This is a genomic window from Janthinobacterium amylolyticum, assembly GCF_051380655.1.
GTDB lineage: Bacteria > Pseudomonadota > Gammaproteobacteria > Burkholderiales > Burkholderiaceae_D > Janthinobacterium.
The window spans coordinates 110589-168259 of the sequence record NZ_JBNYXL010000006.1 but is presented as its reverse complement, the minus strand read 5'-3'; the positions used below and the strand labels follow the sequence as shown (position 1 = coordinate 168259).

At 65.0% G+C, this 57671-nt stretch carries 44 protein-coding genes (2 of these 44 cut by a window edge); 28 read left to right on the top strand and 16 right to left on the bottom strand.

Annotated features, from left to right (window positions below):
* The 3 genes from ACQ4WR_RS14370 to ACQ4WR_RS14360 form a co-directional block, all read left to right on the top strand.
* On the top strand, window positions 1-1898 hold the 3' portion of the coding sequence (locus tag ACQ4WR_RS14370; RefSeq protein ID WP_436488027.1) for a PKD domain-containing protein. 22 nt of this gene lie to the left of the window's left edge; only the last 1898 of its 1920 coding nucleotides appear in the window; its start codon lies off the left edge, out of view; it ends in the stop codon at window positions 1896-1898.
* A 114-nt stretch (window positions 1899-2012) separates the two neighbouring features.
* A complete protein-coding gene (locus tag ACQ4WR_RS14365) occupies window positions 2013-3188 on the top strand; it encodes a PQQ-dependent sugar dehydrogenase (RefSeq protein ID WP_436488025.1) in 1176 nt (391 codons plus the stop codon).
* 57 nt (window positions 3189-3245) lie between these two features.
* Window positions 3246-3548 (top strand): hypothetical protein, encoded by a 303-nt coding sequence (locus ACQ4WR_RS14360; RefSeq protein ID WP_436488023.1) that lies wholly within the window; start codon window positions 3246-3248, stop codon window positions 3546-3548.
* A gap of 7 nt (window positions 3549-3555) precedes the next feature.
* Here the strand turns inward: ACQ4WR_RS14360 and ACQ4WR_RS14355 are convergent, their stop codons facing one another.
* Window positions 3556-4803, bottom strand: coding sequence for an MFS transporter (locus ACQ4WR_RS14355; protein WP_436488022.1), 1248 nt, complete (start codon window positions 4801-4803; stop codon window positions 3556-3558).
* A gap of 90 nt (window positions 4804-4893) precedes the next feature.
* Here ACQ4WR_RS14355 and ACQ4WR_RS14350 point away from each other — a divergent pair, with 90 nt between their 5' ends.
* Window positions 4894-5514 carry a TetR/AcrR family transcriptional regulator gene (locus ACQ4WR_RS14350; RefSeq protein ID WP_102295163.1) on the top strand — a complete coding sequence of 207 codons (621 nt, stop codon included), beginning with the start codon at window positions 4894-4896 and terminating at the stop codon, window positions 5512-5514.
* A 9-nt stretch (window positions 5515-5523) separates the two neighbouring features.
* Here ACQ4WR_RS14350 and ACQ4WR_RS14345 read toward each other — a convergent pair whose 3' ends face one another.
* Window positions 5524-5913 (bottom strand): MmcQ/YjbR family DNA-binding protein, encoded by a 390-nt coding sequence (locus ACQ4WR_RS14345; RefSeq protein WP_258003009.1) that lies wholly within the window; start codon window positions 5911-5913, stop codon window positions 5524-5526.
* Between the two features lie 471 nt (window positions 5914-6384).
* Between ACQ4WR_RS14345 and ACQ4WR_RS14340 the strand changes: the two genes are divergently transcribed.
* Window positions 6385-7041, top strand: coding sequence for a CCXG family PEP-CTERM protein (locus ACQ4WR_RS14340; protein ID WP_436488020.1), 657 nt, complete (start codon window positions 6385-6387; stop codon window positions 7039-7041).
* Between the two features lie 99 nt (window positions 7042-7140).
* Here ACQ4WR_RS14340 and ACQ4WR_RS14335 read toward each other — a convergent pair whose 3' ends face one another.
* The 6 genes from ACQ4WR_RS14335 to ACQ4WR_RS14310 all read right to left on the bottom strand — a co-directional run bounded on the left by ACQ4WR_RS14335 (window position 7141) and on the right by ACQ4WR_RS14310 (window position 14080).
* A complete protein-coding gene (locus tag ACQ4WR_RS14335) occupies window positions 7141-8118 on the bottom strand; it encodes an FHA domain-containing protein (RefSeq protein WP_102295168.1) in 978 nt (325 codons plus the stop codon).
* Entirely contained in the window at window positions 8115-9530 is a 1416-nt protein-coding gene (locus tag ACQ4WR_RS14330) for a S1 family peptidase (RefSeq protein ID WP_436488017.1), read from the bottom strand. The genes ACQ4WR_RS14335 and ACQ4WR_RS14330 overlap by 4 nt, the downstream gene beginning before the upstream one ends.
* A 75-nt stretch (window positions 9531-9605) precedes the next feature.
* Window positions 9606-10259, bottom strand: coding sequence for a GTP cyclohydrolase II (gene ribA, locus ACQ4WR_RS14325; protein ID WP_102294456.1), 654 nt, complete (start codon window positions 10257-10259; stop codon window positions 9606-9608).
* 219 nt (window positions 10260-10478) lie between these two features.
* On the bottom strand, window positions 10479-12722 hold the full coding sequence (locus ACQ4WR_RS14320) for a PhoX family protein (protein ID WP_436488015.1): 2244 nt from the start codon (window positions 12720-12722) through the stop codon (window positions 10479-10481).
* Window positions 12723-12878: 156 nt separating this feature from the next.
* Window positions 12879-13265 (bottom strand): DoxX family protein, encoded by a 387-nt coding sequence (locus ACQ4WR_RS14315; protein WP_102294454.1) that lies wholly within the window; start codon window positions 13263-13265, stop codon window positions 12879-12881.
* Window positions 13266-13378: 113 nt separating this feature from the next.
* Window positions 13379-14080: a pirin family protein gene (locus tag ACQ4WR_RS14310; RefSeq protein WP_102294453.1), complete on the bottom strand. Its 702-nt coding sequence runs from the start codon at window positions 14078-14080 to the stop codon at window positions 13379-13381.
* A 167-nt stretch (window positions 14081-14247) separates the two neighbouring features.
* Here ACQ4WR_RS14310 and ACQ4WR_RS14305 point away from each other — a divergent pair, with 167 nt between their 5' ends.
* Both ACQ4WR_RS14305 and ACQ4WR_RS14300 read left to right on the top strand, forming a co-directional pair.
* Window positions 14248-15171 (top strand): LysR substrate-binding domain-containing protein, encoded by a 924-nt coding sequence (locus ACQ4WR_RS14305; RefSeq protein ID WP_436488013.1) that lies wholly within the window; start codon window positions 14248-14250, stop codon window positions 15169-15171.
* A 203-nt stretch (window positions 15172-15374) separates the two neighbouring features.
* Entirely contained in the window at window positions 15375-17531 is a 2157-nt protein-coding gene (locus ACQ4WR_RS14300; RefSeq protein ID WP_102294451.1) for a putative bifunctional diguanylate cyclase/phosphodiesterase, read from the top strand.
* A gap of 29 nt (window positions 17532-17560) precedes the next feature.
* Here ACQ4WR_RS14300 and ACQ4WR_RS14295 read toward each other — a convergent pair whose 3' ends face one another.
* Window positions 17561-18094, bottom strand: coding sequence for a DUF4256 domain-containing protein (locus ACQ4WR_RS14295; protein WP_436488010.1), 534 nt, complete (start codon window positions 18092-18094; stop codon window positions 17561-17563).
* Window positions 18095-18158: 64 nt separating this feature from the next.
* Entirely contained in the window at window positions 18159-19067 is a 909-nt protein-coding gene (locus ACQ4WR_RS14290; protein ID WP_436488008.1) for a LysR family transcriptional regulator, read from the bottom strand.
* A 99-nt stretch (window positions 19068-19166) separates the two neighbouring features.
* Between ACQ4WR_RS14290 and ACQ4WR_RS14285 the strand changes: the two genes are divergently transcribed.
* Complete coding sequence (locus ACQ4WR_RS14285) at window positions 19167-20387, top strand: MFS transporter (RefSeq protein ID WP_436488006.1); 1221 nt, start codon at window positions 19167-19169, stop codon at window positions 20385-20387.
* Here the strand turns inward: ACQ4WR_RS14285 and ACQ4WR_RS14280 are convergent.
* Window positions 20375-21268 carry a LysR family transcriptional regulator gene (locus ACQ4WR_RS14280; protein WP_436488004.1) on the bottom strand — a complete coding sequence of 298 codons (894 nt, stop codon included), beginning with the start codon at window positions 21266-21268 and terminating at the stop codon, window positions 20375-20377. The genes ACQ4WR_RS14285 and ACQ4WR_RS14280 overlap by 13 nt on opposite strands.
* 203 nt (window positions 21269-21471) lie before the next feature.
* Between ACQ4WR_RS14280 and ACQ4WR_RS14275 the strand changes: the two genes are divergently transcribed.
* Complete coding sequence (locus tag ACQ4WR_RS14275) at window positions 21472-22485, top strand: alpha/beta hydrolase (protein WP_436488328.1); 1014 nt, start codon at window positions 21472-21474, stop codon at window positions 22483-22485.
* A 98-nt stretch (window positions 22486-22583) separates the two neighbouring features.
* Window positions 22584-23714 carry an MFS transporter gene (locus tag ACQ4WR_RS14270; protein ID WP_436488326.1) on the top strand — a complete coding sequence of 377 codons (1131 nt, stop codon included), beginning with the start codon at window positions 22584-22586 and terminating at the stop codon, window positions 23712-23714.
* A 15-nt stretch (window positions 23715-23729) separates the two neighbouring features.
* Here ACQ4WR_RS14270 and ACQ4WR_RS14265 read toward each other — a convergent pair whose 3' ends face one another.
* Window positions 23730-24623, bottom strand: coding sequence for an EamA family transporter (locus ACQ4WR_RS14265; RefSeq protein WP_436488002.1), 894 nt, complete (start codon window positions 24621-24623; stop codon window positions 23730-23732).
* 81 nt (window positions 24624-24704) lie between these two features.
* Between ACQ4WR_RS14265 and ACQ4WR_RS14260 the strand changes: the two genes are divergently transcribed.
* Window positions 24705-25205, top strand: coding sequence for an Lrp/AsnC family transcriptional regulator (locus ACQ4WR_RS14260; protein ID WP_102294444.1), 501 nt, complete (start codon window positions 24705-24707; stop codon window positions 25203-25205).
* A 24-nt stretch (window positions 25206-25229) separates the two neighbouring features.
* Here ACQ4WR_RS14260 and ACQ4WR_RS14255 read toward each other — a convergent pair whose 3' ends face one another.
* Together ACQ4WR_RS14255 and ACQ4WR_RS14250 are read right to left on the bottom strand one after the other, a co-directional pair.
* Window positions 25230-26372 carry a YbfB/YjiJ family MFS transporter gene (locus ACQ4WR_RS14255; RefSeq protein ID WP_436488000.1) on the bottom strand — a complete coding sequence of 381 codons (1143 nt, stop codon included), beginning with the start codon at window positions 26370-26372 and terminating at the stop codon, window positions 25230-25232.
* The gene (locus tag ACQ4WR_RS14250) at window positions 26369-27244 is read right to left on the bottom strand and encodes a LysR substrate-binding domain-containing protein (RefSeq protein WP_436487998.1); all 876 of its coding nucleotides are present in this window, start codon (window positions 27242-27244) and stop codon (window positions 26369-26371) included. The genes ACQ4WR_RS14255 and ACQ4WR_RS14250 overlap by 4 nt, the downstream gene beginning before the upstream one ends.
* An 80-nt stretch (window positions 27245-27324) precedes the next feature.
* Between ACQ4WR_RS14250 and ACQ4WR_RS14245 the strand changes: the two genes are divergently transcribed.
* A complete protein-coding gene (locus ACQ4WR_RS14245) occupies window positions 27325-28401 on the top strand; it encodes an NAD(P)H-dependent flavin oxidoreductase (protein ID WP_436487996.1) in 1077 nt (358 codons plus the stop codon).
* Window positions 28402-28408: 7 nt separating this feature from the next.
* Window positions 28409-28789 (top strand): hypothetical protein, encoded by a 381-nt coding sequence (locus ACQ4WR_RS14240; RefSeq protein WP_436487994.1) that lies wholly within the window; start codon window positions 28409-28411, stop codon window positions 28787-28789.
* On the opposite strand, the gene ACQ4WR_RS14235 is transcribed toward ACQ4WR_RS14240, so the two are convergent.
* Complete coding sequence (locus tag ACQ4WR_RS14235) at window positions 28786-29301, bottom strand: hypothetical protein (protein ID WP_436487992.1); 516 nt, start codon at window positions 29299-29301, stop codon at window positions 28786-28788. The two genes, ACQ4WR_RS14240 and ACQ4WR_RS14235, sit on opposite strands and share 4 nt — an antisense overlap.
* 152 nt (window positions 29302-29453) lie before the next feature.
* On the opposite strand from ACQ4WR_RS14235, the gene ACQ4WR_RS14230 reads away from it, so the two are divergent.
* Window positions 29454-29837, top strand: a complete 384-nt coding sequence (locus ACQ4WR_RS14230) for a glutaredoxin domain-containing protein (RefSeq protein ID WP_436487990.1) — start codon at window positions 29454-29456, stop codon at window positions 29835-29837.
* A gap of 19 nt (window positions 29838-29856) precedes the next feature.
* Here the strand turns inward: ACQ4WR_RS14230 and ACQ4WR_RS14225 are convergent, their stop codons facing one another.
* On the bottom strand, window positions 29857-30093 hold the full coding sequence (locus ACQ4WR_RS14225) for a DUF3820 family protein (protein WP_102299184.1): 237 nt from the start codon (window positions 30091-30093) through the stop codon (window positions 29857-29859).
* A 144-nt stretch (window positions 30094-30237) separates the two neighbouring features.
* Between ACQ4WR_RS14225 and ACQ4WR_RS14220 the strand changes: the two genes are divergently transcribed.
* From ACQ4WR_RS14220 to ACQ4WR_RS14155, 14 genes are all read left to right on the top strand, one after another.
* Window positions 30238-31449, top strand: coding sequence for an MFS transporter (locus ACQ4WR_RS14220; RefSeq protein WP_436487988.1), 1212 nt, complete (start codon window positions 30238-30240; stop codon window positions 31447-31449).
* A gap of 122 nt (window positions 31450-31571) precedes the next feature.
* The gene (locus ACQ4WR_RS14215; RefSeq protein ID WP_436487986.1) at window positions 31572-32789 is read left to right on the top strand and encodes a YeeE/YedE family protein; all 1218 of its coding nucleotides are present in this window, start codon (window positions 31572-31574) and stop codon (window positions 32787-32789) included.
* A 69-nt stretch (window positions 32790-32858) separates the two neighbouring features.
* Window positions 32859-34340, top strand: coding sequence for a sodium:solute symporter (locus ACQ4WR_RS14210; protein WP_436487984.1), 1482 nt, complete (start codon window positions 32859-32861; stop codon window positions 34338-34340).
* 75 nt (window positions 34341-34415) lie between these two features.
* Window positions 34416-36290: a signal peptide peptidase SppA gene (sppA, locus tag ACQ4WR_RS14205; RefSeq protein WP_102299191.1), complete on the top strand. Its 1875-nt coding sequence runs from the start codon at window positions 34416-34418 to the stop codon at window positions 36288-36290.
* 71 nt (window positions 36291-36361) lie between these two features.
* The gene (locus ACQ4WR_RS14200; protein ID WP_436487982.1) at window positions 36362-36913 is read left to right on the top strand and encodes a GNAT family N-acetyltransferase; all 552 of its coding nucleotides are present in this window, start codon (window positions 36362-36364) and stop codon (window positions 36911-36913) included.
* Window positions 36914-37301: 388 nt separating this feature from the next.
* Window positions 37302-39362 (top strand): TonB-dependent siderophore receptor, encoded by a 2061-nt coding sequence (locus ACQ4WR_RS14195; RefSeq protein WP_436487980.1) that lies wholly within the window; start codon window positions 37302-37304, stop codon window positions 39360-39362.
* Between the two features lie 528 nt (window positions 39363-39890).
* On the top strand, window positions 39891-41246 hold the full coding sequence (locus ACQ4WR_RS14190) for an efflux RND transporter periplasmic adaptor subunit (RefSeq protein ID WP_436487978.1): 1356 nt from the start codon (window positions 39891-39893) through the stop codon (window positions 41244-41246).
* A complete protein-coding gene (locus ACQ4WR_RS14185) occupies window positions 41243-44362 on the top strand; it encodes an efflux RND transporter permease subunit (protein WP_436487976.1) in 3120 nt (1039 codons plus the stop codon). Before ACQ4WR_RS14190 ends, ACQ4WR_RS14185 begins: the two co-directional genes overlap by 4 nt.
* A complete protein-coding gene (locus ACQ4WR_RS14180) occupies window positions 44359-47595 on the top strand; it encodes an efflux RND transporter permease subunit (RefSeq protein WP_436487975.1) in 3237 nt (1078 codons plus the stop codon). Before ACQ4WR_RS14185 ends, ACQ4WR_RS14180 begins: the two co-directional genes overlap by 4 nt.
* Entirely contained in the window at window positions 47592-49013 is a 1422-nt protein-coding gene (locus ACQ4WR_RS14175; protein WP_436487973.1) for an efflux transporter outer membrane subunit, read from the top strand. The genes ACQ4WR_RS14180 and ACQ4WR_RS14175 overlap by 4 nt, the downstream gene beginning before the upstream one ends.
* 156 nt (window positions 49014-49169) lie before the next feature.
* A complete protein-coding gene (locus ACQ4WR_RS14170; protein ID WP_102298794.1) occupies window positions 49170-51764 on the top strand; it encodes a chemotaxis protein CheB in 2595 nt (864 codons plus the stop codon).
* Window positions 51761-53890, top strand: coding sequence for a PAS domain-containing sensor histidine kinase (locus tag ACQ4WR_RS14165; RefSeq protein ID WP_436487970.1), 2130 nt, complete (start codon window positions 51761-51763; stop codon window positions 53888-53890). Before ACQ4WR_RS14170 ends, ACQ4WR_RS14165 begins: the two co-directional genes overlap by 4 nt.
* An 88-nt stretch (window positions 53891-53978) precedes the next feature.
* Window positions 53979-56135, top strand: a complete 2157-nt coding sequence (locus tag ACQ4WR_RS14160) for a S46 family peptidase (RefSeq protein WP_436487968.1) — start codon at window positions 53979-53981, stop codon at window positions 56133-56135.
* A gap of 146 nt (window positions 56136-56281) precedes the next feature.
* Window positions 56282-57671, top strand: the 5' portion of a protein-coding gene (locus ACQ4WR_RS14155; RefSeq protein WP_436487966.1) for a type VI secretion system Vgr family protein. Its footprint extends 1382 nt past the window's final position; the window shows 1390 of its 2772 coding nt (coding positions 1-1390); the start codon lies at window positions 56282-56284; its stop codon lies off the right edge, out of view.

Sequence of the window (57671 nt, the reverse complement as noted above, 5' to 3'; positions counted from 1 at the left end):
CCGTGCTGTTTGCCGGAGCCGTTTCCGCCGCTGCCGAAGGCGCCGACGCCATTGGCAGCATGGGTGCGCCGATTGAACTCGATGCGAGCGGCAGCAAGGATGCTGACGGCAATGCGCTCAGCTTTACGTGGAGCATCGTCTCCAAGCCGGCAGGCAGTGCGCTGAGCCTGGAAGCGCCTGGCGTGGCCAAGGTGAGTTTCCAGGCCGATGTGCTGGGGACCTATGTCTTCAAGTTGCGGCTCACCAATAGCAAGGGTGGTGCGGCTGAAAAAAATGTAACCGTACTGGTCAATAATCGGGTGCCGAATGCGGTGGTGGTGGTCAATGCCACCTTCACGGCACAGCCGGTCGTCATGCCGGCCGTGTCGATCTCGCTTGGTGCCGGCATCGTCCTCGATGCCACGGGCAGTACCGACGCCGATGGCGACGCGGTTGCCACCACCTGGGAATTGATCGACAAGCCGTCCGCCAGCGCGTCCCGGCTGACCATCATCGGCCATGCGGCGCGTTTTTCGCCCGATGTGCTGGGCCGGTATTCGGTGCGTGCCCGCGGTGCGGACGGCAAGGGTGCGTATGCCGAAACGGTGTACCAGTTCGATGCCAACAACAGCATTCCTACTGGCGTGATCCAGGGTACTGTGGCGGTGGTCAGCCGCGACAATCAGAGCGTACCCGTGGGCCAGCCTGTGGTCACCAGCGGCATCCTCAGCTATGACGAAGGCGGCGCCAAATTGAGCTATGCCTGGGCGGTCGACAGCCGTCCCGCCGGTTCCGTGGCCACCGTCGGCGCAGGTGCTGCGGCGATTCCTTCCTTTACGCCGGATGTGGCCGGTGCCTACGTGCTGTCGCTGACGGTAGGCAATGGCCGCCAGACGGCGGTTGCCTACCTGAAGCTCAATGCGTACACGTCGACGTCCAGCGTGCTGCCGCTGCCGTTCAAGCCGGTCGACGTGCGTTATAGCCTGGCCGCTGACCGCCTGGTGGTCGTCACTGCCGAGCCAGATGCCGTGAAAGTCATCAATCCGGTGGACGGTACCTTCACCAGCGTCAATCTGCCGGCGGCGGTCAAGGCCTTCAATCTGAGTCCGGATGGCAAGCTGGCGGGGGTGCTGCATGATGGCGTGGTCAGCCTGGTTGACCTGGCGACAGGTACCCTGCTGAAGTCGACGGGCACTGGCGGCACCCAAACGGAAGTGTTTGTTAGCAATGACGGCGTGGTATTCCTCACGGGCCAGACGCTGGTGTCATCCGCGCGGCCGGCGATTGCGGTCATTAACGGCCGTACGGGGCAGGCTCTGCCTTCGCTGGATTTTTCCAGTGGCGGCGGTTTCTATGGCGCCTTGCGCGGCGTGTTTGCCACATCGAAGAACAAGGCGTTTCTTTCGCAGGGCAGTTACTCAAGTCTGGCCTATTTCACGATCGACCCGGCAACGAATGCCATCCTGACCAGCGGTAGCACCTACAGCGAATACAGCATGCCATCGCCGTTCGTCCTGTCGCCGAAGGAAGACCTGTTGTTTACCGCAAATGGCACCTACTTCAATACCGATACGCTGAAATATGTGGGGCGCTTTATTCTCGGTACCAGCAGCAGTGGTCTCAGCAATAGCCTGCAGTCGATGAGCTACTCGCCGACCAAGGCGGAAGTGCTGCTGATGGAAAGCTCGCTTGACTATGTTTATCCGGCCTACGATACGACGTATCAGACCAGCTACAAGAAATATAGCGGCGAGCTGTTGTTCGGTGCGGGCAGCGTCAGCCTGCCGGTGATTGGCGGCGAAGCCAGCTATGGTATCGGCGTCTTCCACACTGCCGCCGGCGATCCGGTGGCGCTGGTGCAGACGGGCGGCGCCGTAAAAAGCACGCCGCGCGCGAAATACTATCTGGTGTATCGCTGATCGCATGAAAACGGCGGCGCGTCCGCCGTGCAATGTATGCTATTTTTAAAGGCGGCGGGGTGGCGGAAACCATCCCGGCCGCCTTTTTTCATTGACGACACAGGAGAATTCCCGATGCCTATCATCAAGCGCACACACCTTGCCACCGCACTGCTGCTGGGAGCCTTCGCGGCTTGCGCGATGCCCGCCCACGCCGAACTGCAAGCCACGGGCGAGCCGCCCGCTGCCAAACAGGGCTGGAAGGCCGAGACTGTCGCGCAGGGCGTGCGCCAGCCGTGGGGCATTGCCTGGCTGGGCGAGGGCCGCGCGCTCGTTACCAGCAAGCTGGGCACCTTGCACCTGCTGAATGGCAAGACGTTCAGCGACGTGGCGCTGGAAGGCATGCCGGCCGTCTTTACGGGCGGGCAGGGCGGCCTGCTCGATATCGTCATCCACCCGCAGGATGCCGGCAAGCCCAATCCCCGCGTGTACATGACGCTATCGACGGGCAACAATGATGCCAACCGCACGACCCTGGTGCGCGGCGTCTTCGATGGCAAGAAGGTGACGGGCATCCAGACCCTGTTCAAGGTGGCCACGGACAAGAGCGGCGGCCAGCACTTCGGTTCGCGCCTGCTGTGGCTGCCGGACGGCAGCTTGCTGATGAGCGTGGCCGATGGCGGCAACCCGCCGCTGCGCATCGGCGACCGCCTGGCGCGCGAGCAGGCGCAGAACCTGGCCACGCACCAGGGTTCCATCCTGCGCCTGACGGACGAGGGCAAGCCCGCGCCCGGCAACCCGCTGGCGGCCAAGGGCGCCTTGCCGGAAATCTGGTCGTACGGCCACCGCAACGTGCAGGGCCTGGCGCTCGATCCCGTGTCTGGCCGCGTGTGGGCCACGGAACACGGCCCGTATGGCGGCGATGAACTGAACCTGGTGGTGGCGGGCGGCAACTATGGCTGGCCGTTGCAAAGCTATGGCGCCGACTACAAGACGCATGAAGCCGTTGGCAAGCACGAGGTGGCGGGCATGCTCAACCCGAGCGTGGCCTGGGTGCCGTCGCCGGCACCGTCCGGCCTGGCCTTCTACACGGGCGACAAGATTCCCGCCTGGCGCGGCAGCGTGTTCAGCGGCGGCCTGGCGGCCAAGGATATCCGCCGCATCGCCGTCGATGCCAGCGGCAAGGTGACGGGCCAGGATCGCCTGGCCATCGGCGCGCGCGTGCGCGACGTGCGCCAGGGGCCGGATGGCTATCTGTATGCGCTGACGGATGAAGACAACGGGCGCTTGCTGCGCATCGTGGCGCAGTAACACGGCAGGCGCCCACTTCGCTTAAGATGGCGCCTTTACTCAAGACAAGGTGGCAACGTGGCCCGAGATACTTATGCATACCGGCATGTCGCCGTCGAATCGCGGTCCGTCAATGGCAAGGTGGAAATCCGCCCCGTGGCGGGCCAGGCCTTTTCGCCGGAACTGGCCGTGCAGTGCGCGCGCCGCCTGAGCGACGTGCAGCGCTATCCGCTGGGCAGCCGTTTCTTGCTGTTTGCCAAGCTGACGGACCGCTTGGGCGGCATACCTTTCCTGTATGCGTATCACGGCGATGCGGATGTCGTGATGACGCCGGCCGAAGTCAAAAAATTCCTCGGTGAATTTCGCCGAGGACGCATCTGAGATTGCCTCAAGCTCCTGCCTTGCCAGCCACGCCAGCGACCACGGCTGCCGTGGCTGGCGGCTTGCCGAAGATGCCGATGGTCAAGGCGCAGCCGAGAGCAAACAGGCCGCCCACCACCATGGCGCTGGCCACGCCCAGGTGATCGACGGCCAGGCCGCCCAGCAAGGCACCCGACGCCAGCGATACTTGCACGATGGCCACGAACAGCGCGCTGCTGCCCTCCATCAAATGCGGCGCCGCCTTGAACATCCACGTTTGCACGGCGATCGGCATGGCGCCAAAGCCGAAGCCCCAGATCGCCACCAGCAGCATCGCCGTCACCTGATGGCTGCCCAGCGCGGCCAGCGCCAGGGTCGACACGCCCAGCACGGCGCCCGTCACCATCAGGGCTGAACGCTCGTGGCGCCCGGCCGCCCAGCCGCCGACGATATTGCCGATGAAGCCGGATGCGCCATACACCAGCAGCATGGCGCTGACGGTGCCGGCGGCCAGGTGCGACACCTGCGTGAGGAAGGGCGCGATATACGTATAGGCGGCGAACTGGCCTGTAAACAGCATGGCCGTGGCGATCAGCCCCAGGCGCGCCTTGCGGATGCCGAAAATCATCGGCAGCTGGCGCAGGCGGATGGCTTGCGTCGGCGGCAGCTTGGGCAGCAGGAACAGCTGGCCGATGAAGACCAGCACGGCGATGGCGCTGGCCGCGCCAAAGGCGACCCGCCAGCCCACCAGTTCGCCCACCAGCGCGCCGGCCGGCACGCCCGCCACCGTGCCCAGCGAGACGCCGGCAAAGATGATGGACATGGCGCGCGAGGCGTGCTGCGGCGACACGAGGCGCGGGCCGATGGCGCTGCCGATGGCCCAGAAACCGCCCACGCCCACGCCCAGCATGGCGCGGCCCAGCAATATCGCGCCATACGATGGCGCCAGCGCCACCAGCAGGTTCGAGGCGATCAGCAGGGCCGTGAGGGCCAGCAGCACGATGCGGCGGTCCAGCCGGCCCGAACCGACGGTGACAAAGATGGCGGCAAACGCGGCAACGATGCCGGGCGTGGTGATCATCAGCCCCGCCTGGCCCTTGCTGATGGCCAGTTCGGCGGCCATGGCGGGCAGCAGGCCGACGGGCAGGAATTCGGAGGTGACGAGGGCAAAGGCGCCGATGCCGACGGACAGGACGGCCAGCCAGGGCGCCGCGGCGGTATCGTCGCTGGCGGCGGGCGTATTGGCCTGCGCCGAAGAGTTGTTGGGTGCGTGCATGGTGGGTTCCTGAATAGCGGGAGGTTTTTAACCGGTCGGTATATAATATCCGGGAATTAAAATCCTTGTCACAATTTTTTACCGAACGGTATGAAACAAGAGAAAAAAGAGCCAGCGCTGAAGGCGAAAACGGGACGGCCACGCACGTTCGACGCGGATGAGGCGCTCGATTGCGCCATGAAAGTGTTCTGGGAAAAAGGCTATGAAGGCAGTTCGCTGCCCGAATTGACGAAAGCCATGGGCATGAACCGGCCCAGCCTGTATGCGGTTTTCGGCAACAAGGAACAATTGTTTCACAAGGCCCTGGAGCGCTACAGCGATACGCGCATGCGGTTTTTCGACGCGGCGCTGGAGCAGCCGACGGCGCGCCAGGTAGTGGAAGCCTTGCTGACGCAGTATGTCGACGCGCAAACCATGCCCGACGGCCCGCACGGCTGCATGGGCGTGAATGCGGCGCTGGCCTGCAGCGACGATGCCTTGCCGATCCGCGATGAATTGTTTGCGCGCCGCCTGCGCGGTGAAATCAAGCTGCGCGACCGTTTGCGGCGCGCGAAGCAGGAGGGCGATTTGCCGCCGGACTCCTGCCCCGAGCAGCAGGCGCGCTTTGTCGTGACCTTGTCGCAGGGCATGGCCATCCAGGCCGCCGCCGGGGTCTCGCGCGAACAGCTGCACCAGATGGTGGCGCTGCTGTTGCGCAACTGGCCGATGTAGCCGGGTCGTTTATCCGGCCTGATCGATGGTCTTGGCCAGGTCGCTGGGCGCCTTGCGTCGCCATGCGGCCGTCAGGGCGGCGGCCAGCATGTCGAGTTCGGCATCGGCCAGGCGCACCGTGATGCCCGCCAGGCGCTCGCCCCACCACAGCTTTTCGCAGCCGGCGGGGGTGATGACGGTGGCGATATGCGCCGCTTCCGCATCGAGCAGAACGTTGATGTGCTCATCGTCGGGCAGGGTGGCAAAGATCTTCCCGCCCACGCGGAAGGCCGGACGGTCGTGGTGTTCTTCCTCGGTGGTATCGGGAAACGACAGTGCCAGATAGCGTAGTTCTTCCAGGTCGACCATTTCCTCTTTCCCCCTTATCGGATAGACAGTAGCGTGAGTGCATTTTGCCATGCTGTCCCGCCGCGTGGTGCAGCGGCATGCGAAAAGAAATGCGCAAGATGCGACAGTGGCGGGGCCAGCTGTGGCGCTGGCGCGACACGCCATGGCCTGCCGGGAAGGCCGTGCAGCCCTTGGCGCAGGGCGGAACAGCCTGCTTTTGCCTGTTCAGCGTGGCATTGTTAGAAAAATATCTTCCGTAGTCAAAAGAAAAATACTTTTCTTGTAGGAATTTAATATAGAATAGATTCAACGTTTTACCTGACCCGTCAATTGACTGACTTTGTCCCGGGAACCCGAACCCTTTCCAGGACGCTTGCAGTGCCGCCTTGGCACGCCGCGAGTCCGCGCTGCGGAAGTCACGTTCCCGACCGCTCATCTTGCAATCTCTAGCGCTTCGCCGACACGCCTCAATGCAGCGTGTATTCAGCTCAAGCGCCACTCCGCCTGCTGCGCCCACTGAATACTTATTGACTGGATACCATCATGAAAAACTTGCCTAAAATCGCCTTGTCCCTGATCGTCGCTGGTGTGTTTGCCCACGCGAACGCCAGCACCATCACCCTGTCCACCGGCTATTCGGAGGCCGGCGCGCAAAGCTCCGCCGCCGCCTACCAGTCCGTCGTGAACGCCGCCGTGGCCACGCCGGGCGCCGGCTATGGCTCGACAAGCGTCGCCAGCTATGACAACCTGAACAACAGCAGCCTGTTCGGCAGCAATTCGAACATCGCCTTCAAATCCGTCATCAACTTTGGCGTCAGCGCCAGCGATGCGGGCGCCTGGAGCTTCCGCAGCGGCGTCGATTTCGGCAGGGGCGGCGCCCTGTTCCTTGACGGCGTGGCGCTGGACTTCAAAAGCAACGACATGTGGTGGGCAGGCAACTACAACAATGGCAGCCAGTTCCTCAGCGGTTCGAGCGCCTTGTCGGCCGGCAACCATACCCTGAGCATCTATGGCCTGGAAGGCTGCTGCGATGGCGGCCAGCAAGTGCAGTTCAAGGCCGGCAATAACAATTTCGCCAGCTTCGGCGCAAATGACGGCTTGATCTCGGCCGTGCCGGAACCGACCACCTACGCCATGCTGCTGGTCGGCCTGGGCTTGCTGGGCTTTACGGCACGCCGCAAGCAGCCAGCCAAGTTCTAAGTTTCAGCGATGCCCGCGCCTGACGGCGCGCATGAAAAAGCCCGCCGGTCTGCAAGGACACGGCGGGCTTTTTGACGTCAGGCGTAGGTGCGCTGGCGCTTACTCGTCGCCATCGTCCTCCGCATCGCCCTTGGCCGCCTTGCCCCGTTCGGCATCGACGCCGCGCTGCAGGGCGGCCGCATCGCGGAAGAAGGCGTCCGTCGTCTGGTTCGGGCTCAGGCGCAGCGCGGGCGGGTAGAGCACGGACATATAGGGCTCGTCGGCCAGGCGGCCATGGACTTGCAAATTGCTCAGCAAGATCAAGGCCGAGCCGATGATGGCCAGCACCACGGCCACCAGCGCGAAGCGGCGCGGGTGCTGCGGCTTGATCGTGCACAGGTGGTAGTAGATCATGGCGCAGACGATGGCGATGAACATGTGCCGGCCATAGCGCGTGAGCGCCTCCAGCGACAGCGCGTACGCGGCCACATTGCTGCCCAGTTCCCACACTTCCATGGCCAGCAGGCCGCAGCCGATGATGAACACGTGGCGGCCGAAGCGCGCCGTCTGGCCGAACAGGCGGTTGGCCACGGCCCAGATCGACGCCCAGATGAGGCCGCCACCGAGCGCATACGCGATGACCATCAGGTAGGCAATCGGCTCGAAGGCTTCCGCATCACTGAGCCAGTTGCTGAAGACGGCCGAGGCGCCGATCATGGCCAGGCCGGCCACGGCGGGACGCAAGCCTTCCCAGTTGTGCATGGTGGTGTCGCTCAGTTCCGGCGCCACCGGATGGTCGCTGGCGCGCACGCGCAAATGCGTATGCCCAAGGCGCACGATGCTGTTGCCCGTCAAGGCCACCTGCACCTGGCGCTGGCCACGGTGGATCACGCCGTTATGGCTGCCCAGGTCGCGCAGCAGCAGGCCGCCTGCGCCGTCGTCCTCGACGATGGCATGGGCGGCGGCCGTATGCGCGTCGTCGAGGATGAAGTCATTGTCGTAGCCGCGGCCGATGCGGATCGGCAGGGTCTCGATGCGCTGGCGCTGCCGCACCTCGCCATTGTCGGCCAGGATTTCGATGTAGTAGGGCGCTTTCATGGCTTGCGGCTGCTGTTGGTGGAGGGCGCGCGCGACAGCGCTTCGAGGAAGGTGCGCGTGGCGCGCATGCCGTTGGCGTAGGACACGCCGCGCGCATCGATGCGGCTTTGCAAGTTCATCAGTGGCTCATCGGTGCTGGCCGCCAGCAGGGCAAAATCGTACAGGCCGGCAAACTTGCGGTAGGCGCGCACGCACAGCACGGCGCGCAGGGGCAGGGTCTTGTTCTTGACGAACTGTTCGGTGCAATGGGGGCCCGTCAGGTTGGCGCTTTTATAGCTGCCGAAATTTTCGTTCTTGAATGACGCGCTGGCCAGCTCGGAAAAGCGCAGGGCGCCCAGTTCGCTGCTGCGCAGGAATTCATGGCGCATCGATACCTGCCCCGTCTGCAAGGCGCCGGAAATGAAGATGGCCGACTCCATGGCGCAGCTGGTGTTGTCGATTGTGTAGGGCTTGTCTGCCTTGACGTTGGAGCGGCCCCAGCAGCGCATCTGGTCCGATTCGCGCACGGGCACGCGGTAGGGACCCATGGCTTTCAGGTTCAGCGGCGTGTCGAGCAGGCGCGCCAGCATGACTTCCTGGTGCGCCAGCAGCTGGGCCGTGACCAGCGGCTTGAAATCCTTGGGCGGCTTGCCCTGTTTTGCCACCGTGTCGAGCAATTGCCGGGCGTAGCGGGCCGGCACGAGGAAGCTGACGAGTTCGCCATCGAGGCGTTTCGAGACATTGACGCCAGCCACGTCGCCGGCCGCCGTGACGCTGGGGCCGCCGCTCATGCCGGAATTGATGGGGCCCGTAAACATCAGCTGGTCGTAGAAGCTGCGCGTGACGACGCCGTTGTACGCGCCTTCCGAGATGGCGAAGCCCAGGTCCAGCGGATTGCCCATCGAATACAGGTACTGTCCCTGCGTCAGCGGCGCCAGCTGTTCCGGCATCTTGAAAAAGCCCGTGCCGTGACGGTTCACGCGCAGCACGGCCAGGTCGTGCAGCACGTCGACGGCCAGCAATTCCACATTGCCGCGCTGGCCGCTGGTATCGACCCATTCGCCCACATAGGTATCGGGGTCGAGCGCGAATTGCGACACCACATGATAGTTGCTGACCACCAGGTCGCCCGTGCCGATCAAAAAGCCCGAGCCGACGGACGACTGCGTGCGGCCGTTTTTCAGCAGCACGCGCACCTGCAGGATATCGGCGCGCGCCGCGGTGTACAGCTTTTGCGCGGCCGACGAAGGCGGCGGCAGCGCTTGCGCGGTGGCGGCCGGCGCGGCGGTGGCCGGTGGCGGCTTGACGGGGGGCGTGGCGGTGGAGGCGGCGGGGATGGCGGCGGCGGTGGCGGGTGCCGGTGCTGGTGTGGCGAGCGCAGCTGTGGCGGCACACAGGCCGGCCAGCAAGAAGGCGAAGTTAGAAAATTTCATGCATCCTTTGTGCGTGAGCAGGAGCGAAGCCGGCACGCCCGCGCCCTGGGACGCTGCCGCGCGCCAGCCCTGGAACTACAGGGCGCCGTCTTCCAGCGCCGGTGCCGTCACGGGCGTCATCATGTGACCGAGCTTGCTTTGCTTGGTATTCAGGTAGTGCTGGTTGAAGGCGTTGCGGTTGACCAGCAGCGGCACGCGTTCCGCCACGGCGATGCCCAGCGCTTCCATGGCCGCGATCTTGCGCGGGTTATTCGTCATCAGGCGCAGGCTGTGCACGCCGAATTGGGCGAACATGGGCTTGCACAAGGTGTAGTTGCGCGCGTCGGCCTTGAAGCCCAGCTGCTCATTGGCTTGCACCGTGTCGGCGCCCGCTTCCTGCAGGCGGTAGGCGCGGATCTTGTTGATCAGGCCGATGCCGCGTCCTTCCTGGCGCAGGTACAGCAGGATGCCGCGGCCTTCTTCGGCGATGCGCTTCAGGGCGCCTTCGAGCTGGGCGCCGCAATCGCAGCGCTGCGAGAACAGCACGTCGCCCGTCAGGCATTCGGAATGCACGCGCGCCAGCACCGGTTCGCCGTCGCCGATATCGCCCAGCACCATGGCCAGGTGTTCCTTGCCCGTGGCGTGCTCGACAAAGGCGTGCAGGGTGAACTGGGCCCACGGCGTCGGCAGTGCGCAGGAAGTCGTGTAATCCAATTCGCCTGTTGCCAGGATGTCTGCGCCGCTTTGCATGGTTGTGCTCATATAAGTAATTATCAAAAATAAAAGGCGCGCGACACCACTCCGGTGCCGGCGCGCCTTGCCATCATACCAAAAAGCAGGGAAACGTTTTCCCTGGCTGCCATTCGGTCGCTGCAATGTCTGGTGATAAGCCTTACGTAGGGGCACTTCCTCCTTTTGCAAGGTAATTGCCGGCCCTGCCTGGCGGCTGCCGCCGCCAGGCAAGGGACGTCAACTGCCGATGCGTCCGCCGTCGTTCTTGGTGATCACGATGGTGGCCGAGCGGGGACGCTTGCCGGCGCCGTAGCCGGCGTTGGCCGGCCACTGGCTCGTGTACTTGGACGGATCGCCGATGTTCGCCAGCGACGTGTTTTCGCCCGGATGCTGGATGTTGATGAACATGGTCTTGCCATCGGGCGTTTCGCTGATGCCCGTGATTTCCGAGCCGACCGGGCCCACCAGGAAGCGCTTGAGCGTGTCGGCCGTGGGCTTCTTGCCGATGAAGGTGTCGACGGCCAGATTGCCGCCGGCCGCCGTCGCGTAGTTCAGGGTGGACTTCGCGCCGTCGCCCACCTTGCCGGGGATGGCCGCCAGCATCATGCAGTTGGTGACATCCGTGTACGCGCCATCGTCCGTCTGGATCCAGCAGATGCCCGTGTAGGGGCTGAAGGCCAGGCCGTCGGGGCTGGAGAAATCCTGGTCCGCCGTCAGGTTCGACAGGTTGATCTTGCTGGCGTCGGCGCCGCTCTCGGCGCCAAACAGGTAGACGTCCCACGTAAAGCTGGTGGCCGCGGCTGCGCCCGTGCCTTCCTTGAAACGGATGATATGGCCGTTCGGATTGCCGTTCTGCGCGCTGCTGCCTTTCATGTCCGTGTAGGCGCGCGGGTTGGCGCTGTCCGGCGCCAGCTGCGACGAGCCGCTCGGGTTGACGGTGCGGTTCGAGTTGTTGGTCAGCGTGTAGTAGATCTCGCCATTGGCCGGGTTGACCGAGCACCATTCCGGGCGGTCCATCTTCGTTGCGCCCACGGCGTCGGCCGCCAGGCGGGCATTGACCAGCACGTCGGCCAGGTCGGCGAACTTGTAGGCGCTGTAGGCCTGGATCTGCGCGTTCGACATGGCCAGCTCGATCCACTGGCCCGTGCCATCGGCGGCCAGCTTGGCCACGTACAGCTTGCCCGAATCGAGGTATTTGTCGCCGGTGGCCATGCGGTCGGCCGGGTTGGCATCGGCGGCGGCCCAGACGGCCGTCGAGACGAATTTGTAGATGTATTCGTTGCGCGAATCGTCGCCCATGTAGACGGCCAGCTGCTGGCCCACGGCCGGCACGCTGAAGGCGGCGCTTTCATGCGCGTAGCGGCCCAGCGCCGTGCGCTTGCGGATGGCTTTGGTCTTGTCGTACGGGTCCATTTCGACGATGTAGCCCATGCCGTTAAGCTCATTGCGATAGTCGTCGCTGCCGTTGGTCGACGCGCCGATCTTGCTCAGATTCCAGCGTGCGTACTTGTCGTCGCTGCCGCCCGTTTCCCAGCCGTGGCGCGAGGCGCCGCCCTGGCTGCGGCCATAGCGGTTCAGCGACACGACGGACTTGTCGCCGCGCGCCGCATTGTCGGTGGCCGAGCGCGTGAAGTAGCCGGCCCAGTTTTCTTCGCCGGACAGGTAGCTGCCCCAAGGCGATTTGCCCGTGCCGCAGTTGTTGATGGTGCCGCGCGTCTTGGTGCCGGTCGGCGAATACTTGGTCACCACGAGGGCGTTGCCGCGCACGGGGCCGGCAATCTCGATGTCCGTCAGCGGCGTGACGCGGCGGTTGAAGGCGGAATCGTTGACGGTGGCCCAGGCGCTGCCCGTCTTCCTGACTTCCACCACGCTCAGGCCGTGGACGGCCACTTCCTTGTCCACTTCGGCCGCAGGGCGGGGCAGCGAGGTGGTGCCGCCATTCACGTGCAGGAAGTGCGACGAGAGTTTTTCGTCCGTGGTCGCTTCGTGGTTCATCGCCAGCAAGCCCCGTTCGGCGCCGGAGGCCAGCGGCGCGCCGGCGGCGGACAGGCCGTAGTATTCCATGCCGTCGTGGTGGTCGCCGGCGCGGTTGTCGAAATCCGTGTCGCTGCCGTCGTTCTTGTAGGCCGGCGTGGCCGCGCGCAGCGAGTCGCCCAGCGCGTACAGGGCGGTGGCCGTGTAGCCGGCCGGCACCGAGACGACATCGGCCAGGCTTTTCGGCACGGCCGTGAAGGCCAGCAGTTTTTCAGGCGTGGGCGTCGGCGTCGGCGTGACGGCCGCCGCATCGCTGCCGCCACCGCAAGCGGACAGGCCCATCGAACCCATGACGGCGGTCGCGGCCGTGACGGCGCTGCCGCGCAGCCAGTTGCGCCGGCTCAGGCGGGCGTTCAGGATGCTGTTGAAATGGTTGTCGTGGGACGCGTTGCTGTCAATGTCGTTCAGATCGGTGGCGCTGATGGCCAGATCGTTGGGCTTGTTCATGGGCTGCGATGTCCTGTGGTTGCGTGATTTAAGGGCAACCGCATGATAGTTGTCGAATGTGACAGCGCCATGTCAGCCTGATGACAAAACGGTGACAGGCTGCCGGCCGGGCGGACCGCGCCAATGACGGGCCCGTCCGCTCAGGCAGCCCCGGTCTTATTTGGCCTGGCGAAAACCGCGCTCCACCAGCAACAGCATGCCGCCAAAGATGGACAGGTTTTTCAGGAAATTGGTCAGCTGATCCTGGTAGTGCGCCGCATCGGCAGCCCAGAAGGCGTGGAAAACGACGGTAGTCGGGATCAGGAACAGCGCCAGGGCCAGTGCCGCCCAGCGCGCCTGCCAGCCCGTGATCAGCAGCAAGCCGCCACCCACTTCGAGGATGATCACGCCGACCAGCAAGATATTGGCGATCGGCAAGCCCTGGCTGGCCATGTAGCCGGCTACCCCCGCAAAGGCGCCGATTTTCAGCAGGCCCGAAACAAAGAACAGCACGCCAAGGGCGGCACGGCCGAGGGGCAGCAGGATATCTGTATTATTTTTCATGTTAATCCAATTGTTTTTATCAAGATTGCAGGTTGATTTCCGGTGCCTGGCAAAACCGTGGCGCGCGTCGCAGCATGCAGAGCGCGACGCGCAGTCGGTTTGGCCAGGTGCCATCATTTAGGCAGGTCGAAGAGGAGGAATTCCGCGTCTTCCGGCTGCGTGATGATTACGCTGGCCTCTTGCGTCAGCTTCAGCGCATCGCCCGTTTTCAAGGGCGTGCCGTTCACCACCAGGCTGCCGCGGATCAGGTGCACATAGGCGATGCGGCCTGCTGCCAGCGCATGTTCGGCCTGTTCGCCTTCCTGCAGGATGCTGGCGTAGATGGCCGCGTCCTGATGGATCAGCACGGAACCCTGGCGGCCATCGGACGAGGCGATCAGGCGCAGCTTGCCGCGTTTGCTTTCTGGCGTGAAATGCTTCTCTTCATAGCTGGGGGCAATGCCCGTCACGTTCGGCTGGATCCAGATCTGCAGGAAGTGCAAGCCTTGCGTGGCAGAGTGGTTGAACTCGCTGTGACGCACGCCGTTGCCGGCGCTCATGCGCTGCACATCGCCGTAGTGCAGGACGGAACCGGTGCCCATGCTGTCCTTGTGTTCCAGCGCGCCGTCGAGCACATACGAAATGATTTCCATGTCGCGGTGGCCGTGCGTGCCGAAACCCTGGCCTGGCGTCACCCGGTCTTCATTGATCACCAGCAGCGGGCCAAAACCCATGTGATTGGCATCGTGGTAGCTGCCAAAGGAAAAGCTGTGGTGGGAATTGAGCCAGCCGTGGTTGGCGGCGCCGCGTTCTTCGCTATGACGAATCTGTAACATGGTGGACTCCGTTTCTATAAGTTAATGTGCGATAATTTCGAAGGACCGTTGCCTGGCGCTATGCCGTGGCTTCTTTTGTGCCCTTCGCTCTACGATGAACAAAGTATAGGCCCCTCTGCAGCGAAAGAAAAACGGAAAATCTTGCGACCTATGATCGAAAAAATCGAATGTTAAGACTGAGCCTGGAAGCCCTGCAAATCGTCGACGCCATTGACCGCCGTGGTTCGTTCTCGTCGGCGGGCAAGGAGTTGCACAAAGTCCCGTCCACCATTTCCTATACGGTGGCCAAGCTGGAAGACGACCTGGGCGTGCAGGTATTCCAGCGCAACGGCCCCAAAGTCGTGCTGACGGCGGCTGGCCAGGAATTGCTGAAAGAGGGGCGCTACCTGCTGAAGGCGGCGCAGGACCTGGAGCACCGCGTGCGCCGCGTCGCCTCGGGCTGGGAGACGGAACTGGCCATCGGCCTCGATTCCATGTTTTCCGCCGTGGCCCTGGCCGGCGACGTGTGCGCCTTCTACGAGGTGGCGCAGCAGACGCGCCTGCGCCTGGCGCAAGATGCCTTGTCCGGCACCTGGGAAGCGCTGCTGGACCGGCGCGTCGACCTGCTGGTGGGCGCGCCCGGCGACGGGCCTGCCGGCGGCGGCTATATCTCGCAGCCGATCGGCATGCTGGATTTTGTCTTCACCGTGGCGCCTGCGCACCCGCTGGCGCAGCTGCCGGGGCCGTTGTCGCGCGGCGATTTGCAGCGGCACCGCGCCGTGGTGGTCACCGATTCGGCGCGCCAGATGGCGCCGCGCACGGTGGGCTTGCTGCTGGGACAGGACGCCTTGAGCGTGCCGAACATGCAGGTCAAGTTCGACTACCAGGTGCTGGGGCTGGGCTTCGGCTTCCTGCCGGGACCGTGTGCGCGGGCCGCCATCGCGCGCGGCCAGCTGGTGGAAAAGGCCGTGGAAGAACCGAAACCGTCGGAAACGTTTTACCTGGCCTGGCGCGTGGGCGAGGATGGCGCCGCGCTGCGCTGGTGGCTGGCGCGCATGCGCGACCCTGATGTGTTTGCCCGCCTGGCGCTGCATCTGCCGGGACGCGCCTGAGACCGGCGCCGGATGGCGTGCCGCGCCATTCTGCGTAGGTCTTAAAATGTTGACATACGCCAACATTTTTAAGTTACCATATTCACAGTATTGCAACCGTATTCCTGGCCCGACCTCCATGCCCCGTAGTGGGATTTTGATGATTACACAGACCGCAGCGCACCCGATCCCATCCCCTGACCTGTCTCCCGCGCGGGGCTGCCGTGCTTGAGGCGAAAGTCGCGCTGTGCCTGCGCCTGGCCCAGGATGCCCGCGAGCAGGCGGGGCCGCAGCAGGCGGCCACCCTGGCGCGATTGCAGGAGGAACTCGAACGCCTGCGCGGCGCCAGCCGGCCCGTGGTGCGCGTGGCGCCCGCCGACGCCCTGCTGGAAATCGATCCCGACGGCTTCCTGATCGGCTGGAACCATGGGGCCGAACAGATGTTCGGCTATTCCGAAATCGAAGCGCTGGGCCAGCACATCCTGTTTTTGTATCCGGAAGACGACGCCGAGGCGAGCGTGCTGGAATTGCATTTCACGCAGGGCGACGTGGCCACCGATGTGCGCCGGCGCAAGAAGTCGGGCATGGTGACGTGGCTGCGCATGCACCGCCACGTGATCCTCGACCAGGCGGGCAAGGGCTGTGGCATGGCCGTGCGCCTGTCGGCCATGAGCGAGCCGCTGTCCGACGTGGACAAGGTCAAATTGCATGCGCGCATCATCGAAGACAGCGAGCAGGGCGTGCTGATCACGGATGCGGAAGAGCGCATCGTCTCCATCAACAGTTCGTTTTCCCGCATCACCGGCTATTCGCCGGCCGAAGCCATCGGCCGCACGCCCGATTTGCTGCGCTCGGGCGTGCATGACCCCGACTTCCGCGCCAAGGTGCGCGCCGCCATGCGCGGCCACGGTTCCTGGCGCGGCGAAATCATCGGCAAGCGCAAGAATGGCGAACTGTTCCCGCAAGACGTCACCATCAGCGTGGTGCGCGACGAATTCGGCGAAATCAGCCACGTGTTTTCCCTGTTTTCCGATATCTCGGTGCACAAGGATGCCGAGGCGCGCATGCAGCGCATGGCCAACTATGACAGCCTGACGGGCTTGCCCAACCGCTGCCTGCTGAACCAGCTGGTCGACCAGGGCCTGGCCGAAGCGAAGCGCCAGGGCACGCATGGCGCCTTGATGGTCATCGACATCAGCCGCCTCGGCTCGATCAGCGACACGCTTGGCCATGAAGTGGGCGACCAGCTGGTGATCGCCATCGGCCAGCTGTTCCGTGGCGCCCTGCGCGACGCGGACATCCTGGCGCGGGTCGACAACAGCAAATTCGTCGTGGCGCTGCTGCATATCGAAAAGCGCGAGCATGCGGCCAACGTGGCGCAAAAGCTGCTGAACCTGTTAGAGGCGCCCATCAATATCGACGCGCACGCGCTGCACGTGGGCGCCAGCATCGGCATTACCGTGTATCCGGAAGACGGCCTGGAAGCGCCGGCCCTGTTCCGCTTTGCCGACGTGGCCGTGGCCAAGGCGGGGCAGACCATCGAATCGACCTTCCTGTTCTACCGCGAAGACATGAACCGGCGGGCCAAGGAGCATTTGCGCCTGGAAAGCGAAATGCGCCTGGCCCTGGGCGACAAGGAACTGGAGCTGCATTACCAGCCGAAAGTGAGCCTGGCCAGCGGGCGCATCGTGGGCGCGGAAGCCTTGCTGCGCTGGAAGCATCCGATGCGCGGCATGGTCTCGCCCGGCCTCTTCATCCCCGTCGCCGAGGAAACCAGCTTGATCCTGGAGCTGGGCACCTGGGTGCTGGACGAGGCCTGCCGCCAGATCCGCAGCTGGGAAGACCGGGGCCTGCACATGCCGGCCATCGCCGTCAACCTGTCGGCGCGCCAGTTCGATGAACAGCTGCCGGCGCGCATCGCAGCCGTGCTGGAGCGCTACGGCGTGCGGCCCGACCAGATCATGCTGGAAATCACGGAAAGCCTGCTGATGCGCGGCGCCGACAAGGTCATCGACATCATGAACCAGCTGGTGGCCATGGGCCTGGCGCTGGCGCTGGACGACTTCGGCACCGGCTATTCCAGCCTCGCGTATTTGAAGAAATTCCCCATCAGCACCTTGAAGATTGACCGCTCCTTCGTCATCGGCTTGCCCTTCGAGGAAAACGATTGCGCCATCGCCCGCGCCATCGTCACCATGGCGCAGCAGCTGCGCCAGGAAATCGTCGCCGAAGGCGTGGAAACGGCCGAGCAGATGCGTTTCTTGCGCGAACTGGGCTGCGACCAGCTGCAAGGCTATCTGTTCAGCCCCGCCGTGCCGGCGGCCGAGTTCGAACTGATGCTCGATGAAGGCCGGCAGCTGCGCCTGGAAGAGGCGGCTTGAAGCTGTAGCCTGGCTGGCCGCTCAGACGCTCAGACGCTCAGACAGCCACGGAAGCCGCGCGCCGCATAATACGATTCGGCGCCATTGTGGTAGACGAAGACCTGATCATAGCGGCGGTCGCAAAACAGCGCGCCGCCCAGGGCGCGGATGCTGGCGGGCGTGCTGATCCAGCTTGAAGTCTTGCGGTCGAACGGCTCCAGCTCCTGCAACTGGCGGTACTGCGTTTGCGTCAGCAGTGTGATTCCCATCGTTTGCGCCATGGCCATGACGCTGCCGGCCGGCTTGTTGGCCTTGCGCGCGGCCAGGGCATCTGCATCGAAGCACAGGCTGCGCCGGCCGAGCGGGCTTTCTGCTGAGCAATCGCAAAACGTGACGGCGCCCGTGTCGCCGGTGTGCCCGATGACATCCGGTTCGCCGCCCGTGTCCTCCATCTTTTGCAAGACAGCCAGGCTGGCGGGAGCGGCATCCAGCCGCGCCAGCACCTTGTCCCACGTCCAACCCGGATGGCGGTGCATGTGCTTGCTGAAGCGGGTTTGCAAGGTATGGATCAAGTCATCATGCATGGCGCGGCTCCCTGGAAGTTCAATGGTACGGCCGATTATAAGACGCGATGCGGACAGGCGGCGCTCATCCCAGCTGCACTTTTTCCAGCAGAAAATCGAGCATCACGCGCACCCGCGCCGGCACTTGCAGCCCCGGTCCCACGAAGACGGCGTGCACGAGTTCCCTGTCGCCCGGATTGTAATCCTGCAGCACCGGGATCAGTTCGCCTTGCTGGATATCGCGCAACACGTGCTGGCGCGAAAAGCGTCCCAGTCCCATGCCCGCCAGCACCAGCTGGCGCATGCTCTCGCCATCGCTGACGCAGGCATTGCCCTGCGGCGCCACCTGCAGCGTGCCGCCAGCGCCATCGAGGAAGGGCCAGGTTTCGTTCTGGCAGCGGAAATTGAAGGCCAGCAGATTGTGCCGTGACAAATCCTGCGGCGAGCGCGGCAGGCCGTGGCGCACCACGTAGGCGGGAGACGCCACCACGACCATCGCGTCCTCGCCCAGTTTGCGCGCCACCAGGTTCGATTCCTTCAGCTTGCCCGTGCGGATGGCGATGTCGGTGCGGTCTTCCAGCAAGTCGACGACGGCATCGCTGACGACGACGTCGAGCGTGATGTCGGGATAGCGCCGGGAAAATTCCGGCAGGATGGGCAGCAGGTGGCGCACGCCAAACGGCACGAAGCAGTTGATGCGTAAGCGTCCGCGCGGCGCCGCGCCCTGCGCCGCTTCGCGCTCGGCGCCATCGATATCGTCGAGGATGCGCTTGCACTGCACAAAAAAGGCGTCGCCCTCGGGCGTGGTGTGCAGCTGGCGCGTGCTGCGCTGTAGCAAACGCGCGCCCAGCCGCGCTTCCAGGCGATTGACGAGTTTGCTGATGGCCGACGGCGTCAGGGCCAGGCGGCGCGCGGCGGCGGAAAAGGCCCCCGTTTCCACCACGGCCACGAACACGCTCATCTCGAAGGCGCGGTTGATGTCTTGCCTGGCCATTATTGAATCCATTTCACAGGTGTTTCCATTATTGGAGTCTATATCAAAAGCACTTGTATCGATACACTGGCCAGCTTGAACCTTATGCCGGAGAATTCCATGCACACCGCAAACCCCGTTTCCTCATCAGCCAGCAAGATGCCGCCCGGCGTGCTGGCGCTGGCCGTCGGCGCCTTCGCCATCGGCGTGACCGAATTCATCGTTGTCGGCATCTTGCCCACCATCGCGAAAGACCTGCATATTTCCATCGAATCGGCCGGCTCGCTGGTCAGCCTGTATGCGCTGGCCTTGGCCATCGGCACGCCGCTGCTGGTGCTGCTGATGTCGCGCCTGCCGCGCAAGGCGGCCTTGCTGGGCCTGATGTCCGTGTTCCTGGCCGGCAATTTGCTGGCCGCTTTTTCGCATACCTTTGAATTGCTGCTGTTTGGCCGTGTCATCACGGCCGTGGCGCACGGCACCTTCTTTGCCATCGGCGCCACCGTGGCGGCCAGCCTGGTCAGCAAGGAACAGGCGGGCAGGGCGATCTCCGTGATGTTTGCCGGCTTGACCCTGGCCATGGTGATCGGCGTGCCGTTCGGCAGTTTCCTGGGCAACCTGATGGGCTGGCGCCTGCCCTTCTTTGCTGTCGTCGTGCTGGCGGCGCTGGGCCTGGCGGCCATGGCGCGCTGGCTGCCGGCCGGCTTGCAGCAGGGCAAGGGCGGCAAGGCCATGACGCAGCTGGCGGCCCTGGGCAGCGGTCCCATTATCACCATGATGGCGATCACGACCTTCGGTTTCGGCAGCAGCTTTGCCGCCTTCACCTTCATTACGCCCATCCTGACGGACGTGACGGGCTTTTCCGCCACCATGGCCAGCGCCCTGCTGATCGTCTTTGGCGCCGCCACCTTTGCCGGCAACCTGGCGGGCGGCTACCTGACCAGCCACCTGGGCTGGCAAAAAGCCTTGCGATTGATGCTGTTGCTGCTGGCCGCCACGCAAGTGGGCGTGGCCCTCTCCATCACCTCGCAATGGATGATGACGGTGATGCTGTTTGTCTGGGGCGTGTTTGCCTTCGGCCTGTCGCCCGCCTTGCAGGCCGGCATGCTGGCCACGGCCGAACGCTACACGCCGCGCGCCGTCGATTTCGCCTCGGGCTTGAATATTTCCGCGTTTAATCTCGGCATTTCCTTCGGCTCGATGCTGGGTGCGCTGATGGTCTCGCGCCAGCTGATGGCCTCGTCGCCATGGGCCGGCGTGGCGGCCGCGCTGCTGGCCCTGTTGCCGCTGGCGTGGCTGGCGCGCAAAAACGTGGCCATGGCGCGCCCAAGTCAGGCGCGGTAGCGCAGCGCCTCGACGAAGGCTGAAAATGCGGGTGACGCCTGTCGCCGGTTCGGGTAGTAGAGATGGTAGCCCCGGAAGGTGGGGCACCAGTCGGCAAGGATCTGCACCAGGCGGCCATCGGCCAGGTAGGGCGCCAGCAGCGGCTCGGGTACAGATGCCAGACCGATGCCGTCGAGCGCGGCATTGAGCACGTGCATGATGCTGTTGAAGACCAGCTGACCTTCGGCCTTGACGGCAAAGGCATGGCCATCCTTCTCGAATTCCCAGGCATAGATGGACCCGGACGGCCGGTGGCGGATATTCACGCACGCGTGTCCGGTCAGCGCATGCGGTGTGGCCGGCGCCCCGTGGCGCGCGAAATACGCGGGGGAACCCACCACGGCCAGGCGCCAGTCGGGGCCGATGCGTACGGCGATCATGTCCTTGCTGACCGCTTCCCCCAGGCGGATGCCGGCGTCGAAGCGCTGCTCGACCACATTCGTAAAGCCATAGTCGACAAACAGTTCCAGGGCGATGTCCGGGTAGTCGTGCAGGAAGCCGGCCAGCATGGGGCGCAGCAGCAGTTCGATCTGGTCATCCGTGCAGGTGACGCGGATGGTGCCACTGGGTTTGTCCCGCAATGCCCCCAGCGCCTCGACCTCGGCGGCGATCTGCTCGAACAGGGGCGCGATCGCGTGCATCAGCCTTTCGCCCGCGTCCGTCACGGCGACGTTGCGCGTGGTGCGCGCCAGCAGGCGCACGCCTAGGCGTTCTTCCAGCGCGCGGATCGTATGGCTGAGCGCGGACGCGGTGATGCCCAGCCTGGCGGCGGCCTTGGTGAAACTGCGTTCCCGCGCCACGGCGAGGAAGGCTTGCAGGTCGTTGACTTTGTTTTGGCTCATTGCTGAATTTTTTTCATAACTACATCAAGATTGTACCCGCTTATCAACAGCGCATGCCTGCGGCAAGATGGTGTCCTGACTTTCAAAGGAGCATCAGCATGAAGACGACAAGCTTGAAAACGACCAATCAGCCTGGCCGCCGTGCATTCGTGAAGGCCGCCGGCACGGGCATGGCGGCCTTGGGCGCGCTTTCCGTGCTGGGAATGCCCGCTTTCGCCGCCGCGCCGGCCGCCACAGCCGCGCCAGCTGCAGCCGATGGCGCCGATAATTTCTACCAGAGCGGCAAGGTGACGCTGCAGCCCGTGCGCTTCCAGAACCAGTATCAGATGACGGTCGCCGGCAATCTGTTTGTGCCGGCGCAGCTGGACCGTACGCGCCGCCACGCCGCCCTCATCGTTGGCCACCCGATGGGCGCCGTCAAGGAGCAAAGCGCGAACCTGTACGCGACGCGGATGGCCGAGCTGGGCTTCGTTACCCTGTCGCTCGACCTGTCGTTCTGGGGCGAGAGCGAAGGGCAGCCGCGCAACGCCGTCTCGCCCGATATCTATGCCGAGGATTTCAGCGCGGCCGTCGATTTTCTGTGCGCGCAAGGCTTGGTCGACAGCGAACGCATCGGCGCCATCGGCATTTGCGGCAGCGGCAGCTTTGTCATCAGCGCGGCGAAGATCGATCCGCGCATCAAGGCCGTCGCCACCGTCAGCATGTACGACATGGGCGCCGCCAGCCGCCACGGCTTGCGCCACTCGCAAACGCTGGCGCAGCGCCAGGCGTATATCGCCGCGGCCGCGCGCCAGCGCCAGGTGGAGTTTGCCGGCGGCGCCACCGCCTACACGAGCGGCACCCTGCCCGCACTGAGCGCCAACCCCGGTGCCATCGAGCGCGAATTCCACGATTTTTACCGCACGCCGCGCGGCGCCTACCTTCCGGCCGGGCAGCTGTCCGAGCGTGCCACCCGTCCCACCCTGAGCAGCAACGTGAAATTCATGAATTTCTATCCTTTCATGGATATCGAGACGATCTCGCCCCGTCCGCTGCTGTTCATCACGGGCGACCAGGCCCACTCGAAGGAGTTCAGCGAGGATGCCTACCGGCGCGCCGCCGAGCCGAAGGAGCTGCATTATGTCGCCGGCGCCGGCCACGTCGACCTGTACGACCGCGTCACCTTGATACCCTGGGACAAGCTGGCGTCGTTCTTCCAGCGGGCCCTGCCAGCATGACCGCGCTGCACGGTGAAGCGGCATTGCCGCGCATGGCGCCGATAGCGCCAGGCGTGCCGGCAGGCGAAGCGCCCGCGTACTGGGGCGGCATTCTTGCCATGACCCTGTGCGTGTTTACCTTGATCGCCTCCGAATTCATGCCCGTCAGCCTGCTCACGCCGCTGGCAGCCGATTTGCGCGTCAGCGAAGGCCTGGTCGGCTATGGCATCGCGATCTCGGGCGCCTTTGCCGTGCTGGCCAGCCTGTCCATCTCGACCCTGGCCGCGTCGATGAACCGCAAGACCTTGCTGCTGCTGTTGACGGGCCTGATGTGCGTCTCCGCACTGGTGGTGGGGCTGGCCAACAGCTATGCCATGTACATGGCCGGGCGCGCGCTGATCGGCGTGGTGGTGGGCGGCTTCTGGTCCATGTCGGTGGCCGTGGCCATGCGATTGGTGCCGAGCGCCAAGGTGCCCAGGGCCTTGGCCATCTTTAACGGCGGCAATGCACTGGCCACGGTGGTGGCCGCGCCGCTGGGCAGCTACCTGGGCGGCAGCATCGGCTGGCGCGGCGCCTTTTTATGCCTGGTGCCGGTGGCCCTGCTGGCGCTGGCCTGGCAATGGTTCAGCTTTCCATCGATGCCGGCGGTGCCGGGCGTGGCGGCCAGTGGCAATGTGTTCAAGCTGTTGCGGAACCGCCTGGTGGCGCTGGGCATGCTGGCCGTAGGTATGTTTTTCATGGGGCAATTCGTGCTGTTTACCTATGTGCGGCCGTTCCTGGAATCCGTCACCCGCGTCGGCCTGCCCACCTTGTCGATGATCCTGCTGGTGATTGGCCTCGCGGGCGTGGTCGGCACGGCGCTGATCGGCACGTTTTTGCGGCGCGGCCTGTACCGCACGCTCGTCGCCATTCCCTTGCTGATGGCCGTCATCGCCCTGTGCCTGGTGGCGTTCGGCGGCGAGGTCTTGCCCGTCTTCGTGCTGCTGGGACTGTGGGGCATGCTGGCGACAGCGGCGCCCACGGGCTGGTGGTCATGGCTGGCGCAAGTCTTGCCCGGCGACGCAGAAGCCGGTGGCGGCCTGATGGTGGCGGTGGTGCAGCTGTGCATCGCCTGCGGTTCCACCATGGGCGGCATCCTGGCAGATGGCCACGGCTTGCGCGCCACCTTCGTGGCTAGCGCCGCCTTGCTGCTGCTCGCGTCGCTGCTGGCCTGGCGCACGGCCCGGCTGCACGGGGCGCAGGCCCGGTGAGCCGTGCGCCCGGCTTCACGAGGGCAGGATGCTCTGGCGGGCCGGCGGTTTTTTCATGCGCTGCGCCATGTAGGAACTGCCCATCGAGGCGGCCATGATCATGCCGATGGCCAGCCATTGCGGGGCGTCGAGGCGCTCGTCCAGCAGCATGAAGGCCAGCATGGCGGCGACGGCCGGCTCCATGCTGCTCATGATGCCGAAGGCTTGCGGGGTCAGGCGCTTCAGGGCCACCATTTCCAGCGAGATGGGAATCGCGCTGGAAACGAGGGCCACGCCCAGTCCCGTGGCCAGCACCACGGGCGCGAGCAGGGCGGTGCCGCTGTGCGCCACGCCCACCGGCACCACCACCAGCGCCGCCATGGTCAGCCCCAGAGACACGGAATGGCCCGCGTGCAAGTGGCTGGCGCGCTTGCCGAAGAGAATGTAGCTGGCCCAGCAGACGGCAGCCGCCAGCGCGAACAGCACGCCGGCGGGATCCAGATTGCTGATGTCGTGGCCCAGCGGCAGCAGCAAGCCCAGCCCTGCCACGGCCAGCGCCACCCAGACGAAGTCGAGCGGACGGCGCGAGGCGACCAGGGCGACGGCCAGCGGGCCGGAAAATTCGATCGCCACGGCGATGCCGAAGGGAATCGTGCGCAGCGCCATGTAAAAACACAGGTTGGTCAGGCCCAGCGCGGCCCCATACAGCGCCACCGTGCGCAGGTCTGCCCGGCTCAGCTGCCAGCGCCACGGGCGCCAGAACAGCAGCAGCAAGAGGGCGGAAAAGCCCACGCGCACGGCTGTGGTGCCTTGTGCGCCGACCAGCGGAAACAGGCTGTGCTTGGCCCAGGACGTGCCCAGTCCCAGGCAGGTGACGGAGCCGAGGATGGCCAGCAAGGGAACGAAGGAGGCATAGCGGCGTAATGGCATGGTGGGGCACTTAAGGCTTGATATCGGAATGGCGAAAGTTTATTGTGTCTGATCTGATATTTGCACTCCATTTTGACCACTATGACGCAACTTTCGCTCACCAATGCCGCCGCCGAGCCTGCGCTCGATGCCTTCGACCTGGCCATCCTCGCCATCTTGCAACGTGACAGCACGACCTCGCAGCGCGAGATCGCCCAGGCCGTCCACCTGTCGGCACCGGCCGTGCAGCGGCGCATCCGGCGCCTGCGCGACAGCGGCGTGATCCGCAGCGAAGTGGCCGTGCTCGATGCCAGCCGGCTGGGCCGTCCCCTGATCCTGACGGTGGAAGTGCACTTGCACGATGAACACCCGCAGCGCACGGCGGCCATGCGCGCGCGCATCCTGGCCGAACCGGCCATCCAGCAATGCTACGGGATTACCGGCGAGGCCGACTATCTGCTGATCATCACGGCCAGCAGCATGGCCGAATACGAGGCGCTGACGGAGCGACTGTTCGGCGGCGACGACAATATCCGGCGCTACCGCACCTCGGTGGCGCTCACATGCCTGAAGATGGGGCTGCACGTGCCGCTGGGCGGCTAAGAGGCACGCGGCCGGCTTGCCGGGCTACAGCGCCAGCAGGCTCATGACGCCAGCGCCCGCCAGCGCCGCGGCGGCCGCGCCCAGCGACAGGGCAAAGCCGTGGCCGGGGCTGTACAGGGCGCCGGCGACAAGCGGGCCGGCGATCTGGCCCATGCCATATACCACGGTCATGCTGGCCACCAGCCTGGCCTTGGACAGGCGCGCGATGCGCTGTGCCGCCGGCATGGCGATGGTCACCGTGCCCGTAAAGGTGGCGCCCACGAGGACGGCGCTGAGCAGATAGCCGGCCGCGCTGGCCACGAACACGGGCAGGATGACGCCGGCGGCTTGCAGCAGCAGATTCCAGAACAGGGCCTGGCGCGTGCCCAGGCGCTGATGCAGGCGGTACCACAGGAAGCATGACGGCGCCGCGCCCACGCCGAACACGGCCCAGACGTGCGCCGGGTCCAGGTCCGGCAAGGCGCTCCTGACAAGGGTGGGCAGGTAGGTGGCCGTGATGATGTAGCCGAAGCCGGCCAGGCCGTACACGATGACCAGCGGCGCCGCCCTGACAGGGGCCAGCTGCGCCGCGCCTGCGGGCGCACAGGCTGCAGGGGCCTGGGCACTTGCCGCCATCAGGCCGCGCGCGGCAAACAGGCCGGCCAGCAGGCTGGCGCCGCCCAGCAGCAGCCACAGTCCATGACTGTGCAGGCCGGCCCAGGTACCCAGCGCCAGCAGTTCGGCCGACACGGCGATGCCGATGCCGACGCCCGCAAACAGCAGCGGCGCGCTGTGCGCCTGCTGGCGCTGTTCCAGCAGCCACAGCGAGGCGGCGATCATGGCCAGTGCGCTGAACACGCCGGCGATGCCGCGCACAAAGATCAGCAGCAGGGGCGAGGTCACGATGGCGAGGATGGCCAGGCAGAACGCCGTGCCCAGCATGGACCACAGGCACAGGCGGTGCGCGCTGGCGGCGCTGGCGCGCATGCCGAGCAGGGCGCCCAGCAGGTAGCCGGCGTAGTTGACGGAAGCGGCCCAGCCGCCCTCGGCCAGGCTGAGCAGGCCTTCGTCGAGCATGTGCGGGTAGATGGCCGTGAAGGCGAAGCGGCCAAAGCCCATGCCGATGGCCATCACCAGCGCCGCGGCGGCGGCCGGATGCAGCGCGGACGGGCCTGGCGCGGCGTTCATGCGCCTGCTGGCCAGAGCTGGCCCGCGAGGTTCTGGAAGGCCGGCACGTCGAAGCCCTGGCGCCACACCAGGCAGGTATCCATGCTCCCCAGGCCGATGCTGCGCAGCACCGCCGCTGCCGGGCTCAATTGCAGCACGCTGGCTGGCAGCACGCTGACGCTGGCGCCGGCCGCCACGCAGGCGATCATGGCGTGATACGAACTCATTTCCTGGATCTGCCACTCGCCGCCGCCCGCAATGCCCAGCCATGCTTCCGCCGCGCCCCGGTAGGTGCAGCCGTGCGGGAAGGCGGCCAGCGAACGCGGCTGGACGGCGCGGGCGTCCGCCACATTTTCCGTGCCGGCCGGCAGCAGCAGCAACAGCTCTTCCGTCCAGATGGCCCTGGCCTGCAAGCCCATGTCGGCCAGGTCGGCGTGGCCATCCATCGCCGGCGGCAGGGCTGCGAAAGCGCAGTCGAGCTTGCCCGTGCGCACCTGTTCGAGCAGCTGGCGCGATGCTCCCGTCCGCAGTTCCAGCCGCGTCGCCGGGTGCCGCGCATGGTAGCTGGCCAGCACGGCGGGCAGGCGGCTGGCGGCCGTGCTTTCCATGCTGCCGATGCGCAAGGCGCCGCCATCGCGCCCGCCCGTCACCACGTGGCGCGCTTCCTCTTCCAGCGCCAGCATGCGTTTGGCATAGTCGAGAAAGCGCTCGCCGGCGCCGGACAGGGCAATGCGCTTGCCGCTGCGCAGGAACAGCGCGGCACCCATCTGCGCTTCCAGCTGCTGGATGCGCGTGGTGACATTCGACGGCACCCGGCCCAGGCGCGCCGCTGCATTGGTGATGCTCAGTTCTGCGGCGACGGCGCAGAAAATCTTCAGCGATTCGGAATCCATATCATTTCTCCAGTGAGAATGATATTATATATCTATTCTGTATTTGAGAATCAATAGTCTGTCATCGGAAGGAAACGCGCATGTCTTCATCCCTGAATTTCTTTGAACAACTTTCTGTGCGGTATCCACTCATCCAGGCGCCGATGGCGGGCGTGGCCACGCCGGGCCTGGTGGCCGCCGTTGCCAATGCGGGTGCGCTCGGCTCGCTCGCCATCGGCGCCGGCACGCCGGCGCAGGCGCGCCAGATGATCGCCGAGACGCGCGCCCTGACGGGCCAGCCCTTCAACGTGAACGTGTTTTGCCACGTCCCCGCGCGCCGCGACGCAGCCCGTGAAGCGGCCTGGCTGGCCCACCTGGCGCCGCTGTTTGCGCAGGCCGGCATTGCGGTGCCGTCCGCCCTGGCGGAAATCTATCCTTCCTTCAACCAGGGCGACGAGGCCTTGCGCCTGCTGCTGGAACTGCGTCCCGCCGTCGTCAGCTTTCATTTCGGCCTGCCGCCCGCGGACAAGCTGGCCGCGCTGCGCCAGGCGGGCATCCGCACCATGGCGACGGCGACCAGCCTGCAGGAAGCGGCCGTGATCGAGCAGGCGGGCATCGACGCCATCGTCGCCCAGGGCGTGGAAGCGGGCGGGCACCGTGGCGTCTTCGATCCTGCGGCGCCGGATGAAGGCTGGAGCATGGCCGTGCTGCTGCGCCTGCTCGTCAAGCGTAGCCGCTTGCCCGTGATCGCGGCCGGCGGCATCATGGATGGCGCCGGCATCCGCGCCGCGCTCGACCTGGGCGCGGCGGGCGCCCAGCTGGGCACGGCCTTCATCCTGTGCCCGGAGTCCGCCGCGAATGCCGCCTACCGCGAGACCTTGCAAAGCGAACGCGCACAGCACACGCGCCTGACGGCGTCACTGTCCGGACGCCTTGCGCGCGGCATCGCCAACCGCCTGATCGCGCATGGCGACGCGCCAGGCAGCCCGCCGCCCGCCGACTATCCCGTCGCTTATGATGCCGCCAAACAATTGCATGCGGCCGCCGCCAAGGCTGGCGAACATGGCTACGCCGCCCACTGGGCCGGGCAGGGCGCGCCGCTGGCCCGCGCGATGCCGGCGGCGGCGCTGGTCGCCACGCTGGTGGCAGAGATGCGCGCGTCGGGCCTTGCCCCGTAGGCCGCCCGTGTGCCATGGCGTCCCGCCGCTGGCCTGGCAACTGATGACGGAGCTGCAGCGGCTGCGCGCGCGGGGCGGGCCGCTGCTGGAAACGGCGCAGGCGGCGCGGCGTTTCGTGCAGGCAATCGACGCCAGCGTGGAGGCGGCCGGAGGTGCGCGCCGCTGCGCTGCCGCGCGCCGCTACCGCATCGATGTCACTGTGCTGGACATGCTTGAAGGTATTGCCAGTGCGGCCTTGCCCGCCAGCGAGGCGCAGCGCATCAAGGCCATGCTGCCGGAGATCGTGCGGCAAGTCGCCAGGGTCGAGGCGGGAGAGGCCGTCGCCATGCTGGGCTTGAGCGTGGCAGGCGATGCAGCGCCGCCTTGCACGCAGGCGCGGCGCGCCTAGGCGCCGACCTGCCGCCGCAGGTCCAGTCCCAGCGCCGCCTTGCGCAGGCGGCCGTTGCGGCGCAGGCTGGCGAGGGCGGCGCGCGTGTCGTACATCAGCTGGTAATGGTAGTAGTTGATATGTTCGAGCACGGCGAACGCCAGCAAGCCATACGACCACGCCACGTCCGCCAGCGGCGTGCCGGCGCTGCTGCGCGGGGCGAAAAAGGCGACAAAGGAGACAAAGGCGGCCACGGCGGCGATGCAGAACAGGTTCGTGGTTTTCAGCACGCGGAACAGGGGCTGGAAATACGCGGGCAAGGGCTGGCGCCGCACGACCGAGCCCAGCTTCAGGTGCCAGTACAGCACGCCTTGCAGCAGCAAATAGCATACGAGGGCAAGGGCCGGGGCGCGCAGCTCCCAGGCAACGGCGGCGGACTTGTGCCAGTGCAAGCAGAGCGCCAGCGGCAAGGCCAGGCAGCAGAGGGCTTCGGCATTGCGCAGGTACTGGAGGCGGGAACTCAGGGCAGGCATGCGGTCGTTGGGGGAGTGTTAACCTGGCAACATTAGCATGGCGCCCGCCGGCTGTCGTGCTTTGCCTGCGTTGATTGCGCGCCAGCTGGGCGGGCATGGCACAATGCGCCATCCGCACCCAGGTGCCCACGCATCACCACGACAGGACTTTCATGACCCGCGCCATTCTCGACGACAGCCAGATCCATCCCGCCGCCCGCCCTTTGATCGGCAGCAAGCACAAGGACATCGTGCGCGAGGTGCAGGCCGCCATCGCGGCGCACCAGGTGGTCGTCGTCGGCATGGCGCTCAATCCGTTTCCCCGCAAGGCCCGCAAAATCCTCGACGTGCTGGGCACGCCATACAAGTATCTGCAGTACGGCAGCTACCTGAACCAGTGGCACCGCCGCAATGCGCTCAAGATGTGGTCCGGCTGGCCCACGTTCCCCATGATTTTTGTCAATGGCGTGCTGATCGGTGGCGCCAGCGAGCTGCAAGCGCTGGTGGAAAACGGCGAGTTCAGCGCCATGCTGGCCAGGAAAGTGCGCGAGTGTTAAGGCGTCCTTGACCTTGGCCTTATTCGCCCGGTCGCCATGGCGACTTGTGCGTGCGCAGCGGGTCCAGCAGGCCGCGCAAATCGTTGTGATCGAGCTCGTACATCAGTGCGATCAGGCTGCCCAGTTCGCCCGAGGGGAAACCCTCGCGCGCGAACCAGCCCAGGTAATGGCCGGGCAAGTCGGCCAGCAAGCGTCCCTGGTATTTCCCGTATGGCATTTCGCGCGTCAGCAGCAGCGCCAGTTTGTCTGAATTCATGGTGATGACCCCGTGTTGATGCGGCCAGTGTAGCAGATCCCCTTATTGTTGATTTGAGCGCAATTATCTTCTGCCCGATCAGGTATTTTTCGGCACAAAGAAAACCCCGATACTGCATGCCAACATCATTGATCGGAGTCTTTCATGCCCATTGCCTTGCTCGCGCTGACCCTCAGCGCATTTGCCATCGGAACCACCGAGTTTGTCATCGTCGGGCTCTTGCCCACCATCGCCGCCGACCTGGGCGTGAACCTGCCGTCGGCCGGCCTGCTGGTCAGCCTGTACGCGCTGGGCGTGGCCGTCGGCGCGCCCGTACTGACTGCCCTGACGGGCAAGATCCCGCGCAAGACCTTGCTGCTGTCGCTGATGGTCTTGTTCACCCTGGGTAACTTGCTTGCATGGAAGTCGCCGGGCTATGAAACCCTGGTCGTCGCCCGCATCCTGACGGGGCTGGCGCATGGCGTGTTCTTCTCGATCGGCTCGACCATCGCCACGTCGCTGGTGCCGAAAGACAGGGCGGCCAGCGCGATCGCCATCATGTTTACGGGCCTGACCGTGGCGCTCGTGACGGGCGTGCCGCTGGGCACCTTCATCGGCCAGCATTTCGGCTGGCGCGAAACCTTCCTGGCCGTCTCGGCGCTGGGCCTGGTGGCCTTTGTCGGCAGCCTGCTGTATGTGCCAGCGAACATCGCCCACAGCAAGCCTGCTTCCCTGCTGCAGCAAGTGCAGGTGCTGGCCCAGCCGCGCCTGCTGCTGGTGTATGCGATGACGGCCGTCGGCTATGGCGGCTCCTTCATCGCCTTTACCTATCTGGCACCGATTTTGCAGCAAGTGTCGGGCTTCAGCGCCGGCGCCGTGGGCGTGGTGATGCTGGTGTATGGCGTGTCTGTGGCGTTCGGCAATATCTGGGGCGGCAAGCTGGCCGACAAGAAAGGCCCGGTCAGCGCCCTGAAACTGATCTTCCTGCTGCTGGCGTCTGTTTTGCTGCTGTTGACCTTTACGGCGCCGCATCTCGTGCTGGTGGTCATCACCGTACTGCTGTGGGGCGCCGTCGCCTTCGGCAACGTGGCAGGTCTGCAAGTGTATGTGGTGCAGCAGGCGGAACACTTCACGCCCCGCGCCGTCGACGTGGCCTCGGGACTGAACATCGCCGCGTTTAACCTGGGCATCGCCGGTGGCGCCTGGGGCGGCGGCCTCATCGTCGAACACCTGGGCCTCGTGCATACGGGCTGGATCGGCGCGCTGGTGGTGCTGGGCGCGTTCGGCTTGACGGCCCTGAGCGGCCGCATGGACCGCTTGAATCCCATTCCCGCGCGCAGCGGCGGCGAGAAGTCGATTCACGCGGTGGGGCATTAAGGCAGCGTGTGGGCTGGCCGGGGCCTAGCGTGCCGGCCGGCCCCGTCTGCAAGTAACTTGCTGGCAGAAAACACCAAAACGGGCGAGAATGGCGTTTACTTTTCCTCTACCTCCCATTCCCCATGTCCGATACAGCAACTTCACCCGTGCGCCTGCGCACCGAGATCAATCCGAAACCGCTGGGCGTGGCGCTGGTGCTGATCCTGCTGGGGGCCTGGTATCTGGCGCAAACCGTCGGCATCAACCAGGCCGCGCTGTACGTGGTGGGCGCCTTGCTGGGCATCACCCTGTACCACGCGGCCTTCGGCTTCACGTCTGCCTGGCGCGTCTTCATCGCCGACGGGCGCGGCGACGGCTTGCGCGCGCAAATGCTGATGCTGGCCGTGGGCGTGGCGCTGTTCTTCCCCGCGCTGTCGGCCGGCAACCTGTTCGGCACGCCCGTCGCTGGACTGGTGTCGCCCGCCGGCACCTCCGTCATCGTCGGCGCCTTCATCTTCGGCATCGGCATGCAGCTGGGCGGCGGCTGCGCCTCTGGCACCTTGTATACAGTCGGTGGGGGCAGCACGCGCATGATCATCACCCTGGTCGCCTTTATTATCGGCTCGGTGATCGGCACGGCGCACATGCCGTTCTGGACGGCGCTGCCGCAGCTCAAACCCGTTTCCCTCGTCACGACCCTGGGCCTGGCGCCCGCGCTGGCGCTGAACTGGATCGTCTTTGCGCTGATCGCCGGCATCACGGTGCTGGTGGAAAAGCGCCGCCATGGCAAGCTCATCGCTCCGGCATTGCGCCCGGCGCACGCGTCGCCATGGCTGCATGGTCCGTGGCCGCTGGTGGCGGGCGCCATCGCGCTCGTCGTGCTGAACTTCGCCACCTTGGCATTGTCGGGTCGTCCGTGGGGCGTGACGTCCGCGTTTGCCCTGTGGGGCGCGAAAGCCGCGTCCGTGATCGGCATCGATACGGCCAGCTGGGCCTACTGGTCGACCAAGGCCAACGCGGCCGCGCTGGCCGCGCCGATCACGCAAGACAAGACGTCCGTGATGGATATCGGTATCGTGCTGGGCGCCATGCTGGCGGCGGCGCTGGCCGGTCGCTACGCGCCCGTGTGGCGCATCCCGCGCCGTTCGCTGATCGCCGCCATCGTCGGCGGCTTGCTGCTCGGCTACGGCGCGCGCCTGGCGTACGGCTGCAATATCGGCGCCTACTTCAGCGGTATCATCTCGGGCAGCCTGCATGGCTGGCTGTGGCTGGTCTGCGCCTTCCTCGGCAATGTCATCGGCACGCGTCTGCGCCCGTGGTTCGGCCTGGAAGTGGAGAAAGTCAAACCGACCGGCTGCTGACGCCGGCATGAACAGGGGCTTTGCTGTATATTTCTGCCCCTGTTCACCTTTGCCGCCAGCGCAGCGCCCATGTCCCCCCTCATCCTGTTTGCCGTCGTCCTCGCGTATTTCCTGATCCTGCTGGGCGTGGCATGGCGCACCTCGCGCCATGCCACCAACGACAGCTTTTTCATCGGCAACAGGGACAGCAACTGGATGCTGGTGGCCTTCGGCATGGTCGGCACGACGCTCACCGGCGTGACGTTCATCAGCGTGCCCGGCGCCGTGGGGAACAACGGTTTCGGCTACATCCAGCTGATGATCGGCTACGTGCTCGGCTATCTGGCCATCACCTTCATTCTGCTGCCGCTGTACTACCGGCTGCAGCTGACCTCGATTTACCGCTACCTGGAACTGCGCCTGGGCCGGCGCGCCTACCAGAGCGGGGCGGCGTTTTTCATCCTCTCGCGCCTGCTGGGCGCGACGGCGCGGCTTTATCTGGTGGTCAATATCCTGCAAGCGACCATCCTTGACCGCCTGGGCGTGCCGTTCTGGCTGACGGCCTGCGTCGTGCTGCTGCTGATCCTGCTGTACACGTATGAGGGCGGCGTGAAAACCATCGTCTGGACCGATACTCTGCAAACGGCGTGCATGCTGGCGGGCCTGGTCATCTGCAGCGTATTCTTGTTGCGCGAAATGGATGTGTCGCTCATCGACAGCCTCGAGCGCATGCGCGCGCAAGGCCTCACGCGCATCTTCAACACCGATCCGGACAGCCCCGCCTATGTGTGGAAGCACATTCTGGCCGGCATGTTCATCACCATCGCCATGACGGGCATGGACCAGGAGATGATGCAGAAGAATATCTCCGTGCGCACCTTGCGCGACTCGCAAAAGAACATGCTCAGCCTGACCGTGGTGCTTACCTCCGTGCTGCTGCTGCTGTTCCTGTTCCTGGGCGGCCTGCTGCACCTGTACGCGCCGCTGGCCGGCGTGACAGCGACAGGGGATAAACTGTTCCCCGCCATCGTCCTCGGGCATTTCCCGGCCGTGGTACAGCTGATCTTTTTCATTGCCCTCATTTCCGCCCTGTTTCCCAGCGTGGACGGGGCGCTGACGGCGCTCACCTCCACTTTCTGCATCGACATCCTCGGCGTGCAGCGCCGGCAGGATTTGACTGCGGCGCAGCAGATGCGCTGGCGCCGCCGCGTGCACCTGGGTTTTGCGGCGCTGTTCCTGGTTCTCATCATGGCCTTCAAATGGCTTGACGATCCCAGCATGATCGGCGTGATTTTGAAACTGGCCAGCTATACCTATGGCCCGCTGCTGGGACTGTTTGCCTTTGGCTTGCTGTGCCGCCGTGGCGTGCGCGACCGCTGGGTGCCGCTGGTGGCCGTGGCGGGACCGCTGCTGTGCGCGCTGGTCGAGCAGGAGCAGGCGCTGCTGTTTGAACACTACCGCATCGGCCTGGAATTGCTGATCCTGAATGGCGCCCTGGTGCTGGCCGGCCTGTTCCTCATTTCCACACCGGCAGGGCAGGGCGGGCAAGACGGGGAATACTTGTCAAAATAAGACGAATCCGAAGACGATAGCGGCCATTTTCAGCTATATTGGTTTCCTTTAGGTACACAACCTCACGGAGCATCGATGTCACTCAACCCCTTCCCGCCGCTGCGTCGCGGCTTTGGCGCATTCTGGCGCGCGCTGGACGCCACACGCCGTGCCGTCTTCAACCTGATTTTCCTGCTGATCGTCATCGCCATCCTGATCGCCATCTTCGGCGGCGGCGTCAAGCCGCTGGGTGAAAAGACCACCCTGGTGCTGGACCTGCAAGGCCCGCTGGTGGAAGAAACCCCGGGCGGCGTGCGCGAGGCGGTGCTGGCCAATGTCAGCGGCGAAGTCAAGAAAAGCGTGCAGCTGCGCGACGTGCTGGCGGTGCTCGACACGGCAGCCAAGGACCAGAACATCGGTTCCATGGTCATCCTGCTCGATGAATTGCAGGGCGGCGGCCTGGCCTCGCTGCGCGAAGTGGCGGCCGGCGTGGAGCGCTTCCGCGCCACCGGCAAGAAGGTGACGGCCTGGGGTTCGAGCTACAACCAGCGCCAGTACCTGGTGGCCGCCAAGGCTGACGAGGTATTCCTGCACCCGATGGGCGGCGTCATGCTGGAAGGCTTTGGACGCTACCGCAATTACTACCGCGATGCGCTCGACAAGGTGGGCGTGACGGTCAACCTGCTGAAAGTGGGCACGTATAAAAGCGCGGCCGAGCCCTACATCGCCAACGGCCCGTCCGAAGCGGCGGCCGAGGCGGACCGCTACCTGAATAGCGGCCTGTGGACGACCTACACGACCGACGTGGAAAAATCGCGCAAGCTGCCGGCCGGCGCCATCATGCAAACGATCGACAACCTGCCTGCCATGATGACGGAGGCCGGCGGCGACATCGCCAAGCTGTCGCTCAATGGCAAGCTGGTCGATGGCCTGAAAACGCGCGACGAACTGCGCCAGTTCATGATGGCGCGCGGCGCGAAAAACCCGGAAGGCACGAACTTCCGCCAGGTTAACTACACCGACTACCTGGCGCGCCTGCGCCCCGTACACATAGGCGACGCCGTCGGCGTGGTCATCGCCTCGGGCGAAATCGGCGACGGCGTGGCGCCACCGGGCGCCATCGGCGGCCTGTCCACCTCGCGCCTGATCCGCCAGGCGCGCGAAGACAAGTCGATCAAGGCCGTCGTGCTGCGCGTCGATTCGCCGGGCGGCAGCGCCTTCGGCTCGGAGCTGATCCGCCGCGAACTGGAACTGACGCGCGCCGCCGGCAAGCCGGTGGTCGTCTCGATGGGCAACGTGGCCGCTTCGGGCGGCTACTGGATCAGCACCTCGGCCGATGAAGTGATCGCCGACGCGGCCACCATCACCGGTTCCATCGGCGTGTTCGCCATCCTGCCGACGGCTGACAAGGTGGTGGAAAAGCTGGGCATCCATACGGCCGGCTCGCCGACCACCTGGCTGGCCGACGCGGGCAATCCATTGCGTCCGCTCGACCCGCGCTTCGCGCAAGTGATCCAGGGCTCGATCAACCACGTGTATGGCGACTTCCTGAACCTGGCCGCCAAGGCGCGCAAGACGACGCCGGAAAAGATCAATGAAGTGGCGCAGGGCCGCGTGTGGACAGGCTTGCAGGCGAAAGAGCGCAACCTGGTCGACCGCATCGGCAGCTATGGCGACGCGCTGGCCTCCGCCGCCAAGCGCGCCAAGCTGGGCGCCGACTACCGCGTCACCTACATGGAACAGGAAACCTCGAACGTCGACCGTTTGATCGGCATGTTCGGCTCCAAGGCCATGGCCTCGCTGGGACTGGGCGAGCACGTGAAACTGGGCCTGGCCAGCACGGGCCTGCCGGCCGACGCGGCGCTGGGCATGGCGCAGGATCTCTCCTGGCTGTCGGGCATCACGCGCGAACACAAACCGTTCATGGCGCTCACGCACTGCCTGTGCGAGGTGCCGTTGGGCGGAAAGTAAGTTCGGGCAGCACATCATGCTATGACCCTCAAGCCGGCTTCGCCCGGCTTGATTTCCTTGAGGAGCGCAATATGGCAAGCGATATGAATGCAGACACGGACAATCCGATCGCCATCCGGCCCTGCGTGAAGGGCGACGAAGCAGCGCTGGCGCTGGTGGGCCAAGCCACTTTTCTGGAAGCCTTCGCCGGCATCCTCGATGGCGCCGACGTCATCGCCCACTGCCAGCGCCAGCACAACGTGGAACTGTACCGCGACTGGCTGGCGCTGCCCGCCATGCGTTTGTGGCTGGCCGAGGCCACGCCCGGCGGCGCACCCGTGGGCTACCTGGTGCTTAGTCCCGCCAGCCTGCCGGTGGCCGACCCGCGGCAGGACGACCTGGAAATCAAGCGCATCTATCTGCTGCACCGCTTCCAGGGCCAGCGCGTGGGCCAGCGCCTGATGCAGGCGGCCCTCGACCAGGCGCGCGCCGCCGGGGCAGGGCGGGTGCTGCTGGGCGTGTACGCGGAAAACCACGATGCGCTGGCGTTCTACACGCGCTGCGGCTTTGCGCAGCTGGGCCGGCGCACCTTCCGCGTGGGCCGCACCGATTACCAGGATGTCATCCTTGGCATCACGCTGTAAGGCGGCGCTGTCATTCAGATAAAGCGGTGCGCCCGCCGCCGCTTGCATCACCTCCCGGCGGCCCGCCTACAGGCAAGCTTGTCCACCATTGGTTTCTTTTGCTGCCTGCTTGTTACTTTCCATTGCCGCCGGCGCCCACGTATTTCGTTGCTGCCGCACGGTGTTGCCAATAGGGAAGTTAGGCGGCCATCCTTTCATGTTACTTTTCAGTAACAAAAATCTCTCGAATTGTTGCAGTCAATGTAAATAAGAATTATTATCATTTGGCTGCTTGGCAAATCACCAATTCATCCTTGAGAGACCTTCCTTCATGCCTGTTATTTCCCTGCTGCGGCAACGCCCGCTCCACACCGCGCTCACTGCCGCTTTCGGGACGGCCGCCGCATTCTTGAGTTTTGCGGCGTCGGCACAGAACGTCCGCGCGCCTGAATCGGCTGAACCTGCCAGTACCCTGCCGGAAATCACGGTGCGCGGCGAGCAGCCGGAAACGGCCACCGGTCCGGTACCGGGCTATGTGGCGCGCCGCAGCGCGACAGGCACAAAGACCGATACGCCGCTGCTCGAAGTGCCGCAGTCGGTGTCGGTCATCGGCCGCGAGGAAATGGATGCGCGTGGCGCCCAGGACATCATGGAAGCCGTGCGCTATACGCCCGGTGTTACCGTCAGCAACTGGGGCTTCGACCCGCGTGGCATCGAATGGATACTGATGCGCGGCTTCGACGCCACGTCGGGCATCGCCGGCTACCGCGACGGCCTGGTCCTGCCCGCCTATTCGGTCACCGAATCCTACGGCGTCGAGCGTGTCGACGTGCTGCGCGGACCGGCCTCGGTGCTGTTCGGCCAGGGCGATGCCGGCGGCATCATCAATCGCGTCAGCAAGATGCCCGGCAACACGCCGCTGCGCGAAGTCGAGGTGCAGTACGGCACCTTCCAGCGCAAGCAAGTGGCCGCTGACCTGGGCGGGACGGCCAGCGACACGCTGAGCTACCGCGTGGTCGGCCTGGGTCTGGACCGCAACTCGCAGATGCGCTATGGCGACGGCACGCCGTTCTCCAGCAAGCGCACTTACCTGGCTCCCTCGCTGCGCTGGCAGCCCTCGGCCGCCACATCGCTGACCTTGCTCGGCGAATATCTCGATAACAAGGCCAGCGACGATATTTTTTATGTGATGGACAACGCCGGCCGCAACACCGGCATCGTGCGCGGCGACCCCGACTACAGTCGCATCCGGAACCGCCAGTCTTCGCTCGGTTACCTGTTCGAGCACCATCTGAATGACAACTGGAGCGTGCGCCACAACCTGCGCTACTTCCATGCGCGCACCGACAAGCGCATCCTGCGCGACGCTTTGTTGCCGGACAATTACACGCTGACGCGCAGCGCGCGCGCATTTTTTGAACGCCACGGCCAGTGGACCTCGGATGCGCAGTTGCAAGGCCGCGTGCGTGCGGGAAGCGTCGAGCACACGCTGCTGTTGGGCATCGACGCGACCCGCATCCGCCTCGCCGGCGAGGATTTTTCGGGACCGGCCCCCAGCCTCGACCTGCGCAAGCCCATCAATGTCTTGCCGGTGCCGGAGCCCTCTACCCTGGACCGCAGCAGCACGCAGATCACCGAGCAGCTTGGCCTTTACGCGCAGGACCAGATCAAGATCGACGGCCGCTGGGTGCTCACGCTCAGCGGCCGCCAGGACCGGGCAAAGTCCGAAACTACCGACCGCATCGGGAACTCCCGCCAGGATCAGACCGACAATCAGTTCAGCGGCCGGGGCGGCTTGAGCTATCTGATCGGCAGTGGCTGGGCGCCGTATATCAGTTATGCCACCTCCTTCATGCCAAGCAGCGGCGTCGACAGCAACAGCAGGCCCCTGCAGCCGACGCGCGGCAAGCAGGTCGAGGCCGGCATCAAATACCAGCCGCAAGGTACGCGCACCTCGTTCACCGCCGCCATCTTCGACTTGCGCAAATCGAACGTGCTTACCACCGATCAGCTCACCTTGGATCAGCGCCAGATCGGTCTCGTCCGTTCGCGCGGCCTGGAACTGGAGGCAAAGGCCGAGCTGGCCCGCAGCCTGAACGTCATCGCCGCGTATACCGTGCTGGACATGAAAGTGCTGGAGAGTGCCGACCGGAGCGAATTCGGCAAGATGCCGATCCAGGTGCCGAAGCAATCGGCGTCCGTGTGGCTCGACTACGCCATGGACAACGGCATCGGCTTCGGCGGCGGCGTGCGCTATATCGGCAGGCGCTGGAACGACGTGGGCAATACCTCGGCCGAAGGCGGCGTCGCGCTGCTGGACGCCACGCTGCATTACACGACCGGCCCATGGCGCCTTGCGCTGTCGGTGAGCAATCTGGCTGACCGCCGCTACGCTGCCTCGCGCGCATATAACAGCTATTATCCTGGCAACGAACGCACGATGGTTGCCTCCGTCAAATACCAGTTCTGATCGCGGCGCCAGCGTCAACTGCAGGGCGCCTCTTGCCACTGCTGCCTCGGGCGCCTTGTTTTTCCGGGCGGGTGCGGGCTGATGCCGGTGCCCGCTGTCAATCCGGCCAACCGGGTAAAGGCGCCGCCCGAAGCGCCGCCTGGCGCCCGGTCAAGTGGCATGGCGGGAGATTTGTAGCGAGTTTGTATCTGCATGCCAGTCGCGCGCGCCGCGCCGGCGCCATGGCGTCCGCCCCTGCAAGCCTGATTTTTCCATCGTTTCCCATAGGGTGCCGGACGCCTGCCGATGCGCATGCCGCGGCTCTGTCCGTGCTGTCGTGTGGAATTGTTTCAAGTAGAAATGAAACAGTTACATGACTATGCTAGAGTCGTTTCACACTAGGAAACGATGTTTTTTCAGCTGATTTTCAGCTCTTGATTTCCTGGTGATGAATACATAACCCCGAAAAACGGTCGTCCGGCCTGAGTGTGTTGCACCTCGGCCGGCGCCACAGACTCGCCGTGCCAGCGGCCTATACAAGGATAAGCGATGGATTCGCAGACAGCACCCAATACCCCACGGCGCAGCCGCCGTTCGAAAATCGTCGGCAGCGTCATCGCGCTGGCCGTGATGGCCGCGCTGGGCGGCGGTGCCTGGTATTTGACCCACTCCGGCGTCAGCGCACAGGCCGGCCCTGGCATGGGTGGTCCTGGCGGCCCTGGCGGCCCGGGAGGGCGCCGTGGCGGTCCATCGACCACCGTCGGCGTGGCCACGGCCGTGAAGTCCGACTTGCCCGTGGTGCTCGATGCGCTGGGCACAGTGACGGCGGCGTCCACCGTGACGGTGCGCCCGCAAGTGTCGGGCATCCTGAAGGAGCTGAAATTCAAGGAAGGCGGCATGGTCAAGGCGGGCCAGGTGGTGGCGCAGATCGACCCGGCGCAGTTCGAGATGGCGCTGATGCAGGCCACGGGCCAGCGCCAGCGCGACGAGGCGCAGCTGGAAAACGCGCGCCTGACCCTGAAACGCTACCAGACCTTGCTGGGCCAGGATTCCATCGCGCGCCAGGACGTCGACACGCAGGCCGCATTGGTGAAGCAGTTGGAAGGCACCGTCATGACGGATCGCGCCGCCGAAGGCACGGCTAAACTCAATCTGGGCTACACCAAGGTGGTGTCGCCAATCAGCGGCCGCGCGGGCCTGAAGGTGGTCGACATCGGCAACCTCGTGAGCACCAGCGACACGGGCGGCGTTGTCGTGGTGACGCAGCTCTCGCCCATCGACGTGGAATTCTCGGTGCCGCAGGATAAGGTGCAGACCATCCAGGAGCGCGTGAACGAAGGTTCCGCCCTGGCGGCGCTGGCGCTGGACCGCACGCGCACGCATACCCTGGACAAGGGCAGCTTGACGGCGCTGGACAACCAGGTCGACGTGCAGACGGGCACCGTGCGCGCCAAGGCCCGCTACACGAACGACAAGATGGCCCTGTTCCCCAGCCAGTTCGTCAACGTGCGCCTGGAACTGGGCAACATCACGGGCGCCGTGCTGGTGCCCGTCACGGCCCTGCGCCACAGTAATAACGGCGACTTCGTGTATGTGCTGAAAGCGGATAAAACCGTCACCGTGCGCATGGTCACGCGCGGCCAGGCCACCACCGACATGGTGGAAATCCGCGCCGGCCTGGAAGCGGGCGAGCAAGTGATCACCGAAGGCGCCGACCGCCTGAAGGAGGGCGCGAAAGTCACCCTGGCGGGCGACAAGCCGGCCATGGGCGCCGGTGGCGCGGGGGCAGGCAATGGCGAACGCCGCCACCGCCGCCAGCACGCTGACGGCGCGGCCAGCGCACCGGCCGCAGCGTCGGCCACCTCTGCGCCAGCCACGGCGCCAGCGAAGGGCGCGGCGCAATGAGTCCATCGACGCCATTCATCAAGCGCCCCGTCGCCACGGCGCTGCTGATGCTGGCCATCGTGCTGGCGGGCCTGGTCGGCTTCAAGTTCCTGCCGCTGGCCGCCTTGCCGCAGGTGGACTTCCCCACCATCCAGGTGCAGACGCTGTACCCGGGCGCCAGCCCGGAAGTGATGGGGCAGACCGTGACGGCGCCGCTGGAGCGCCAGTTCGGGCAAATGTCCGGCTTGCAGCGCATGAGCTCCACCAGCGCGGCCGGGGTCTCCATCATCACCCTGCAATTCACCTTGGGCCAGACCCTGGACGTGGCGGAACAGGAAGTGCAGGCGGCCATCAACGCCGGCGGCTCGCTGCTGCCGACCGACTTGCCGGCGCCGCCCGTGTACGCCAAGATCAACCCGGCCGACGCGCCCGTGCTGACCTTGGCGATTACCTCCGACACGATGCCGCTGACGCAGGTGCAAAACATCGTCAATACGCGCCTGGCGCTGAAAATCAGCCAGGTCAATGGCGTGGGCCTGGTGTCGCTGTCGGGCGGCCAGCGTCCCGCCGTGCGCATCCAGGGCGATACCAAATTGCTGGCGTCGTACGGCCTGGGCCTCGACAGCCTGCGCACGGCCATCGCGGCGGCCAACGTCAACAGCGCCAAGGGCAGTTTCGACGGCCCCACGCGCTCGTTTACCATCAATGCCAATGACCAGCTGGTGACGGCGGAAGACTACAAACGCCTGATCATCACGTATAAAAATGGCGCGCCCGTGCGCCTGTCCGACGTGGCCAACGTGGTCGACAGCGCCGAAAACACGCGCCTGGGCGCCTGGTCCGGCAAGCAGCCGGCCATCATCCTGAACGTGCAGCGCCAGCCCGGCGCGAACGTCATCAAGACGGTCGATGCCATCAAGGCCCTGCTGCCGGAACTGCAGGCCAGCCTGCCGGCGGCCATGAAGCTCGACGTGCTGAGCGACCGCACGACGGGCATCCGCGCCTCGGTCGAACACGTGGAAATGGAACTGCTGTTGTCGGTGCTGCTGGTGGTGCTGGTGATCTTCGCCTTCTTGCACAGCATGCGCGCCACGGTGATCGCCAGCCTGTCCGTGCCGATCTCGCTGATCGGCGCCTGCGGCGTCATGTATTTGCTGGGCTACAGCCTGAACAACCTCTCCTTGATGGCCTTGACCATCGCCACGGGCTTTGTCGTCGACGACGCCATCGTCATGATCGAGAACATCGCCCGCTACATCGAGGAGGGCGAAACGCCGATGGCCGCCGCCCTGAAAGGCGCGTCGCAGATCGGCTTTACCATCATCTCGCTGACCGTGTCGCTGATCGCCGTGCTCATTCCCCTGCTGTTCATGGGCGACGTGGTGGGCCGTCTGTTCCGCGAATTTGCCATGACCCTGGCCATCACGATTCTGATTTCCGCCGTGGTCTCGCTGACCCTGGTGCCGATGATGTCGGCGCGCTGGCTGAAAAGCCACGCCGATGAAAAAGTCAGCGCCACGGGCCAGCGCATCCAGGCCTTCCTCGACCGTGTCATCGTGCAGTACGACCATGCGCTGGTATGGGTGCTGAAACGCCAGGGACTGACCCTGCTCGTCGCCCTGGCCACGCTGGTGCTGACCGTCGTGCTGTACATCGTCATCCCGAAAGGCCTGTTCCCCACGCAGGATACGGGGCAGCTGCAGGCGCGCCTGGAAACGTCGCAAGCCGTCTCGTATGCACGTATGGCGGTCTTGCAGCAGGCGGCGGCCAGCGCGCTGCTGGAAGACCCGGACGTCGATACCCTCAGTTCCCTCGTCGGCGTGGACGCGGCCAACAACACCATGCTGCACACGGGCAGCATGCTGATCAACCTGAAGCGCTCGCGCAGCGACAGCCAGGAAGACATCATGGAGCGCCTGCGAGGGCGCGTGGCCAAGGTGGCCGGCGTGACCCTGTATCTGCAGCCGACGCAGGATCTCACCATCGATGCGGAATCGGGCCCGACGCAGTACCGCGTCTCGCTCGAAGGGGCCGACACGGCCACCGTTACCGAGTGGGCCGGCAAGCTGGCCGCGCGCATGCGCGAAAAATCGCAGCTGCGCAACGTCGTCACCGATGCGGGTGCCACGGGCGCGGCCGTCACCGTGGCCATCGACCGCGACAGCGCCGCGCGCATGTCCGTCACCACGGCCACCGTCGACGACGCGCTGTACAACGCCTTCGGCCAGCGCATCATCTCGACGATTTTCACGGAAACCAACCAGTACCGCGTCATCCTCGAAGCGCAGCCGGGCATCGTTACCACGCCGTCCGACCTGGCCGACCTGCAGGTACGCACGGGGTCCGGCAAGTCGACGCCGCTGTCCGCCTTTGCCAGCATCAGCGAAAAACAGGCGCCGCTGCAGATCACGCACGTGGCGCAATACCCGGCCACCACCCTGGGCTTCGACACCACGCATGGCGTGGCCCTGGGCAGCGCCGTCGACGCCATCCGCCAGGCGGCGAAAGACATCGCCTTGCCCGCCTCGGTGACATTGACGTTCCTGGGCGCGGCCGGCGCGTATGAAAATTCGCTGTCGAACCAGCTGTGGCTCATTCTCGCCGCCGTCGTCTGCGTGTACATCGTGCTGGGCGTGCTGTATGAAAGCTACATCCACCCGCTGACGATTCTGTCGACCCTGCCGTCGGCTGGCGTGGGCGCCTTGCTGGCGCTGATGATTTCCGGGCAGGACCTGGGCGTGATCGGCATCATCGGCATCATCCTGCTGATCGGCATCGTCAAGAAGAACGCCATCATGATGATCGACTTCGCCATCGAGGCCGAGCGCGATGAAGGCAAGAGCCCGCAGGAAGCCATCCACCAGGCGGCGCTGCTGCGCTTCCGTCCGATTCTGATGACGACCCTCGCTGCACTGTTCGCGGCCGTGCCGCTGATGCTGGGCTGGGGCGAGGGCGCCGAGTTGCGCCGTCCGCTGGGCCTGGCCATCTTCGGCGGCCTGATCGTCAGCCAGGTGCTGACGCTGTTTACCACGCCGGTGATCTACCTGGCCTTTGACCGCCTGGGCCAGCGCTTCGCGCGCAAGACAGCCGCGGTGAACCTGGACAAGCCGGCAGATAATGCGGGGAGCGCCGCGTGAACCTGTCCGAACCGTTCGTCAAGCGGCCCATCGCCACCGTGCTGCTGACCATCGGCATCGCGCTGGCGGGCATCGGCGCGTTCTTCGTGCTGCCCGTCTCGCCGCTGCCGCAGGTCGATTACCCGACCATTTCCGTCAGCGCCAGCCTGCCCGGCGCCAGCCCCGCGACCATGGCCACCTCGGTAGCCACGCCGCTGGAACGGCGCCTGGGCGTGATTTCCGGCGTCAACGAGATGACCTCGTCGTCGGGCACGGGCTCGACGCGCATCAACCTGCAGTTTGACCTGAACCGCAAGATCGATTCGGCCGCGCGCGAAGTGCAGGCGGCCATCGCCGCCTCGCGCGTGGACTTGCCGGCCACCCTGCGCAGCAACCCGACCTACCGCAAGGCCAATCCGTCCGATGCCCCCGTGATCATCCTGGCGCTGACCTCGAAGACGCGCACGCCGGGGCAGATCTACGATGCCGTGTCGAACCTGGTGCAGCAGAAGGTGGCGCAAGTGAAGGGCGTGGGCGACGTGGAACTGGGCGGCGGCTCGCTGCCGGCCGTGCGCGTGGAACTGCTGCCCTACCAGCTCAATCACTACAGCGTGTCGATGGAAGACGTGCGCGCGGCCATCCAGGCCAGCAACGCCAACCGCCCGAAAGGGGCGATTTCCGGCGACGAGCGCAGCCTGCAGATCTATTCGGGCGCGACCACCGCTTCGGGCGGGCGCAGCGCGGCCGACTACCGCAGCCTGGTGGTGGCCTGGCGCGACGGCGCCGCCATCCGCCTCGACGACGTGGCCGAAGTGGTCGACGGCGTGGAAAACAACAATACCCTGGGCCTGTTCAATGGCGACCCGGCCGTGATCGTGCTGATCACGCGCCAGCCCGGCGCCAACGTCATCGCCACGGTCGACGGCGTGCGCGCGCTGCTGCCGCAACTGCAGGCGCAGCTGCCGGGCGACATCAAGCTGCAGGTGGCGTCCGACAGCACCAATTCCATCCGCTCGTCCCTGCACGAAATCGAGTTCACCCTGATCCTCTCCATCGTGCTGGTGGTGCTGGTGGTCAGCGCCTTCTTGCGCAGCGTGCGCGCCACCATCATCCCCGCCGTGGCCACCATCGTGTCGCTGCTGGGCACCTTCGGCGTGATGTACATGCTGGGCTTTTCGCTGAACAACCTGTCGCTGATGGCGCTGACGGTGGCCACCGGCTTTGTTGTCGACGATGCCATCGTGGTGCTGGAAAACACCCAGCGCCACATCGAGGCGGGCATGGACCGCTTCAAGGCGGCCCTGCTGGGCGCGCGCGAAGTGGGCTTTACGGTGCTGTCGATCAGCCTGTCGCTGGTGGCCGTCTTCATCCCGCTGCTGTTCATGGGCGGCCAGGTGGGACGGCTGTTCCGCGAGTTTGCCGTGACCCTGTCGGCCGCCGTGATGATTTCGCTGGTCATTTCGCTCACCACCACGCCGATGATGTGCGCCTGGCTGCTGAAAAGCGGCGGGCAGCACAAGGCGCCCGGCGCCATCGCGCGCTGGTTCGAACGGGGTTTCGAGCGCATGCTCAAGGTCTACGAGCATTGCCTGGACTGGGCCCTGTCGAGCGCCGCGCTGGTGATGGCGATCCTGGTGTTTGTCGTCGGCCTGAACGTGTACCTGTTCGCCGCCGCGCCCAAGGGTTTTTTCCCGCAGCAGGACACGGGCCAGATCAATGGCGGCATGCGTGCCGACCAGAGCATCTCCTTCCAGGCCATGCAGGGCAAGCTGCGCGAGCTGGTCAACATCATCAAGGACGATCCCGCCGTCGCCACCGTCGTCGGATTTACGGGCGGCGGCAGGGCAGGGGGCGGCTTCATGTTCATCGACCTGAAACCCGCTTCGCAGCGCACCGACAAGGGCCAGGCCGTGATCGCCCGTTTGCGTCCGCAGCTGGCCAAGGTGACGGGCATCTCGCTGTTCCTCAACCCCGTGCAGGATTTGCGCATGGGCGGGCGTTCGAGCAATTCCACCTACCAGTACACGCTGATCAGCGACAACCAGGCGGACCTGAAGAAATGGGCGGCCAGGCTGGCCGACCAGATGAAGGCGCAGCCGGCCCTGATCGACGTCGACACGGACCAGGCGGAAAACGGCGTGGAAACCTTCGTCTCCATCGACAAGGACCGCGCCACGCAGCTGGGCGTGCAGGTGCGCGACATCGACAATGCGCTGTACAACAGCTTTGGCCAGCGCCAGGTGGCGACCATTTACGATGAGCTAAACCAGTACCACGTGATCATGGAAGTGGCGCCCCGCTATGCGCAAAGCCCGGAGGCGCTGCGCTCCGTGTATGTGCCGGCGTCGAATGCCGCCACTACCACCACGACCACCAGCGCCGTCACATCGGCGGTCAGCGCGACGACGTCGAACACCACGGCCGCGCGCGACCCGTCCAGCGGCACGGCCCTGAGCACCACCTTGGCGACGATGGTGCCGCTGTCGTCGTTCAGCAGCTTTGCGGAAAGCTCGACGGCCACCTCGATCAACCACCAGGGCGGCGAACTGGCGACCACCGTGTCGTTCAACCTGTCGGACGGCTATACCCTCAGCGACGGCCAGGCGGCCGTGGCCCAGGCGGAAGCGGAAATCGGCATGCCCGTGAATGTGCGCGGCAGCTTCCAGGGTTCGGCGAAGAGCGCGCAGGACAGCAACAAGGAGCAGCCGCTGCTGATCCTGGCGGCCATCGTGGTGATCTACATCGTGCTGGGCATTCTGTACGAAAGCCTGATCCACCCGATCACCGTGCTGTCGACCTTGCCGTCGGCGGGGGTGGGCGCCGTGCTGGCCCTGCTGATGTTCCGCATGGAGTTTTCCATCATAGCCCTGATCGGCGTGTTCCTATTGATCGGAATCGTGAAGAAAAATGCTATATTGATCATCGACTTCGCGCTGGAGGCCGAGCGATCGCGCGGCTTGACTGCGGTGGAGGCGGTGCGCGAGGCTTGTTTGCTGCGTTTCCGCCCCATTCTGATGACCACCCTGGCGGCGGCGCTTGGCGCCTTGCCGCTGGCGATCGGTTTCGGCGAGGGGTCGGAGCTACGCCAGCCCTTGGGGGTCGCCATCATCGGCGGCCTGATTGCCAGCCAGTTACTCACATTGCTGACCACCCCGGTGGTCTACATCCTGCTCGACAAGCTGCGCACGCGCAGCGCCGACGAGCAGCAATTGAGCCGCATTCCTGGGCCAGATAACCCGAGCACACAATCATGAAGCATGTAAAACCTATCGTATCGACCGCACCGGCACGCCATCTGCTGGCACTTGCCGCCGCCGCTCTGCTGGCCGGCTGCGCCGTCAGCCCCACGTATGAAGTGCCGGCGGCCGCCGCGCCGCAAGCGTTCAAGGAAGCGGCAGGCTGGCAGCCCGCCGTGCCGGCCGATACCCTGGAACGGGGGCCGTGGTGGACCCTGTTCGGCGACGCGCAGCTGAACCAGCTGGCCGACAGCATCGACGTCTCGAACCAGAACGTGGCCGCCGCCATCGCCTCGTACGAGCAGGCGCGCGCGCTGGTGCGCGAACAGCGCGCCTCGCTGTTCCCCAGCGTGAACCTGACGGGCAGCGGCACGCGCTCGGGCGGCGGGGGCGAGCAGCAGACGGCGAACAACTACCGCGCCGCCATTGGCGCCTCGTGGGAGCCGGACGTGTGGGGCAAGCTGCGCGCCGGCGTGACGGGCGCCGATGCCAGCGCGGCGGCCAGCGCTGCCGATCTGGCCGCCGCGCGCCTGTCGGCGCAGGGCGAACTGGCGACCAATTATTTTTCGCTGCGCCAGAGCGATGCGCAGATCGCGCTGCTCAATTCCACCATCGACGGCTACAAGCGCGTGCTCGATATCACCGGCAACCGTTTTAACTCGGGCATCGCCGCCAAGTCCGACCTGCTGCAGGCACAGACGCAGCTGGCCAATGCGCAGATCGACCTGTCGGGGCAGATCCGCGCACGCCAGCAGCTCGAACACGCCATCGCCATCCTCCTGGGCCGCGCGCCGTCCGACTTCAGCCTGGCCGTGGCGCCATGGACCCTGACCGTGCCTGACGTGCCGCTGGGCGTGCCGTCGACCCTGCTGCAGCGCCGTCCCGACATCGCCGCCGCCGAGCGCAGGGTGGCCGTGGCCAACGAGCAGATCGGCATCGCCCGTTCCGCGTATTACCCGAGCCTGAATCTGACAGGGTCGTATGGCTCCGGCGCCAGCAAGGTGGGCGACCTGTTCAATGCATCGTCAAGCCTGTGGTCGCTGGGCGTGTCGGCCGCGCAAACCCTGTTCAACGCGGGCGCCACCACGGCCAGCTTGGATGCCGCCAAGGCGGGACATGCAGCGGCCGTGGCGCGCTACCGCCAGACGGTGTTGACTGCCTTTGGCGCCGTGGAAGACCAGCTGTCGGCCACGCGCGCGCTGGCCGAACAGCTGGCCTTGCGCCAGCAGGCGTCGTCCGCCGCCGACCAGGTGGAACAGCAGATGCTGAACCGCTACAACGCGGGCCAGGTCGGCTACACGGACGTGGTGACGGCGCAGGTGACGGCCCTGTCGGCGCGCCGCTCGCTGGTGCAGGCGCAGGCGGACCGCCAGACCACGGCCGTGGCCCTGATCCAGTCGCTGGGCGGCGGCTGGCAGGTGCCGCAGGCGCAGTAAGGGCAAGCAAGAGCCAACAAGGGCCAACAAGGGCCGGCCTGGCGCAGGCTCAAAACCTGCGCCAAATTCGCGTTTTGCCGCGCATCTTGGGTGCTAGAATGCAAGATTATCAATTCCCAGCCTGACGGTTTCGCCGTGGCTGCATTCTTGCCGACGATGACACGCAGCAAACACAGCAATGTTTCCGTCCCAGAAGTGGCCACCATTGTTTTCCCTGTGGTGGCCATTGGCGCTTCCGCCGGCGGACTCGATCCCATCGTCGCTTTCCTGGCCAATGTGCCGCAGGAAAGCGGCATCGCCTTTGTCGTGATCCAGCACCTGGACCCGACGCAGAAGGCCATGCTGCCGGAACTGCTGCAGCGCGCCACCAGCATTCCCGTCACGGAAATCACGCACCAGGCGGAATTGCGCCCCAACCATATCTACGTGATCCCGTCGAACGCGGACCTGGGCCTGTCGAAGGGGCGTTTCCTGCTCAGCGAGCCGGTGCAGCTGCGCGGCCACCGCCTGCCGATCAATACCTTTTTCGAGAGTCTCGCAAGCGAGCTGGGTGAACTGGCCGTCGGCGTGATTTTTTCCGGCATGGGCAGCGATGGCTCGCGCGGCTTGCAGGCGATCAAGCAGGCGGGCGGCCTGACCCTGGCGCAGCATCCCGATACGGCCAAGTTCGACATGATGCCGCAAAGCGCGATTTCCGCCGAAGTGGTCGACCTGGTCGACTTCCCCGACAAGTTGCCGGACAAGATCATCAGTTATTTGTTCCGCAGCAGTTTTCTCAGCTTGCCGGGGCATGAACCGAACGGGCGCAATTCCTTGCAGGAAATTGTTGCTTTGCTATCCGAACACACGGGTAACAGTTTTACCGACTACAAGATCAACACGGTGCTGCGGCGCATCGAGCGGCGCATGAGCTTGTATCAAATGACGTCGATGGAAGAGTATGTGCCGTATTTGCGCGTCAATCCTGCCGAGATCGACTTGCTGTTCAAGGAATTGCTGATCGGCGTGACGAGCTTTTTCCGCGATCAGAAGGTGTGGGAATACCTGAAGATGGTGGTGTTTCCGCAAATGCTGGCGGCCCATCCGGACGGGCGCGCCTTCAAGGCCTGGGTGCCTGCCTGCTCCACGGGCGAGGAAGCGTATTCGCTGGCCATGGTCTTCCATGAAGTGGTGGCCAGCATCAATCCGCCGTCGAAATACAGCCTGCAGATCTTTGCCACCGACCTGTCGGCCGACGCCATCGACCGCGCGCGCCAGGGGCGTTTTCCGCACAGCATCAGCAGCGATGTGTCGGCCGAGCGCCTGGGACGCTTCTTCTTGGGCGACAAGAACGACTACCACGTGAAAAAAGAGATACGCAACACGATCATCTTTGCCCAGCAAAACATCATTTCGGACCCGCCGTTTACCAAGCTCGACATCTTGTGCTGCCGCAATTTGCTGATTTACCTGAATGCCAAGCTGCAGCAGCGCCTGATTCCCCTGTTCCACTATGCGCTGAACCGCGACGGCATCCTGCTGCTGGGCAGTGCCGATACGCCCGGCCATTTTTCCGACCTGTTTTCGCCCCTGACCACGTCGACGCGGCTGTATCGCCGCCTCGACAACCTGGCGCGCCAGCGCCTGCCCACGTATTTCCCGACCAAGGTATCGTTGGCATCCCCCCCTACACCTAGCGACACGAGAGAAGTCAGCATGACCGGAAAGATACAATCCCATGTCGAGCAATTATTGCTCCAGAAATATTCGCCGGCCGCCGCGCTGCTGAACCAGGATGGCGACATCCTGTACATCAACGGTCGCACGGGTGCGTTCCTGGAGCCGGCGGCCGGCAAGGCCAACTGGAACATCCATGCGATGGCGCGCGAAGGCTTGCGCTACGAACTGGCGGGCCTGATCAAGCAAGCGCTGCAAAGCGAAAGCGTGGTGCGCCTGAAGGGGCTGGTGGTCAAGGATCACCTGGGCCAGTCGCTGGGCGTGGACCTGAGCGCCGAGGCGCTGAGCCAGCCCGAATCGCTGCGCGGGATGGTCTTCGTGACGTTTTCCAGCGTGCCTCTGGTGGCCGAGGCGCGCCGCGGCCGCTCGCCGAACCCCAAGGTGCTGGAACTGGAACAGCAGCTGGCGCAGGCGCGCCATGAAATCCAGGCCGTGCGCGACGAGATGCAGACCTCGCGCGAGGAACTCAAATCGGCCAACGAGGAATTGCAGTCGACCAATGAAGAGCTGCAATCGACGAACGAGGAACTGACCACCTCGAAGGAAGAGATGCAGTCGCTCAATGAAGAGCTGTACACGGTCAATGCCGAGCTGCAATCGAAAGTCGATGACTTGTCGCTGGTCAACAGCGACATGAAGAATTTGCTCAACAGTACGGACATCGCCACCATCTTCCTCGACAGCGACCTGCGCATCCGCCGTTTCACGGCGCCCGCCACGCAAATCTACAAGCTGATCCAGACGGATTTGCGGCGCCCGCTCAGCGACATCGTCAACGACCTCGATTATCCTGCCCTGGAAGCCGATGCGCTGGAAGTCATCCGCAGCCTGGTGTTCTGCGAACGGCAAGTGGAAACCAAGACGGGCCGCTGGTACAACGTGCGCATCATGCCGTACCGCACGATCGAGAACGTGATCGATGGCGTGGTGGTGACGTTCATCAACATCACGGAATCGAAGCTGCTGGAAGCCCAGCTGCGCCAGATCCAGTCCGGCGCCGTGGCCGGCGGCACGGCGGGCGAGAGCGTGCCATGAGCGAGCCACTCGACAGAGGTGTCGCCCCGGCCGGGCTCAGGAAGCAGGCCGAGCAGTTAGCGGACCAGCAGCGCCAGGCTGTACCGCCACCGTTGTCGAGTGAAGAGGTCGTGCGCCAGCTGCATGAATTGCAGGTGAGCCAGATCGAACTGGAAATGCAGAATGCCGCATTGGCCGAGCTGGAACAGCTGAAGAATGAATTTGAAAGCAGCCGCGACCGTTATGCGCAGCTGTACGAGCAGGCGCCCGTCAGTTATTTTTCGCTGGCGCGCGAAGGCGTCATCACGCGCGCCAACGTGGCCGCCTGCGGCTTGCTGCGGCGTGAAAAGAGCCACCTGCTGGGACGGCGCTTCGAGCAATTCGTCGCGCCCCAGACGCAGGGCGGCTTCCGGGGCTTCCTTGACGCCGCCTTTTCCAGCGGCGCGCGGCAAGTGTTCGAGGCGCAACTGTTCGAGGCCGAGGCGGGCCGCGCTGGCGGCATGGTGCGCATCGAGGCCAATGTCGACGCGGACAGCGCCACCATGCGCATGCTGGTGACGGACCTGGGTGACGAGCATGCGCGCGACTCGGCGCTGCGGCGCGCCTTTGTGATCCTCGATTCCATTCGCGAAGGCGTGCTGGTCACCGACAGCGACAACCGCATCATTTCCGTCAATCCCGCGTTTACCACCATCACCGGCTACCAGGCGGAAGAAGCCATCGGCCGCGATCCGTCCTTCCTCCGCGGCGGCGCGCACTTGCCGCAGTTCTATGAAGCCATGTGGCGCAGCCTGCACCAGGATGGCAGCTGGTATGGCGAGCTGGTGAACCGGCGCAAGAATGGCGAGCGTTTCGTCGAATCGCTGTCGATCACCCCCATGCGCACGCCGGACGGTGCCATCAGCCATTTTGTCGGCGTGTTTTCCGACATCACCGAGCGCAAGCTGGCCGAGGCGGCCCTGCGCGAGCTGCACCGCGAACTGGACCAGCGCGTGGTCGATCGCACGGCCGAGCTGGTGCGGGCCAACCAGCATCTGCAGCTGGAAGTGCAGCAGCGCGAGCGGGCGCAGGAGGCGTTGCGCGATGCCGAACGTTTCTTCCATGCCACCATCGATTCGCTGACGGACCGGGTGCTGGTACTGGATCAGGCGGGCTGCCTCGTGCATGCCAACCAGGCTTGCCTGGCGTTTGCCGGGCATACGCGGCACCAGCTGCATTATCTGCATTTCTGCGAGACGGACCCGCGCTGGCAGCGCAGCGCCGGGCGCGAGCTGGCCGCCGGCATCCGCGCCGTGATTGCCGGCACGGCCGATGCGTACGCGCTCGAATATGAATTCAGCACGCGCGCCGGGCCGCGCTGGTCGCAGGCCAGGGTCAGCCGCTTTCTGGGCGAAGGGCCGCTGCGCGTGGTGGTGGCGCACTCGGATATCACGGAGCGCAAGGTGATGGATGGCGCGCTGCGCCAGTCGCACGCGCAGCTGCGCCAGCTGGCCTTGCACCTGGAAACGGCCAAGGAAGACGAGCGCAAGCGTATTTCGCGCGACATCCACGATGAACTGGGGCAAAACCTGCTGGCGCTGCGCATCGATATTTCCATGCTCAGCGCGCGCACGCAGGATTCCCACCCGCGTCTGCACCGCCGCGTGGGCGCCGTGCTCAGCAATGTCGACACTACCATCAAGAGCGTGCGCGGCATTATGAACGAATTGCGTCCCATGGCGCTGGACCTGGGCTTGCAGGCGGCCATCGAATGGCAGGTGGGCGACTTCCGCAAGCGCAGCGGCGTGGCATGCCGGCTGCTGGTACGCGACGAGGCCCTGTTCGCGGCCATCGGCAGCCAGGTCGAAACCGTGCTGTTCCGCATCGTGCAGGAAGCGCTCAGCAATGTCCTGCGCCACGCCCAGGCCAGCCAGGTGGAGATCGAACTGAGCTGGGATGCCTGCGCCGTCTACGTGGCCATCAGCGACAACGGCATCGGCATCACGCCGCAGCAGCAGCGCAAGAAACAGTGCTTCGGCCTGATCGGCATTGCCGAGCGGGTGACGGCGCTGGGCGGGCAGTTCGAGATCGGCCTGCCGGCCGCCGGCGCGGGGTGCCGCCTGGCCTTGCAGCTCCCCCTGCAGGCGCCGCCCCGGCCCGCCACCTGAGATCGGCGTTGCCGCAGGATCATTTTTTGCCGCCCCGTCCGGCCTGGACAGGCTATACTTTCGCCTGCTTTTTATGGAGGAGCAAATTTTGTTCAAGACAATCGTACTACCAGTCGCCTTGATGGGCGCGTTCGCCGGCGCACACGCCGACGAAGGGCAGTGGCAACCACACCAGCTGCCACAGCTGAAAGCCGAACTCAAACGGGTCGGCATCGACATCCCGGCGGAAAAACTGGCCGACCTGAGCAAACACCCGATGAGTGCCATCGTCTCGCTGGGCGGCTGCTCGGCCTCGTTTGTCTCCGACGCGGGCCTGGTGGTGACGAACCACCATTGCGCGTATGGCGCCATCCAGCGCAATTCCACGCCGGAACACAATTACATCACCAACGGCTTCCTGGCCAAGACGCGCGCCGCAGAGCTGCCGGGCGGTCCGAACAGCCTGGTGTATGTGACTGACAAGGTGGAAAATGTCAGCGACCGCGTGCTGAAAGGCCTGACGGCCGACATGACGGGCCGCGCCCGCCACGAAGCCGTGGAAAAGCGCATCAAGGACCTGATCGCCGAATGCGAAACGGACAAGATGTACCGCTGCTCCGTGCCCGCCTTCCACCGCGGCCTCGAGTACTACCGCATCCGCCAGATGATGATACGCGACGTGCGCCTGGTGTATGCGCCATCGGACAAGATCGGCAACTTCGGCGGCGACATCGACAACTACGAATGGCCGCGCCACACGGGCGACTACTCGTTCCTGCGCGCCTACGTGGGCAGGGATGGCCGTCCGGCCGACCCGTCGCCCGACAACGTGCCCTACAAATCGAAGGACTTCCTGGTGGTCTCGGCCGAAGGCTTGAAAGCCGGTGACGGCATCTTGCTGGCGGGCTACCCCGGCCGCACCAGCCGCTACAAGCTGCCGGCGGAAATCCGCTTTGCGCGCGACACGGCCTTCCCCCTGAAAGTAGCGGAACTGCAAGCCGACCTGGCCGTAATGGCCGAGGCGACGAATGGCGACGCCGCTTCCGCCGTGCGCTACGCCAGCGTGGTGAAAAGCATCAACAACGTGCTGAAGAAAACCCAGGGCTTGCTCGACGGTTTTGCGCGCAAGGATATCGCCGCCATCAAGGACGTGCAGGATGCGGACTTCCGCGCCTGGTACGCGAAGCAGCCGAATGTCTCGCCAACCCTGCTGGCGGAACTGGACGCGGCGATCGCCAGCGACATTGCCCTCAGCGAAGAAGAGTTCGCCTGGTCGGTAGCCACCAACAGCGACTTGCTGAAAAGCGCGCGCACCGTCTACCGTTTGTCGCAAGAGCGCCAGAAGCCGGATGCCGAGCGCGAGTCGGGCTTCCAGCAGCGCGACCTGGCCTTCATCAAGGCCCGCCTGGCGCGCCTGGAACAGTCGTATGTGAACAAGGTCGACCAGGCGCGTTTTGAAGCGGGCCTGAAGCGTTACGCCCAGCTGGCGGCGAAGAGCCACCCGCAAGGCCTGGACGCGCTGCTGCCGGCGCCAGCCGCCGTGGCGGCCCTGTACCAGCAGACGCAGCTGGCCGACACGGCCAAGCGCCTGGCCTGGCTGGACAAGGACCAGGCTGCCGTTGCCCAGTCCGACGACGCCTTCATGCAGCTGGCCATCAAACTGCAGCCTGTGGAACTGGCGCTGGAAGACCGCCGCAAGGAAATCGACGGCAACCTCGAGCGCGTGATTCCGCAATACATGCAAGCCGTGATCGCCTGGAAACAGTCGCAAGGCAAGCCGGTCTATCCTGACGCCAACTCGACCCTGCGCGTGACGTATGGCACGGTCTCGCCATACTCGCCCCGCGACGGCATCACCAAGGGCCCGTTCACGACCGTGGAAGGCATCGTCGAGAAAGTCACGGGCAAGGCGCCGTTCGAAGCACCGCAAGCGCTGCTCGACGCCGTCAAGGAAAAACGCTATGGCCAGTTCCGCGATCCGGCGCTGGGCACCGTACCCGTCAACTTCCTCACCAGCGCCGACACCACGGGCGGCAATTCCGGCTCGGCCGTGATGAACAAGCGCGGCGAGCTGATCGGCCTGAACTTCGATTCGACGTATGAATCGATCACCAAGGACTGGTACTTCGACACGGCCATCACGCGCGCCATCCACCTCGACATCCGCTACCTGCTGTGGGTCATGAAGGAAGTGGACCACGCGGATAATCTGTTGCAGGAAATGACGATCAAGTATCCGAAGGCTGCCAAGGCGGCGAAGAAGTAAGTTTTAATTTGCGCTACTGGGAAGCCGCATCCGCTTGAATGGGGATGCGGCTTTTTTGCGTATGGCCAACTAATTTGAGTTCCATCAAGATGCCAGCCTCCACCATGGTTAGCATGGGTTAGCGAAACAAATGCGACGGAGGCGATATGGACGATGGCGGGCTGGCAGCCGATCTTGCGCGGCTTTTCGACGCCGGCAGGCGAGTCCAGGACAGCCGCTTGCTGCGCATGGATTTTCCGCGCGAGGACGGTCCGTCCGATACCGCGCTGCTGGTCAACAGCTTGCGGGCCCATGAAGAAATGTCACGCGACTTCCGCTTCGAGGCCGAACTGCTGTCCGACAATCTCCACGTGCCCCTGACAGCGATGATGGGACGCATGGTCACGATATCGATGGTGCGCGATGACGGCAGCTTGCGCTTTTTTAATGGTTATGTCGGTGAATTTCGCCTGTTGCGCAGCGATGGCGGTTTTGCGTTCTACCAGATGGTGCTGCAACCGTGGCTGGCCTTTTCCAGGTTGCGCATGGACAACGTCTCGTTCCACGGACGCACGGTCATCGACATCAGCGAAACGACCTTCGATCATTATGTACAGCGCGACTGGCAAAACCGGCTGCATGAGGAAAAAGCGATATTAAGCTGCGCCAACCAGCATAATGAAACCGATTACAACCATCTGCACCGGCGCTGGGAAGACCAGGGACTCCATTATTGGTATGAACATCGCGCCGACGGTCATACGCTCTGTCTGGGCGACAATACCTGGCTGAGCGACAGCATCGATCCAGGCGATCTCGATGCCAGTGTCGCCGACGAAATGCTGTTTCGCAGCGGCGCGGGTTCGCTGGAGGCTGACGGCATACGCGATTGGCAGGCAATACGGAAGATCGCTTCAGGCTCGCTCACGCTGTCCAGCTTCAACTACAAGCAGCCATATGCCAGCCGCGCCAGCGGCCATGCGCTGCACCAGCAGGGCGACGTGTTTGCCCATGAACTGTATCAGGACACCGGCTATGGCTATGCCGACATGGACGACGGTGAAGCGCTGGCACAACGCCGCCTGGAGGAGAATAACCGCCAGGCGCAATACTTCGAAGCTGGCGGCAACCACCGCTGCGCCCAGGCCGGGCGCAGTTTCACGCTGGGCGGCCACTTCAGCGGCAGGCAATCCATGCCGGCCAAAGGTGAAGCGGCGCGCCCGGACATCCGCTCGCGCGAATACCTGATCCTGTCGGTCGAGCATATCGCCAGCAACAATTACCAGGCAGGCACGGGCGCGAAGTCGCAGTATGCAAACCGTTTTAGCTGCATTCGCAAGAGCATCCGCTGGTATCCCGGGCGGCAGTTCAACAGCACGCCTTGTGCGTTGCCCGGCGTGCAGACGGCGATTGTCACGGGGCCGGCAGGCGAAACCATCCATACTGACGCGCTGGGCCGGGTGAAGGTGCAATTCCACTGGGACCGGCTGGGCAAGTTCGACGCGGGCAGTTCGCCATGGATCAGGGTCATGACGCCATGGGCGGGCCAGGCGTTCG

Coding starts and splice junctions, on each gene's coding strand:
- ACQ4WR_RS14270 (WP_436488326.1), top strand. CDS start 22,584: ATGACCCTGTGCGTGTTTACCTTGATCGCCTCCGAATTCATGCCCGTC.
- ACQ4WR_RS14365 (WP_436488025.1), top strand. CDS start 2,013: ATGCCTATCATCAAGCGCACACACCTTGCCACCGCACTGCTGCTGGGA.
- ACQ4WR_RS14200 (WP_436487982.1), top strand. CDS start 36,362: ATGGCAAGCGATATGAATGCAGACACGGACAATCCGATCGCCATCCGG.
- ACQ4WR_RS14305 (WP_436488013.1), top strand. CDS start 14,248: ATGTTAAGACTGAGCCTGGAAGCCCTGCAAATCGTCGACGCCATTGAC.
- ACQ4WR_RS14285 (WP_436488006.1), top strand. CDS start 19,167: ATGCACACCGCAAACCCCGTTTCCTCATCAGCCAGCAAGATGCCGCCC.
- ACQ4WR_RS14350 (WP_102295163.1), top strand. CDS start 4,894: ATGAAACAAGAGAAAAAAGAGCCAGCGCTGAAGGCGAAAACGGGACGG.
- ACQ4WR_RS14310 (WP_102294453.1), bottom strand. CDS start 14,080: ATGTTACAGATTCGTCATAGCGAAGAACGCGGCGCCGCCAACCACGGC.
- ACQ4WR_RS14320 (WP_436488015.1), bottom strand. CDS start 12,722: ATGAACAAGCCCAACGATCTGGCCATCAGCGCCACCGATCTGAACGAC.
- ACQ4WR_RS14290 (WP_436488008.1), bottom strand. CDS start 19,067: ATGGCCAGGCAAGACATCAACCGCGCCTTCGAGATGAGCGTGTTCGTG.
- ACQ4WR_RS14230 (WP_436487990.1), top strand. CDS start 29,454: ATGACCCGCGCCATTCTCGACGACAGCCAGATCCATCCCGCCGCCCGC.
- ribA (WP_102294456.1), bottom strand. CDS start 10,259: ATGCAAAGCGGCGCAGACATCCTGGCAACAGGCGAATTGGATTACACG.
- ACQ4WR_RS14215 (WP_436487986.1), top strand. CDS start 31,572: ATGTCCGATACAGCAACTTCACCCGTGCGCCTGCGCACCGAGATCAAT.
- ACQ4WR_RS14165 (WP_436487970.1), top strand. CDS start 51,761: ATGAGCGAGCCACTCGACAGAGGTGTCGCCCCGGCCGGGCTCAGGAAG.
- ACQ4WR_RS14190 (WP_436487978.1), top strand. CDS start 39,891: ATGGATTCGCAGACAGCACCCAATACCCCACGGCGCAGCCGCCGTTCG.
- ACQ4WR_RS14250 (WP_436487998.1), bottom strand. CDS start 27,244: ATGGATTCCGAATCGCTGAAGATTTTCTGCGCCGTCGCCGCAGAACTG.
- ACQ4WR_RS14255 (WP_436488000.1), bottom strand. CDS start 26,372: ATGAACGCCGCGCCAGGCCCGTCCGCGCTGCATCCGGCCGCCGCCGCG.
- ACQ4WR_RS14340 (WP_436488020.1), top strand. CDS start 6,385: ATGAAAAACTTGCCTAAAATCGCCTTGTCCCTGATCGTCGCTGGTGTG.
- ACQ4WR_RS14280 (WP_436488004.1), bottom strand. CDS start 21,268: ATGAGCCAAAACAAAGTCAACGACCTGCAAGCCTTCCTCGCCGTGGCG.
- ACQ4WR_RS14345 (WP_258003009.1), bottom strand. CDS start 5,913: ATGGCAAAATGCACTCACGCTACTGTCTATCCGATAAGGGGGAAAGAG.
- ACQ4WR_RS14330 (WP_436488017.1), bottom strand. CDS start 9,530: ATGAAATTTTCTAACTTCGCCTTCTTGCTGGCCGGCCTGTGTGCCGCC.
- sppA (WP_102299191.1), top strand. CDS start 34,416: ATGTCACTCAACCCCTTCCCGCCGCTGCGTCGCGGCTTTGGCGCATTC.
- ACQ4WR_RS14295 (WP_436488010.1), bottom strand. CDS start 18,094: ATGCATGATGACTTGATCCATACCTTGCAAACCCGCTTCAGCAAGCAC.
- ACQ4WR_RS14335 (WP_102295168.1), bottom strand. CDS start 8,118: ATGAAAGCGCCCTACTACATCGAAATCCTGGCCGACAATGGCGAGGTG.
- ACQ4WR_RS14315 (WP_102294454.1), bottom strand. CDS start 13,265: ATGAAAAATAATACAGATATCCTGCTGCCCCTCGGCCGTGCCGCCCTT.
- ACQ4WR_RS14275 (WP_436488328.1), top strand. CDS start 21,472: ATGCCCGCTTTCGCCGCCGCGCCGGCCGCCACAGCCGCGCCAGCTGCA.
- ACQ4WR_RS14235 (WP_436487992.1), bottom strand. CDS start 29,301: ATGCCTGCCCTGAGTTCCCGCCTCCAGTACCTGCGCAATGCCGAAGCC.
- ACQ4WR_RS14245 (WP_436487996.1), top strand. CDS start 27,325: ATGTCTTCATCCCTGAATTTCTTTGAACAACTTTCTGTGCGGTATCCA.
- ACQ4WR_RS14225 (WP_102299184.1), bottom strand. CDS start 30,093: ATGAATTCAGACAAACTGGCGCTGCTGCTGACGCGCGAAATGCCATAC.
- ACQ4WR_RS14355 (WP_436488022.1), bottom strand. CDS start 4,803: ATGCACGCACCCAACAACTCTTCGGCGCAGGCCAATACGCCCGCCGCC.
- ACQ4WR_RS14170 (WP_102298794.1), top strand. CDS start 49,170: ATGACACGCAGCAAACACAGCAATGTTTCCGTCCCAGAAGTGGCCACC.
- ACQ4WR_RS14185 (WP_436487976.1), top strand. CDS start 41,243: ATGAGTCCATCGACGCCATTCATCAAGCGCCCCGTCGCCACGGCGCTG.
- ACQ4WR_RS14260 (WP_102294444.1), top strand. CDS start 24,705: ATGACGCAACTTTCGCTCACCAATGCCGCCGCCGAGCCTGCGCTCGAT.
- ACQ4WR_RS14210 (WP_436487984.1), top strand. CDS start 32,859: ATGTCCCCCCTCATCCTGTTTGCCGTCGTCCTCGCGTATTTCCTGATC.
- ACQ4WR_RS14175 (WP_436487973.1), top strand. CDS start 47,592: ATGAAGCATGTAAAACCTATCGTATCGACCGCACCGGCACGCCATCTG.
- ACQ4WR_RS14220 (WP_436487988.1), top strand. CDS start 30,238: ATGCCCATTGCCTTGCTCGCGCTGACCCTCAGCGCATTTGCCATCGGA.
- ACQ4WR_RS14265 (WP_436488002.1), bottom strand. CDS start 24,623: ATGCCATTACGCCGCTATGCCTCCTTCGTTCCCTTGCTGGCCATCCTC.